Raw genomic sequence first — 57671 nt, 5'->3', positions numbered from 1 at the left:
GCGGCTCGCCTTCCGTGGGGCGCATGGCCTCACGAATACGATGCGACATGAACCATGCGGTCTTTTGCGTCACGCCGAGCATACGGGCCAACTGGTGGCCCGAAATGCCGCGCTTGGACGAGCAAAGCAGGAAGGTTGCCAGCACCCATTTGTGGAGGCCGATCTTGCTGCTCTCAAAGACCGTGCCGACAGTCACCGAGTATTGCTCGCGGCAATCGTTGCACTGGATCACGCCAGAGCGGATCGCGCCTTCAGGGTGCGCCTTGGTAGGACGGCCACGCTGCGCAGGAAGCCGCGTTGCATTGAACGAGCCGCAATGGGGGCAGAATGGACCTTCCGGCCAACGCAGAGCCTCAAGATGCTCGCGGGCTTTGTCGGGATCGTTGAAGCGGGGCGCGGTGATATCCATGCACCCTGACTATGGCATCAGGCCTGCTTTGTCAAGTATATCATTCCCGACTTGATCCGGGGTCTCGCTGCTCTTGTTGGACCTATCAAAGCTTGAGTGCAGTGTGACGGCGAAAAGGAAGATAGCTGGACCCCGGATCAAGTCCGGGGTGACAGCGGTGTCTCAGCGTATAAAGGCTTTTGTCTTTAATCCCGCCCCGGCTTGCGCGACCCTGCGCCGCCGGTAGGCCGCTTGGCACCCGGGCGCGCGGCCGGCCCCGCCGGCTTGCCGCCCTTGCCGCGCGGCTTGGGCGGGCCCTTGAAGCGCTCGGGCTTGTCCGGTGCGCTGCGGGAGCGGCGTTCCCCACGGCGGGCCTTGCGCATGTCCTTGGCGTGGGCGGTCGACGCACGCTTGTCGGCGGCCTTGCGGTCGGAGGCGGTCGGCTGGATGTCGATCTCGAGCGAGAGATCGCCCTCGTTCACGTCGAAGCCCAGGCTCGCCAGCGTCTCGGCGAAATGGAAGGGCGGCTCGGCCTTCACATCGAGCGGGGAGCCATCGGGATGGTCGATGCGGATGCGCCGGGCGTGCAGGTGCATCTTGCGGCTGATCGATCCGCTAAGGAATGCCTCCTTGCCGCCATATTTGCCGTCGCCCACGATGGGGTGGCCGATCTCGGCCATATGGACACGCAGCTGATGGGTGCGGCCGGTGTGCGGCTGCAACTCCACCCAGGCGGCGCGGTTGCCGGCGCGCTCGATCACCCGGTAGCGCGTGCGGGCGGGCAGGCCGTCCTTCTCATCGAAATGCATCTTCTCCCCGCCGGTGCCCGGCTGCTTGGCGAGCGGCAGGTCGATGAAGCCGTCCGAGACGGAGGGCACGCCCATCACGATGGCCCAATAGACCTTGCGCGCTGTGCGGGACGAGAAGCTCTTGGCGAAATGTGCGGCGCTGCGCGAGGTGCGGGCGAGCAGCAGCGCACCGCTGGTGTCCTTGTCCAGCCGGTGGACGAGGCGCGGCCGATCGTCCCGCTCGAACATCAAAGCATCGAGCAGTCCATCGACATGCTCGTGCGTCTTGGTGCCGCCCTGCGTGGCAAGGCCCGGCGGCTTGTTGATGACGATGGCCTGCGCGTCGCGATGAATGACCAGACCCTCGGCAAAGTTGATCTGATCCTCGGTCAGGATGGGGCGCGGGCGTGGTGCCTTGCCCGCTTCCTTGGCCGCAGCGACATCGAGCGGGGGCACGCGCAAGGTCTGCCCCTCGGCAATGCGGTCGCCCGGCGTCGCGCGGGCCCCGTCGACGCGCAATTGCCCGGTCCGCGCCCAACGCGAAACGATGGCGAAGCTGGCTTCCGGCATGTGGCGCTTGAACCAGCGGTCGAGGCGGATGCCATCGTCCTCGGCGCGCACGGTGAACTGGCGTACGCCAGCAAGATCGGTCTTGCTCATGCCGTGGCACTCCGCATGAGGGTAAGGCCAAGCGCCAGCGCGCCGATGGAGGCTGCAACGGAGAGCAGCACATAGCCGAGCGCGTTCAGCGCTTCGCCGCGCTCGATCATCAGCATCGTCTCCAGGCTGAAGGCGGAAAAGGTGGTGAAGCCGCCGAGTACGCCCACGGCGACCAGGAGCCGGATCTGCTCGCCCTGCTGGCCCTGATAGCGCGCGGCCAGCCAGCCCGCGACAAGGCCCATGGCCAGCCCGCCCAGCACATTGGCGGCGAGCGTGCCCCATGGGTAGCCCGGCCCCATGATGCGCAGGCTCGCGCGTCCCAACTGGTAGCGCAGGGCCGCACCGATGGCGCCGCCGATCATCACGAGAACTGTATTGAGCATGGTCCACGCCCTAGCCGCTTTTGCGCAACAGGCAAATGGGCGTTCGCTGCGAGGCTGCGCCGGGGGCTTGCTCAGTCAGGTTGTGCCAGCAATCCATCCCGCGCCAGTGTCCGGTCGATCTCGGCAACGAGCCTTTTGTAGCGCGGGTCTTGGACGCTGCCGTAGCGCGCGGCGAAGGCGGCATCGCTCAGCCCCTCGTCGTTCTGAAGCAGGGCAGGCGGCAGCAGTCGTTCCTGCGTCGCGGTCGCCAGGCGTTGCGCCACGTCCTGCGCCCGGCGCGGATCGCCAGCGGCCCGCGCGATCTGGAAGCCAGAGCGATCCGCCGCCAGATCGACGAAGGAGAAGCCCGAGGCGGTGCCGGTCTGGAACGCCGACGCGGCAGAGAGGCTGTCCGCCAGTTCCTTCCATTCGCCCATCGCCGATGAAAACTGCACACCGGCCTGCGCAGCCAGCGCAGCGGACAGCGCCCAATGCTTGGGGAGGTCGTCCCGGACATGGAGCGTGATTGCCGTCGCGGGCGACGGACAGCGGCGCGTGGCGCTCGGCTCCAGCCCGGCTAGTTGCCCGGCGCGCGGATCGACCACCAGCATCGCCAGCGCCACAAAGCCCGCGCGATTCGTTTCCGCCGTCGCGGCTTGGCCCGGGGGGAAAGCGCGGCGGACCTGTATGGCGAAGTCGCTCTGCGGATCGCGCGCTTGCAGCGCCACCAACGCGCAATAGCGATCCAGCACCTGCGCGCCGTCGATCGCGTCACCGCCGGTAAACTGATCGAGCAGGCCGGTCTTGGGCGGCAGCTGCACCGCCGCCATCACCGCGCCATTGCGAATGGAAAAGCGCTGGACGACCGTGTCGAGCGGCGGAATCACGGCGCCGCGCAGGCGCAGCAGCTGACGCAACCCCTCCAGCAGCAGCCGAGTCGGATATGCCGGCAACGAGACCGCGCCGATGCGCGCCTCTACTTCGGGAAATCCGTTACTCGGGGCGCTTACGACCAGACCGACATTCAGCCAGCGCCCGAGCGGAAGGGCATGGCTCGCAGCCACATGGAGCCGTTCCTCGTGGAGATAGAGGTTGAGCCGGTCAGGGCGGAAACCATGAGTTGCGAGGGCGCTCAAGCCATCGAGATGAGTGGGCGTGAGCGTAAGCAGGCTGACACCGCCGGGCCGCTGCCTGCTGGCCTGCAACTGCTCGATTGCGGCCCGACCGGCACCGACCTGCAGAGGCGTTGGCGTTGGGCGGGCGTCGGCAAGGGGCGCGCTGCTGGTAAACAGCACCGCGCCGATGAGCACCGGGAGGACGAACAGGACAAAGAGGATCGCCAGAACACGCCAGACCTGCTCCCGCGGGCTACGGCCTGCCAATCCCATCCACGAGCCAGAGGCACGCTTGCGCTGCATCGCGTCCCCTATTCGTTACGACTGCCCCTTCGCCTAGGCGACGAGCGCAATCCGCAGACTCGTCAGCCGGCTACCGTCATCAAGCGCTTTTCGCCGGCGATCCGCAACATGGCGCGCTGCAGTTTCTCGAACGCCCGAACCTCGATCTGGCGCACGCGCTCGCGGCTGACGCCATAGACCTGGCTCAGCTCCTCGAGCGTCTTGGGCTCCTCCGCGAGGCGCCGCTCCTGCAGGATATGCCGTTCGCGGTCATTGAGGTCGTCCATCGCATCGAGCAGCATGTCGTGCCGCACGTCGCTTTCCTGCGCGTCGGCAATCCGCTCATCCTGCAAAGGCCCTTCATCCGCCAGCCAGTCCTGCCACTGCCCTTCGCCGTCATCGTTCATCGAGACGTTAAGGGAGGTGTCGCCGCCCATGGCCATGCGGCGGTTCATCGAGATGACATCATCTTCCGAGACGCCGAGATCGGTCGCGATCTTCGTCACATCCTCGGGGCGCAGATCGCCATCCTCGAAGGCTTCGATCTGGTTCTTCATGCGGCGGAGGTTGAAGAACAGCTTCTTCTGCGCCGCCGTGGTGCCGATCTTCACAAGGCTCCACGAGCGCAGGATGAATTCCTGGATCGACGCGCGAATCCACCACATCGCATAGGTCGCGAGGCGGAAGCCCCGGTCCGGTTCGAATTTCTTCACGCCCTGCATCAGGCCGATATTGCCCTCGGAGATCAGCTCGGAGACGGGCAGACCATAGCCGCGATAGCCCATGGCGATCTTCGCCACGAGTCGCAGATGGCTCGTCACCAGCCGCGCCGCAGCCTCCGGATCGCCATGCTCCTGATAGCGCTTGGCGAGCATATACTCCTCCTCGGGCTTGAGGAGCGGGAACTTGCGAATCTCCGACAGATAGCGGTTCAGGCTTGCATCGCCGCCAAGCGCAGGGATCGTTGCAGGGAGATTACTGCCGTTACTCACGAAACTTCATCCTTCTGGAGCGCGCAAACAAGAAGGGGCATCGCGCTCATCCTTATACGCAAAGATGGCTGAACAGTTGCTGCATGTCATCCGTAATCGGGCTTTCAAAGCTGAGAGGCTGGCTTGTGACCGGGTGGATGAAGCCGAGCCGGGCCGCATGAAGCGCCTGACGATGGAAGCCAAGTTCGGCGAGCAGCGCCTTGTGGATGCCGCCGCGGGCATAGACAGGATCGCCCAGCAGCGGGTGACCGAGATGGGCCATGTGCACGCGCACCTGATGGGTCCGCCCCGTCTCCAGCCGGCATTCGATCAGCGCCGCCCGATCCAGTCGCTCGAGCGTGCGATAATGGGTGATGGCGTGCTTGCCGCGCCCCTCGCGCTGCACCGCCATCTTCTTGCGATCCGCATCCGAACGGCCGATCCACTGATCGACTTTGCCGGAAGGCGGCGTAGGCCGCCCCTGCACGATGGCGAGATAGCGCCGGTCGATACTGTGATCCTTGAACTGGCGGGCCAATCCCTCATGTGCCTGATCGGTCTTGGCGACGACGAGCAGACCGGAGGTATCCTTGTCGATGCGGTGGACGATGCCGGGCCGCGCGACCCCGCCAATGCCGGAAAGCTGCCCGGCGCAATGGTGGAGCAAGGCATTGACCAGCGTGCCATCCGGATTGCCGGCAGCGGGATGCACGACCATGCCCGCCGGCTTGTCCACCACGATCAGATGCGCATCCTCATGGGCGATCACCAGATCGATCGCCTGCGGCTGCGCCTCGGCGGGCGTCGCCTCCGGGATCTCTACGGCAAAGGCCATGTCGGCCTTCACCTTATAGGCTGGATCAGCCGCCGGGCGGCCGTCCGGCCCGGTCACCTGACCTGCCAGGATCAACGCCTTCACGCGCTCGCGCGACAGGTCTGGCAGCACGCTCGCAAGCGCGCGATCCAGTCTCATGCCGTGCTCGGCCTGCGTGATCAGCGCCGTAATGCTGGTAACCCCCGTTTCCACGGCCTAATATCTGGGGATGGCCGTGCACATATCAAGACCGCTGCGCGATGCGATCCGCGCGCAGGCGAAGGCTGCCGCCCCGCTAGAATGCTGCGGCCTCCTCCTGGGCCAGCGCCTGGCTGGCGCGGACGGCGGGACGACCGACATCGCCATCACCGAACTTCGCGCTGCCGCCAATGTCGCAAACCAGCCCGAGCACCGCTTCGAAGTCGATCCGGCCGTGCTCATCGCCGCGCATCGCGAGGCGCGCCAGGGCGGACCGGCCATTGTCGGCCATTATCATTCGCATCCCCATGGCGAGGCCGTCCCCTCGGCGGTCGATGCGGCCATGGCGGGGGCAGCGGGCGAGATCTGGCTGCTCCTCGACGCGCGCGGCGACCTTCTGGCCTGGCAGGTTGTCGCGTCAGGCCGCATCCATGGCGTTTTCGATCCCGTCGAACTGGTCGGTTCGCCGCATGGGCGGCTTGCACCCGCGCGCCCGCAGCGCCATGAGGGCACGGCCATCGCCTGAAGAGAGGATATCCCCGTCTTGGTCAAATCCACCGCGTCCGACTCCATCGATTTCGCCAGCCTGCTCTGCTCTCGCCTGTGCCATGATCTGCTCAGCCCCGTCGGCGCGCTCAACAACGGCATCGAGCTGCTTGCCGATGAGACCGACCCGCGGATGCGCGAGCAATGCCTCACGCTGCTGGCGGACAGCGCCCGGACGACGGCGGGCAAGCTCAAATTCTTCCGCTTGGCCTTCGGAGCCGGGGGCGGATATGGCGAGGCCATTCCCGTGCATGAGATCCGTTCTGCCGTGGAAGGCATGTTTCCGCCCGGCGGCAAGATCTCGCTCGACTGGATGATCGCCGGGGACAGCCTCTCCAAGCCGGCCGCCAAGCTGCTGCTCAATCTGGTGCTGTTGACCGGCGAAGCCCTGCCGCGCGGCGGCGTGATCGCCATCGGCGCGGAACAGCAGGGCGGATCGACCGAGATCGCGGTGCGCGGCGAAGGCACGCGCATCACCTTCGACCCCGCCATTCGCGCCGGGCTGGAAGGGCATGGCGATCTGACCACCCGCACGGCCGCAGCCGTGATGATCCGCACGGTGGCGACCGAAGCGGGCGGCGAGCTGATGATCTCGGGCGCTGATGAGCCCCACCTGCTGTTCGGCGCGCGCCTGCCGGCTTGATCCCGCCTGTGTGAGAGCCCGACCGGCAGGTCTTAACCGGGCTTTCACGACTTGGCCCCAAAGGTGTCGCCGCGTTAACCACAGGCGGCGGCATGGACGAGATCATCGGGGAGTTCATTGCGGAAACTCTTGAAACGCTGGAGGTCCTCTCCGGCGAAGTCGTCGCGTGGGAAGCGGACCCGACCGACAAGTCCCGCCTCGACGCGTTTTTCCGGTTTTTTCACACCGTCAAGGGAAGCTGCGGCTTCCTGAACCTCCCCCGTTTCGAGCGGCTGGCGCATGGCGCCGAGGACGTGCTGGCAGCCATCCGGCGCGGCGAACGGCTGGCCGATCCCGCCACCGTCACGGCCGTGCTGGCGGTTATGGACCGAATCGGCGCGCTGGCGCGGGGCTTGGGCGGCGAGCCCGTCCCGGATGAAGCCGATGATGACGGGCTGCTGGATGCCCTGTCACTCCGATCCGGCGGCTTTGAGCTCTTTCACCCCATCGCGCCTGCCCCAACGATGCCGGCCCCACCCCGCGAACCGCCCGCGCCGCGCGCGGACTCGCTAGAGGCACCCGCTCCCCCGACGCCCAGTCAGCAGCAACCGACCGCCCCACCGCGCGACAAAGCGCCGCGCACGATTCGACTGCCGCTGGCGCTCATCGATCAGCTGATGAACGGCATCTCCGATATGGTGCTCGCCCGCAACGATCTGGCGCGCCGGATGCGTGACCATGGTGTCGCGCCGGATGTGGAGAGCAGCTTCGAGCGGATGTCGACCAATGTCGCGGACCTGCGCGACATGATCAGCAAGACGCGGATGCAGCGGGTCGACCGCCTGTATGCGGCCATCCCGCGCATGGTGCGGGACCTCAGCCGCGAACTGGGCAAGAAGGTGATCGTGACTCTCGACGGCGGCGATGTCGAGATGGACCGCGAAATGATCGAGATGGTCGCCGATCCGCTCACCCACATCGTCCGCAACGCGCTCGATCACGGCCTTGAGCCACCGGCGGACCGCATCGCGGCCGACAAGCCCGAGGTCGGCCGGCTGAACATCGTCGCCCGGCAGTCGGGCAACCAGATCGTCATCGAGGTGGCCGACGACGGGCGCGGCATGGACCGGGCCGCCCTGGTCGATCGAGCAGTCGCGGCCGGGCTTGTCACCGCTGCCGAGGCAGCCGGGATGAGCGACGCCGAGAAGCTGAACCTGATCTTCCTGCCCGGCCTCAGCACGGCGCGGGAGGTCACTTCCATCTCCGGGCGTGGCGTCGGCATGGATGTCGTGCGGGCCAATATCGAGCAGATCGGCGGCGTGATCGACATCACCACGACGCCTGGCGACGGCACGGTGATCACCATGCGCGTGCCACTGACGCTGACCATCATTCCCGGCCTGATCGTGCGGTGCGGCGGACAGACCTTCGCCATGCCGCGTGGCAATGTCGTCGAGCTGATCCACGAAAACAGCGCCATGGTCTCGATCGAGGAGGTCGCCGGCGGACGCATCGCGACCATTCGCGGCGAGCGTCATCCGGTTGTAGCGCTTGAGGACGTGCTGGGCCTTGCCCGTCAGGCCGAAGCGAACGGGCCGCGGACCTTGATGGTCATTCGCTCCTCGGCCGGCCAAAATTATGTGCTGGGTGTCGAAACCGTCGACAGCAATGAGGAACTGGTCATTCGCCCGGCCTCACCGGTGATCGCATCCGCCGGCGCTTTTGCGGGCATGACGCTCCCCGACAACGGCCAGCCAATGCTGCTGCTCGACGCCACCGGGCTCTTCCAGATCGCGCAATTGCCCGTGGTCGATGCCGACAAGGCGCGGCGGGATCATCACAGCCAGGAACCGACCGAGGCCATCGATACCTTGCAGGTGCTCTTCTATCGCGACCGGGATGGCGTGGAACGGCTGATGCCGCTGCCCATCGTCGAGCGCGTCGAGGAACTGGACTGTGCGCAGATCGGGCGCTCGGAGGGACGGGCATTCGCGCGGATCGAGGAGCGCCTGCTGCCGGCACTCAACGTCCGCCCGGATGAGACCGGTGTGCTCAAGGCCATGCGCCTGCATGACGGGCGCGATCTGCTCATCTTCCTCATCGAAGAGGTGCTGGACATTCTGGAAATCCCCGCCCGGCTGGACGTGCCGATCGGTCGGGGACGGATCGCCGGCCTTGTGCTGGTCGGCGAGCGACAACTGGAGCTGGTCGATCCGTTCACGCTGTTCGAGGAGGTCGCGGCCCGCCCGGCCTCTGGCGCCGCCGCGCAGGCCGTGCGCTGCATGATCGCCGATGTCGAAGACCCGTGGATGCGCAACATCCTGGCGCCGCTGCTCGTTCAGGCCGGCTATGACGTCGTTCTGGGCGCCACAGGCGACGCGCCGCCCGATGTCGTACTATGTGGCAGCGGCCACGCCCCAGCGCCCATGGGCGTTCCAGTGCTTGCCCTGCGGGAACAGCCGCAACTGCCCGCCGACCCCGACGCGCTGCCCTCCATCTACCGCTATGACCGCGCCGGGCTGATGGCGGCGATCTCCAGCTTCGCACGGAAGGCCGCATGACCGACTCGCTGTTCCTGTTCGCCTCCATCGCGGGCGCCCCGATTACCGTGCGGGCCTGTGCCATCGAAGCCGTGGTGCGGCTGGGGGATATCGTACCCGTGCCATTGGCGCCTATGCATGTGCGCGGGCTAGCGGCGCTGCGCAGCCGGGTGCTCACCGTGATCGATCTGCAATCGCGCATCTTTGGCACGGCGGCGGATGCACAGACCGCACCGCTGGCGATTGTCGCGGACATTGCCGGGCACAGCTATGGTTTCCTCATCGATGCCGTGACCGATATCTGCCAGGCGCAGGGCGGCGTGCAGCCGTTGCGCGGCCGCATCGATCCTGCCTGGCGGCCGTTCGTTTCCGGCCTCGTCGATTATGATGGCCGCAGCCATCTTCTGCTCACGCTCGCCGATTTCACCAACGCCCCGTCTGGCGCGCTGGCCGCCTGAGATATTTAACGAATTTACCAAAATGACACGCTCTGCCCGTAGGTTAGTAGGCAAGCAAGTATCAGGGGTCGCGACTCATGCCGAACTGCCTCATTGTCGATGACTCCAAGGTGATCCGAAAGGTGGCACGCCACATTCTGGAATCCCTCGATCTCGACGTCCACGAAGCGCAGGACGGACGTGAAGCGCTCGACATGTGCGAAGGGCAGGTGCCGGACGTGGTGCTGCTCGACTGGAACATGCCGGTGATGAGCGGCCTGGAATTCCTCAAGGAACTCTCCCGCCGCAATTTCGCCCATCCGCCCAAGGTGATCTTCTGCACCACCGAGAATGGCGTGGACCATATCCGCGCCGCCGTCGATGCCGGTGCCGACGAATATGTCATGAAGCCCTTCGATCGCGACACGCTGGAGAGCAAGCTCCAGATCGTCGGGGTTCTCTAGGGGCTCGGGAGCGCCGGGAATGGCGTGCGCTGCCCTCCTGTCCGATGCCAGCTCCGGAACCGATGGTTCGCCCATCGATGTGCTGATCGTCGATGATTCGCTGGTCGTCCGCCGCGTGCTGGGCCGGGTGCTCGGCGAAGATCCGCGCTTCCGCGTGGTCGGCACGGTCGCCAGCGGAAAGCAGGCTCTGGCTTTCGTGGCCAGAAAGTCGGTGGACTTGGTGCTTCTCGATATCGACATGCCCGAGCTCGACGGCTTGCAGGTGCTCCCCCACCTGCTTGGCCCCGATCAGCGCCGGCAGGTGGTGCTGCTCAGCGGTTCATGCAGCGAGGGCAGCGAGGTCGCCCTGCAGGCGCTCGCCTTGGGTGCCGGCGATGTCGTCGCCAAGCCCAGCGCCGGCCATTTCAGCCCGCAATTCGTCGAACATCTGCTCGATCGCCTGGCCCATCTGGCGCCAGCGGCTGAACGTAGCCGCACGCCGGAACGGTTCGATGAGGCGAGCGCACGCCTGCGGCCGCCCGGTACGCTCGTGCGCGCCGTGGCCATCGGCGGATCGACCGGCGGGATCAGCGCGATCCTCTCGGTCATCAAGGGCCTTGAGGACAATCCGGCCTTTCCCATCTTCATTACCCAGCATCTGCCTGCCAGCTTCCAGCCGCTGCTGGCAGAACAGCTCCGCCGCGCCACACATCTGCCCGTGGTTCTGGCGGAACAGGCCATGCCAGTGCAGCCGGGCACCATCCATCTGGCACCCGGCACTGCCCATCTTTCGCTCGGCAAAGGAGCGCGCGGGCAAATACTGGTGCGATTGAGCACCCAGCGCTGCCTGCATGAGAGCTTCCCGGCGGTCGACCCGATGTTCACCGCCCTGGCGCGCCATTATGGACGCGGCGCCTGCGGCGTCATCCTTTCCGGCATGGGGCGCGACGGACTGGCCGGCGCGCAAGCCATCGTCGGCGCGGACGGCTGGGTGATCGCGCAGGACCACCAGTCGAGCGCGGTATGGGGCATGCCCGGTTCGGTCGTGAAGGAAGGTCTCGCCAGTGCCATTCTGCCCCCCGCTCAGATCGCCGAGTTGATCCTGCAGCAATGGCATGCAGGTGCATGACCATGCAGCCAGTTTCCAACGCCGCCTGTCGCCTCGCCGAATTGCTCCACCGGGAGACCGGGCAGACGCTCTCGGAAGCAAGGCGATGGCGCATCGAAACGTCGCTGCGACCGCTGTTGCGCGCACACGGGCTGAGCACGCTGGAAGAGCTCGTGAACGCGATCGAGCGGGCGCCTCACGGCCTCCTGCAGGCCGAAGCGATCGACGCCCTTCTCAATCACGAAAGCTCGTTCTTCCGGGATGTCAGTGTCTTTCACGCAATCGAAAACAGCGTCCTGCCCGCACTCGCCCGGACGCGCACGGATCGGCGACTTCGCATCTGGTGCGGCGGGTGCTCAACCGGGCAGGAAGCCTATTCGCTGGCTATGATCGTCCACCGCTCGGCCGCGCTGGCCGATTGCACGGTCAGCATCCACGCCACGGACGTATCGGCCCTCGCGATCGCCAAGGCAAAGCGCGGTCGCTTTTCGCAGATGGACATGCAGCGCGGCCTGCCGATCAGCGAATTGCTGCGCTGGTTCCATCCTGTCGATAACGAATGGCAGATTGCCGGCGAGCTTCAGCAGATGATCGTTTTCCAGCAGGACAATCTGCTCGACCCCGCTCATGGCGCAGGCCCATTCGATCTCATTCTGTGCCGCAACGTGCTCTTCTACTTTTCCGAAGAGAGGCGCCGCCGGGCATGGAAAACGCTGTCGGGCCGGGTTCGGCCCGGCGGCTATCTCGCGCTCGGGGCGGGCGAAATGGCCTGTGCCGAGTCCGGCTTTTCGGCCTGCCGGGGCCTCAGCTGCCTGTATCAGGCCCGTGAAGCCCGGCCCGATCAACCGCGCATGATGCTGCCTGCAGGCGGCGCTTCCTCCGCATCCGCCATTGAGCTAGGACAGGGCTGACCGCACCGTCCGGCAACATGCCGGCATGCGCAAGGAAAGTGGCCCAGTTCTGCATGATCGAGACGCCGTCACCCAATTTTGACGACCGAACGCTCCCGGTTTCCATCCTCGTCCTGCACTATACGGGAATGCCGGATGCCCAGAGCGCGATCAACTGGATGGCCAATCCGGATAGCAAGGTTTCTGCCCATTATGTCGTCACAGAGGAGGGCAAGGTGGTCCGCATGGTCGACGAGACGAAGCGGGCCTGGCACGCCGGACGGGCGTGGTGGCGCGGCATCACCGACATCAATTCCGCGAGCATCGGCATCGAGATCGTCAATCCCGGCCATGAATGGGGCTATCGGCCCTTCCCGCAGGCGCAGATCGATGCGCTGATCCCGCTCGTCCACGACATCATGCAGCGCCACCGCATCACGCGCGGCAATGTAGTCGGCCACAGCGATGTGGCGCCCGTACGCAAGCAGGATCCCGGCGAGTTGTTCCCCTGGAGCAAGCTCGCCCGGCTGCGCCTCGCCCTGCCGCGCCCGACCCGCAATCTCATGGACCCACTCTGGAGCGACGGCGCCTTCATGCTCGCGCTCGAGCGATTCGGCTATGATATCGCCGAGCCGGAAGCCGCGGTGACGGCGTTCCAGCGCCGTTTCCGGCCGGAATTGATCGACGGCGTGATCGACGGGGAATGCCGCGCCATCCTGCTCGCGCTGCTGCTGCCAAGGCCCCGCGGCGACGACTGAGCGCGATCGGACAAGACGGACCGGATTATTTTTCAGCACCCGCACACTGAAATCCATTTTCGGGCGTTTGGCGGGGATGATGACAGCGAGGGTGGTCGCGCAGCGCCGCGACGGGCTTGGGGGGAGAACGCGATGACCGGGCCGCAATGGCTCTCTATCGCCACGCTTGCCGGCATGATGGTGCTCTTCCTCTGGGGGCGCTTCCGCTATGACGTCACGGCAGTCATCGTTCTGCTCTTCGCGGTTCTGATCGGCATTGTCGATCCGGCCGACGCCTTCTCCGGCTTCTCGGACGATATCGTCATCATCGTCGGCTCGGCGCTGGTGCTTTCGGCCGCCGTGCAGCGCTCCGGCGCGATCGAGGTGGGGTTGAAATTCGTCGCGGGTCGCGTGCGCCATGTCCGCTCGCAACTGCTGCTGCTTACCGCCACGGTCGGCACGGCCTCGGCGCTGGTCAAGAATGTCGGCGCGCTTGCCATGCTGATGCCCGCCGCCTTCCAGATGGCCAAGCGCAACAACGCCAGCCCCTCGGTCTTCCTCATGCCCATGGCCTTCGCCTCGCTGCTCGGCGGGCTGATGACGCTGGTCGGCACCTCGCCGAACATCATTGTCAGCCGCGTGCGCACGGAGATGACTGGCGAGCCCTTCGGCATGTTCGATTATTTCCCGACCGGCTTCGGCCTATTCATCGTCGGCCTGCTGTTTCTGCGCTTCGGCTACCGGCTGCTCCCGCGCGATCGGCGCGGCGCCGCGACCATGGGCGATGCCATGGACATCTCCGGCTATGTCACCGAAGCAACCGTGCGCGAGGACACGCCGCCCGACGGCGAGACGATCGCCGCCTTCCTCAAGCGCCACGATCATGAGGTGCAGATCACCAGCCGTCTGCGCGGCCGGCGTCCGCTCTCGACGCAGGGCAATGCGCGGTTGCAGGAAGGCGACGTGCTGATTCTCTACGGCGAGCCGGATGCGCTGGAGCGGGTCATCGCCCGCGACGCGCTGGAGCTGGACGGGGAGACGCGCGATTTGCCCGAGGGCAGCGAAGGGGACGAGATCGGCGTCACCGAGGCAGTCGTGACGGCCGAGTCCCCGCTGGTCGGGCAGAGCGCGGAGCGGCTGCTCCTCCAGCAGCGTTATGGCGTCAATCTCATCGCCGTCTCGCGCGCCGGGCAGATGCTTGGGCGCAAGCTGGGCGAGATCAATCTGCGCGCGGGCGATGTCATCGTGCTGCAGGGGCCGCTCGGCCTGCTGCCGGCGCGGCTGCGCGATCTGGGCGCGCTGCCGCTGGCGGAGCGGGGCGTCAAGCTGGGCAAGTCACATCGCGGCTGGCTGCCGCTGCTGATCCTCGCCGTCGCCATGACGGCCACGGCGACAGGCTATGTTCCCGTCGCCATCGCCTTCTTCGCTGCCGCCGCGCTCACCGTCATCAGCGGCGCGTTGCCGGTACGGGAAGCCTATGATGCGGTCGAGTGGCCCATCCTCGTCATGCTCGCCGCGCTCATCCCGGTCAGCGATAGCATCCGCAGCACCGGCGCGTCTGATGTCATCGCCACCAATCTCGCTCATGTCGCCGCTGCCCTGCCCCCCTGGGGCGCCGTCGCGCTCATTCTGGTCGCGGCCATGGCGGTGACGCCGTTCCTCAACAATGCCGCGACGGTGCTGGTGATGGCCCCCATCGCCGGCGTCTTCGCGCATGACCTCGGCTACCGGCCGGAAGCCTTCCTCATCGCCACCGCCGTGGGCGCGGGCTGCGATTTCCTCACGCCCATCGGCCATCAGTGCAACACGCTGGTCCTTGGCCCCGGCGGCTACCGCTTCAGCGACTACGCCCGCCTAGGCGCGCCCCTTTCGCTACTGGTGGTGCTCATCGGTACCCCGCTCATCATCTGGACCTGGCCACTGCAATAAGGTCAGTTGAGACGAGCGCTCGCCACCAGAGCCTCGAAATCCAGCGCGTTCCGGCTGAAATAGTTCAGCCGCGGAGCATCATAGGTCATCATGTACAGCTCACCGGCGATGATCGCCGCGCGCGCTTCCCCCTGTCGCGTCAGCCCGTCCTTGTCGGTGAACGCGTACCGGAAGCGTACACCCTCCGCTCCGACGAATGCCGAGGGCTCCGTTGAGATGAGTTCAAAGGCAGCGAGATCTTTCGCAGCCCGGTACGTCCTTTCCAGCAGCTCGGGAATCTCGATCAGCAGCGTTTCGCTGGTGAACTTGGGCAGAGGCTCCCGCTTCTTGCTGCGCTCCTTGATCAGGGGTTGGCCGGCGGGCACGGCGGCGTAGAAGGTGACGGCGTTCAGCTGGGCGCCGTCCACCGTCCAGCTTTCCGCAAACTGGCCCGGCCGCCGGCCGAGTTGATTCCAGTCGCGGGAGGGCGTCACCGTCAATGAGGAGGTGGCTACTTGCGCAGCGACCCCGCTGGGGCGCAGCTTGTGCCCCATAGCCGGCGTGGCTGTCATCAGCGCGAGCGCTGCGGCGCCAGCGAGCGGAAGCTTGAAAAGCGTGCGTTTCATTGGTCGGTCGTTTCTTTCGGAAGCATCATTTTAATCATGGTTGCGTCGGACGCATCAGGCTTCAACCGCAGGTAGCTGCGCAGCCCCTCCCACGCCTCGGCGCGCGCGCCTGTCTTCAGCTTGGACAAGCCCAGCCCTCGGTAGGCCTCGGCGAAATCCGGGTCGGCCTTGATGGCGTTTGCGTAAAAGTCGGCCGCCTGGATCAGATCGCGCGGGTGCCCGCGGCTGCGATACAGCTCCCCTCTGGAGAACCAGAGTTGCGCGGTCCAACCGTCCTGCGCCAGCGCCTGGATCAGGTAATCGCTGCCGCCGAAATCGTTCAGCTTGATCTGGTCCTCGAGAAACCGGGGCGTCCAGGTCGCCAGTGCGGCCCGATATCGCGCCACCCCATCGTCTCGCCCGGCGCCCTCTGGTGCTGCCAGCTCGGCCAGATAGGATGCGCGCTCTCCCTCCGGCGGGTGCGAGGCCGTGAAGGCGATTTTCTTGAAATTGGGCTTGCTGAGCCCCTTCGCGCTGGCGGAGGCGGTCATCTCGCCCATCAGGTTTTCCCACACCTGGGCTGCAGCCTGCGGGCGGTAGTCACTGCGGTTCAGATAGGCGAGTCCGAGCAGGTCTGCCTCCCGCTCCTGATCTCGTCCGAAGCGATATAACGTGCCGTAGACCTGCAACTGCATGTCGCGATAGGTCTGCATGCCGCCATATGCGGCAGTCATGCTCGCAAGCACCTCTACCCACGCCAAGAGGTCGCTTCCTGATCGCTTTGAGCGAAATTGCTGCAGCGAATGCCGGTTCTCGAAATGGCCGAACTCGTGGCCGAGTATCGCCGCCAGTTCCGCTTCGTTGCGCATCCGCAGCAGCAACCCGCTGTAGACGCGCATCGTGCCGTTGGGGGCCATGCTGGCGTTGAAGCTCGGCTCGCGGATCACATAAATCCGCGTGGCCTTGCACCGGTCTTCGCCAACCGTGCTGCACAAAACTCTGGTGATGTAGCCGGTCAGGGCCTCGTCGCGGATCACGAGCGGCGATGTCGCCAGCACGCGTTCCTCTTCGTCCATTTCCCGCCACATGCCGATTTCATCGACACCCTGCGGCTGGTAGGCACCCGCATAAGGCGGCGGAAGCGGCGGCACGGCGTGCGCGCCAGCTGCAAGCAGTCCCGCCAGCGTCGCCGCGACGGTGCAGGCGAGGCGCCGCATTACTTCGCAGCCTTGCCGATGCTGCTGCCCGGGAAATCCTCCAACAGCTGGGCGACGCGCTTTTCCGAGCCGTCCGGTTCGCGGACGTCACCGCCCATTTGCCCATCCGCATTCAGCCAGAGCAGATCGCCGGTCTTGAGATCGACAAGCCCAGCGAACCCCATATGCTCGCCGGATGTAACCGAGACGCCGCCCATCAGGGCCATGATCTGCAGCACCTTGCGCCCGGTCGAGCCGTAAGCATCGCGATTGTAAATGAAGAGACCGTAGTCGGCATCCTGCGCACCGGGCAGGCGCGCAACCCCGTCGCCAAGGGACCATTCGAAGACCTGCTCTTTATTGTCCCGCTTCTTGGTCGGCAGCCGGTTGCCGACGAAGAACTGATACTCGATCACCGCCTGCGAAACGGCCGAGAACAGGGACATATATTCCTGCAGATTCTGGTCCTGTTCGCCATAGGCTTCGGGCGCCACGACGACCTGATTGCCCAGCCTGCTCTGATACTGCGTCAGCGCCGCCTCGATATTTGCCTTGGCCTTCTCGGTCCATTCGGCATTGGGCTCGAACATCCCGCCAGTGGACTGCGCGCCCACGCGGACCGCCGGACGAAACAGCAGGATTTTCTTCTGACTGTTTGGCGGCAGCGAGAAGCCCTGCTTCACGGCCGAACGCTCCTGCGCAAAGCCCGCGCTACAAATGGATGCGGAAAGACCCGCCGCGAAGGCGAGCCACATAGTGAATAGTCTCAAGCAATCCCCCCATTCGCTTGGCAGCGACCTTGTGGAAGATAACAACGCGAAGTTGACTTTTGCAAGTCGTCTTTCGGGGGAGCTGGTTACTATCTTGCCCCATCTGCGTGACACCGCCCGTGACTCCCCTCCCCCGCGCCGCTATAGCCCCTCTCGCCAGGCGGTCGGGCGGCCGCGGCGGGCGCTTGCGTCCGGCGAGGAAAGTCCGGGCTCCACGAAACAACGGTGCCGGATAACGTCCGGCGGCTCTCCTCGCGGGAGTTAGGGACAGTGCAACAGAGAGCAGGTCACGTGCGCCTTCGGGCTTGGGCTTCGGCCGCGTGAACAGTGAAAGGGTGCGGTAAGAGCGCACCGCGTCCCCGGCAACGGCGGACGGCACGGTAAACCCCACCGGGAGCAAGACCGAATAGGGGCGGCGCGCAGGTCTTCGGGCCTGCTAGGCTTGTTTCGGCCGAGATCGCCCGGGTTGGTTGCTTGAGGCCCTGCGAGAGCATGGCCCTAGAGGAATGGTCGCCCATCCGAATGCGCGTCCCTTTACGGGATACGGCGGCGGTGGACAGAACCCGGCTTACAGACCGCCTGGCATTTTGCTGATCGCCTGCGGGGCAATGGCGCGACCGTCGCGATGCCCGCATTTTCACCGCGCTACGGTGGATTTCACCACGAACCCGCACTAAGTGAGATCGGATGGCCAGAAGCGGACGGAACAATGACTGGGGCTTTCCCCGCTGGCGCAGCTATGGCTCCGCGCGGGAAGCGCAGGCCGTCCGGCTGTGCGACCGGCATGGCTGCGACCAGCCCGGCAACTGCCCTGCGCCCAAATCCCCCAACAGCCCGGACCGCTGGTATTTCTGCCAGGCTCATGCCGCAGAGTATAACAAGGGCTGGGATTATTTCGCGGGTCTGGACGAGGAAGAGCGCAACGAGCGCATGCACAATGAGCAGCGTGACGCCTCCGGCTATCGGACCAGCGCCCATAATCAATGGGCCGGCCCCGGCGATGGCACCCGCTCGCGCGACGAGATGCGCGCGCTCGATGTGCTGGGGCTGGAGAGCGATGCCGATTTCGAGGCGGTGAAGCGGAGCTGGCGCGCACTTGCCAAGGAATGCCACCCGGATGTGCGCCCCGGCGATGCCGACGCCGCCACGCGCTTTCAGGCCATCCAGGCCGCCTATGACGTGCTGCGCGTGGCCGAGGAGCGCAAGAGCTGGAAGCCCGCGCCATGAGCGCCCGTCAGGTCCGCAGTCGCTGGTCCAACGCGGTGCTGGTCTGTCGCAAATGCGAAAAGAAGATCAAGGGCGGCGGCTTCGGGCCGGAGGGGAACAAGTCCCTCGGCAAGGCCCTGCGCAAGCACCTGCAGCTCGGCAAGGGTCGCAAGGCCGGTGCCGGCATTCTCGAGGTCGGCTGCCTCGACATCTGCCCCAAGCGCGCGGTGACCGTCGTCGACACCAGCAAGCCGGACCGATGGCTGATCATCCACCCCGGCGCCAATCTGGATGTTCTCGCGCACGATCTGGGGCTGCGCAACAAATCCTGAGATGATCGATGCTGACCGGTGCCGTCAGTCGATGGGCGGCACGGGCTGCGGCGGCGCGTCAGGATCGGCCTCAGGCACCTCGACGGTGCCGCGCCCGACATGGCTGCGCGAGCGGCTATAGGCGAAATAGACGACGAGACCGACTACAGCCCAGGCCACGAACATCAGCTTCGTCTCGATACCGAGTTTGAAGAAGAGGTAGATGCAGCCGAGGATCGCGACCGGCGCGGTGATGGCGATGGCCGGTGTACGGAACGGCCGCTTGCGCGTCGGGTCCGTCCGCCTCAGCACGAGCACGGCGATGGAGACGGCGGCAAAGGCAAACAGCGTGCCGGAATTGGAAATGTCGGCGAGAATGCCGACCGGGAAGAAGGCCGCGAACACGGCCACAAACACACCGGTGATGATCGTGATGACATGCGGCGTGTGGAACTTGGGGTGGACCTTGGAGAACACCGCCGGCAGCAGCCCGTCCCGGCTCATGACGAAGAAGATGCGCGTCTGGCCGAACATCATCATGAGGATGACCGACGGCAGGGCAAGACCAGCAGCCAAACCGATGAGGTTGCCGATCTGCGGCCAGCCGATCTCCCGCATCGTCCAGGCCAGCGCTTCTTTCGAGCAGACCACTGCCTGATCGCCGATGGCCGCGCACTGATCGGCCAGCGCCTTGCTGCCCGGCGCCAGCGCTTCCCCGGCCGGGCCCATCAATGGCTGCGAGCCCACCGTGCCGACAACCCCGGCAGCAACCAGCAGGTAGAAGATCGTGCAGATGGTGAGCGAGCCAATGAGGCCGATCGGCATGTTGCGCTGGGGATTCTTGGTTTCCTCCGCCGCCGTGGAGACGGCATCGAAGCCCACATAAGCAAAGAAGATCGACGCCGCCGCCGCGCCGATGCCGCCGAAGCCCAAAGGCGCGAAGGGCGAGAACTGCTCCATGTTCATCACCGGCAGCGCCAGCACGATGAACAGAGTGAGCGCCGCGACCTTGATCACCACGAGCACGGCATTGACCATCGCGCTCTCACGCGTGCCGATGACGAGCAGCCAAGTGACCAATAGGGCGATGCCCATGGCGGGCAGATTGACCAGACCGCCATCGAACGGCCCGCGCACCAGCATGTTGGGAATGTCAATGCCCAGCGCATGTTCCAGCAGGCCGACGACATAGCCCGACCAGCCGACCGAGACGGCGCCCGCCGCAACGGCATATTCGAGGATCAAGGCCCAGCCGACCATCCAGGCGATCAGTTCGCCCATCACGGCATAGCTGTAGGTGTAGGCCGACCCCGAAACCGGGACCATCGAGGCCATTTCCGAATAGCAGAGCGCTGCCACCGCGCAGACAAAACCGGCGATGGTGAAGGAGACCATCATGCCCGGCCCCGCCTTCTGCGCCGCTTCCGCCGTCAGCACGAAAATGCCGGTGCCGATCACGGCGCCCACACCCAGCATGGTCAGCTGGAAGGCCCCGAGCGATCGATGCAGGGATTTCTTTTCGGCAGTAGCGAGAATGGCGTCGAGTGGCTTGATGCGGCCAAAGATCATGCGCGTCTCTCTATACAGCGCGGCCGCAGCCGCTCCCCCTGAACTGACCGCCAAGCCTATAGGCTTATCGGCGACGCGCAAGGGGCTTGCGACAGGGGAAGGCGTCGCGGGCAGGCAAACCGCGCTCAGCGCGCCAGCATCGGCCCCAGCGCGCGTCCGCCGAACAGATGAACGTGCAGATGCGGCACTTCCTGCCCGCCATGCGCGCCGACATTGGCGAGCAGGCGATAGCCCGGCTCCACCAGCCCCGCCTCGCGGGCAATCGCGCCGACCGCGCGCACGAATGCCGCGATCTCGCCCTCGCTCGCACGGGCCGAGAAATCGTCCCAGCTCACATAGGCGCCCTTGGGAATCACGAGAATGTGCGTCGGCGCCTGCGGGGCGATGTCGTGAAAAGCGAGGACATGATCGTCCTCGAACACCTTGTTGCAGGGGATGTCTCCGCGCAGGATCTTCGCGAAGATATTGCTCTCGTCATAGGGAAGGGTCGGGTCGATCGCCATGGCTCACTCCGTAAAAGCGGTCACTTCGCGGACCGGCTTGCCTTCTCATCCAGCCCGGAAACACCTTCCCGCCGGTCCAGCTCTGCGCAGACGTCGGCAAGGGTAATGCCGCGATCGGCGAGCAGGACGAGCAGGTGGAACATGAGGTCGGCCGCTTCGCCGGTCAGGGCCCCCTTGTCCTCACTCAGCGCGGCGATCACCGTTTCTACCGCTTCCTCGCCGAATTTCTGCGTCATCTTGCCCAGCCCCTTGGCGCGCAGGCGGGCGACATAGGAACTGTCGGGATCGGCCTCGCGCCGGGCGAGGATGGTCTGTTCGAGGCGGAAGAGGCTGTCCATGGCGCTTGTCCTTGCCGCTGCGCCGCCGGGCGTCAATGGCTTTTCCGGCTGAGGCAGCACTCAGAGATGGCGAACGGGAATGCCCGCAGCGGCCAATGCCGCCCGCGCCTCACGCACGCTATGCTGGCCGAAATGGAAGATGGAGGCGGCCAGAACCGCGCTGGCATGGCCCTGCGTCACGCCCTCGACCAGATGATCGAGCGTGCCGACGCCACCGCTGGCAATGACCGGCACCGTGACGGCATCGGCAATGGCGCGGGTGAGCGCGAGATCATAGCCCTGCTTGGTACCATCGCCATCCATGGAGGTGACGAGCAATTCGCCCGCACCCAGCGCCGCCAGCCGCGCGGCATGAGCCAGCGCGTCGATGCCGGTGGCGCGACGGCCGCCATGGGTGAAGATTTCCCAGCGGCCCTCACCGACCCGCCGGGCATCGACGGAGGCCACGATGCACTGGCTGCCGAACCGATCTGCAATCTCGCTCACCACCTCGGGACGCGACACGGCGGCGCTGTTCACGGCGACCTTGTCCGCGCCGGCAAGCAGGAGCGCGCGTGCATCCTCCGCGCTGCGCACGCCACCGCCGACGGTGAGCGGCATGAAGCAGACTTCCGCCGTGCGCGCGACGATATCGAGCAGCGTGCCGCGATCCTCATGGCTGGCGGTGATGTCGAGGAAGCACAGTTCGTCCGCGCCCGCCGCATCATAGACCTTCGCCTGCTCGACCGGATCGCCGGCATCGCGCAGGTCGACGAAGTTCACGCCCTTGACCACGCGGCCATTGGCGACATCGAGACAGGGGATGATGCGGGTGCGGACGGTCACTGGACTAAATCCTCACATCCGTTCGTGGCGAGCGAAGTCGAGACACGGCCAGCACTGTCCTCGCGCGTCTCGACTTCGCTCGACACGAACGGGAGGTAGCTGCGTGACATTCACGCGGCATTCGCCACAGCAATCGCGGCCCGCAGGTCCAACCGACCATCGTAAAGCGCCCGCCCCGTCACCACGCCTTCGATGCCATCGCCGGCATGGAGGCTGAGCACGCGAATGTCCGAGATATCCGCCACACCGCCACTGGCGATCACGGGAATGTCCACGGCGCGCGCCAGTTCGACCGTCGCATCGATGTTTACGCCCTTGAGCAGGCCATCGCGGCCCACATCGGTGAACAGCAGCGAGGCGACGCCCGCGTCCTCGAACCGGCGGGCGAGATCGACCACCGGCATGTCAGACTTCTCGGCCCAGCCGTCGGTCGCGATCATGCCATCGCGCGCATCCACGGCGACGACGATGCCGCCGGGATAGTCTGCCGCCATATCCTTGACGAACTGCGGGTTCTTCAGCGCCGCCGTGCCGATGACGACGCGCGACACGCCGAGCGCGAACCAGCCCTGCACCGCCTGCGGATCGCGAATGCCGCCGCCAAGCTGGACATGGCCGGGGAAGGCCTGGACGATGGACGCAATCGCTGCGCCATTGACGGCATGGCCGGCAAAGCTGCCGTCCAGATCCACCACATGCAGGAAATCCGAGCCTTGCTCGGCCCAGATCAAGGCCTGCGCGGCGGGATCATCGCCATAGACGGTCGCCCGATCCATATCGCCCTCGGCCAAGCGGACGACCTGCCCGCCCTTGAGATCGATGGCGGGAAAAACGATGAACGGCGGAATTTCACTCATGGGGCCCACTCCAGAAAGCGGGCGAGGGTCGCAAGGCCATAAGCCTGGCTCTTTTCCGGATGGAACTGAACGCCCAAAATATTGTCCTTGCCGACCGCCGCCACTAGCGGTCCGCCATGGTCGGTGGTCGCGACGACATGCGCCGCCTTCGCCGCCTCGAAATGATAGCTGTGCAGAAAATAGGCCTCGCCCGGCTCCACCAGCGGATGGGCGCGCGCGCCGACGACATCGTTCCAGCCCATATGCGGGATCTTGATCGCCGGATCGTCACGCTCGATGCGTCGCACCGTGCCCGGAATCCAGCCCAGCCCCTCATGCCGCCCAAACTCCTCGCCGGCATCGGCCAGCAACTGCATGCCCACGCAAATGCCGAGGAACGGGCGCCCGACCTCGAACACCGCCTCGTGCATCGCCTCGATCATGCCCGGCAGCGCGCGCAACGGCTCGATGCAGGCGCGGAAAGCGCCCACACCCGGCAGCACGATTCGGTCGGCCCGGCGCACCACCTCGGCATCGGCGGTAATGACGACGCCATGCGCCCCGGCGGCCCGGAGCGCATTGTGCACGGAGTGAAGGTTCCCCGCGCCATAATCGATGAGCGCGATGGTCATGGACTGTCAGCCGCCCAGCGTGCCCTTGGTGGAGGGAATCGCATCGCTCTTGCGCGGATCGATCTCCACCGCCTGTCGCAGCGCGCGGGCCAGCGCCTTGAAGCAGCTCTCCACGATGTGGTGATTGTTGCTGCCATAAAGGTTCTCGACATGCAGGGTGATCCCCGCCGACTGCGCGAAGCTCTGGAACCAGTGCTCGATCAGCTCGGTGTCCCACTCACCCAGCCGATGCATGGGGATCTCCACCTTCCAGACCAGCCAGGGACGACCGGAAATGTCGAGCGCGACGCGGGTCAGCGTCTCGTCCATCGGCGCGTGCGCCTCGCCATAACGGGCGATCCCGCGCTTGTCGCCGAGCGCCTTGGCGATCGCCTCACCGACCGCGATGCCGGTATCCTCGGTGGTGTGGTGCTGGTCGATATGCAGATCGCCGACCGCCTTCACGCTCAGATCGATCAGCGAATGGCGCGAGAGCTGCTCCAGCATATGGTCGAGAAACCCGATGCCGGTCGAAATGGAATAAGTGCCGGACCCATCGAGATTGACGCTCACCTCGATATCGGTCTCGCCGGTTTTCCGCCTGATCTCCGCGCTACGCATGGCTGCGGCCTATAACGCGCGCGGCGGACCATGCAATGCGCTTCTCGACCGTTAACGGCTGTAACGCTCTGTGCTTGACCGGCGAGCCCCCCGCGCTAGGACTGTGGCCATGACGGAAGAGCCAGCAGACAGCCTGATTCCCTATGACGAAATCGTGCAGGAGGCGCTGCGTGCGATTCCCGGGCGCGTTTTGCAGGATATTGCGCTGACGGGCGTCCTGCCGGGCAATCATCATTTCTACATCACGTTCAAGACGCAGGCGCCGGGGGTGAGCATTCCCACCTGGCTGGCGGAGCGCTTCCCGGACGAGATGACCATCGTGCTGCAGCATAAATTCTGGGATCTCAAGGTTACCGATACCAGCTTCGAGGTCGGCCTCACCTTCAATCAGGTGCCCGCGCATCTGGTGATCCCGTTCGCGGCGCTGCGCTTCTTCGTGGACCCGGCCGTCAACTTCTCGCTGGAATTTCAGGTGATGGAGAGCGGCGAGGCCGTCGAAACCATGGAGATGGCGGAGAACGATACGCCGGTTGCACAGGCCGAAGACGGCTCCAACGTGGTGACGGTAGACTTCGGCAAGAAGAAGTAAGGGCCAAGCGCGACCCGAGCGCGCCCTGCTCCCGCTTACTCCGCCCGTTTTGCCTGAAAATTGAAGCTGATCGTTACGGCATCCGGAATCGTACTGGTGTCGGACCATTCTCCGGTTCCGACGCCGAAGGCCGTGCGGTCGATGCGCGTGTAGCCGCGGGCGCGCGCAACCATTCCGTCGATATCCAGCGTGAAATCGAGCGTCACTGGCTTTTGCTGCCCGTTGAGCGAGAGCGTGCCCGCCGCGCGGTAGCGATTGCCATCGCGATGCGTGATGCGCGATGCCCGGAACGTCGCGCGCGGATGCGCCCCGACGCCGAAGAACTCGTCGCCGCGCAGCATCTCGTCGCGCTGGCTGTCGGCACTGTCGACCGATGCCAGATCGACCGTCACGGCGATGCGCGAGCCGGGCAGATCGTCCGGGCTGAAGACTATGTCGGCATCCCAGCGCGAAAAGCCGCCTTCGATGTCGGAGCCGGAATAGGCCGTGCGGAAATTGAGCGTGCCGCCGCGCTGCACCGTCCAGGCGACGGCCTTCTGCGCCTCATCCTTGGCTGGCTGGTCTGCCGCTGCCTGATTGACCGCCACCGCGTCTTCGGCTGCATTGCTGGCGTTGACGGCAGGGTCACCCGCGTTATCCGCGACCGCCACGTTTGAGCCCGCAAGACCGGCATCCGCTTGCGCCGGGGCCTTGCCGCCGAACGGCAGCACCCAGGCCAGTGCTAAGGCCGTTAGCGCGCCCGCGATTGCGAGACCCGCCACCATATTGAGCGCGCCTCGTCTGCCCAAAGCGGCGGGCGCCATGCGCCCGAGAATGTCCTTGCGCAAAAAGTGGTGCCGCAGTGCTCCGGCCACATGCAGGATCACCAGCCCGGCCAGGAGCCAGCCGAGCAGGCTGTGCACGGCTTCTGCCGGGTCGTGCAGGGCAGCGCTCACAGGCAGATGCGGCCATGGAATGACGCCGAACAGCAGTGTCGGCACCTTGATCGCCGAGGTCGAGACGATGATCCAGCCCGTGAGCGGTCCGAGGATCATCACCACATAGAACAGGGCATGGACACCGCCGGCGAGGGCAGCAAGCAGCAGGCTCGTGTTGAGCGGGCGGGGCCGGGGCACCAGCAGCCGGATCACCAGGCGCGCCACGCTGAGCAGCAGGATGCTGATGCCGATGGTCTTGTGAAGCTGATAGGCCGCGAACTGCGGCAGGCCGGTCAGATCCTCCAGGCGCCATCCCAGCGACACCTGAAAGAGCAGCAAAGCGGCAAGCGACCAGTGCAGAATAATCGCGGCAAGCGAATAGCGCGCAGGCGATTGATGCAGGCTCATGTCCGTCGCGTTCCCCCAACACCCAGTCGAATAGAGTGGTGCCGAACCTGCCAGCCGAACCGGCGCTTAGCAAGCGGGTTGGGAGCGGCGTACCGCTTCGGGGAGGGCAAGCGCTCAAAAGGCAAGGAAGTCGAAGCAGCCGCCAGACCGGGACGACCGCACAAGACCCGCCGTTAGGGAAAAATGGTGCCACAGACGACAAAGATGGGCACTCAAATCACCGAGAAGTTTCTATTGATCGTGCGTCATAGGGCAGCTTGGAAAGGTCCGTGAGACAACCCACCCTAAAATCGGACGTTAATCCCTCGCGTCGCGGAGCGCTTCCAGTTCGGCCAGCCTCACTGGATCGCCGGCGGCAAGCGTTTCCTCAAGGTAGAAGCTATAGGGTATGTCGAGCACCAATTTGTGGGCCTCGCCGCTATATTCTGAGGCGATCACAGGAAATGCATCGACCAGCTCTCGAAGAAAAGCTTTGTCCAAATCTTGAAGCCTCGCTGCCATATCCTCCATCATGAGGACAGACACATCAAGATCTAGCAATTCCTCTTCAGTCATGTTCAAGAACAGAAAAAAATCTGCGACAATCCTGGCGATCTGTTCAACAATCATGGCTTGACCACCCTTACCTTGATGTTGGTTATCTTCATTTTTTTAAACAGCTTAAGCGCAGCAATACGCTGAGCTTCATTTGGAACCTCCCAAGTTCCGATGGAGCGATTATGCGCTAAAGCCTCTGATTGGCGCAATAGCTGAGCGCGGGCGTGCGGGGCATCTACGACCTTGAATTTCCTGTCGATCACATATTCCCCCTGCACGCCATCGAACTTGACCGGCCGTCTTGAGCCATCCGGCATCGTCCGCATCAACGTGGGCGCCTGACCGGGGCGAGCGCCCGTCGCGGCATCATTATAGCGCTTCGCCCGTGTTTCGGGACCGAGGTTTTCCTTAACCCAGCCGATCTGCGGCGGCTCATGAGGTGGGCGAGGTACGGTTCCGCGCAGACGGCGTAACGCCGCAACCTTGCCCACCACCGCGCTGGGCGCGACTGCCAATGCGGCATTGCCAACGGCCGATCCGGCTGCTCGGCCGATATCTCGCGCCGAAGCATTCGCGACGGCATCGGCGGCGCGCGATATTTGAGTATGAGCAGGCGTATCCTCCGCTGCTATCGCCGTATCGATCATGGCGGCGATCCCGCGACCGGCATTTCGAACCGTCGTAACCGGATTTGTCGTCAAGACCGAGCGCACCCCCACGACCGTCTCTTTCGCCACGCCGTAAAGACCTTCACCGACACCGCCGACAAACTCGGCGGCGGGATTTGGCTGCTCGCGCGGCGAACCAGCAGGCCTCGGCTGCGCCGCGCTTCCGGTGCCCCCGTTCGGCCTTTTGTCGAAACCCTGTGGTTGCTTGGCAGATGACGTCTCTGGTGTCGGTGTCCGCGCGATACGGAGATTGCCGCGACTTACGTTTCCTGGCGTACGAGACGCTGGCCCAGGCCGGCCTCTGCCATGATAATTTCCGGATCCGGCAAAAGTGAACCGGCCATCTTCCGGATCATGCCAAGGATTGAACTTGCACTCTATCGCATCGTTTTTTGGCACCGAAGCCACTTTGCCGGTGCGCAACCACGCCGAAAAGGCCCGACGCCATTCGTCCTCTGATAACTCGATCATTCGCCGCACCTCCATCATGAGGTGAGAACATTTCGGGAACATTTTCCAACAAGTCAAGCCGGAGCGGGTCGGTTTCCACCCCGGTCTTCGAGAACCACGCGACACCACGACGGCTCCCGGCGGTAAAGCCACAGAGAACTGTTCCTAGCTAATTATGTATGTGGCTTGTCTCAATCCGGCTTTCCTGCCGGTTCAAAAATGGTGCCGCTTAGGTGACTCGAACACCTGACCCTCGCATTACGAATGCGATGCTCTACCGGCTGAGCTAAAGCGGCTCCGGCTCGCCGGCAAACCGGCGATCATCGTGACTCGTGTCCAAATGCGGCGCACGATCATGCAGGCGGGCGCTTATCAGCGTGTGTCGGGCATGGCAAGCGCCGATCGCGTTTTCGCCTTTGGTATCGCGCGGGCCGGTGGGGATATTTGGTGCCTTTACCCGGCCTTTACCCTTCATGGCGCAGGGTTCGCCCTTGCACGCGACCACAGGCGAATCCTCGAATGGACGTACATCACAGCCAGGCCGACGCGGTCACCACGCTGGACGAAGCCATGGATGCCCCTCCGCTCGTCCGCTTCGACGAACGGCGCATGCACATCCGCGCCTATAATTACTGGTCTTCGCTGCTGCGCGATCGCTCGCTGCCGAGCATTGAGGATCTCAATCCCGAGGAACTTCAGGATTTCGGCTCGCACAGCGTGCTGCTGGACTTCACGGCGGGCGTCGAGGATCCGACCATTGCCTTCATCGGCCCCGCCCTGGCCGCGCAGTGTGATATCGACACCTCCGTGCGCCGGGCCAGCCAGGTGCCGGCGCGCACATTGCTCTCCCGCCTGACCGACCATTATCTGCAGATCGTGGCCAACGCCGCGCCGATCGGGTTCGAGGCGGAGTTCACCAACCAGCGTGGCGTCGAGGTCATGTATCGCGGCATCATGATGCCCTTCTCGACACGCGATGACGCGATCGACTTCGTCTATGGCGTGATCAACTGGAAGGAGGTCGCGACGGACGCGCTGACCGAAAGCATCATCGCGCAGGCCGAGGCCGCCGCGCCGGTGCGTGTGAGGACGACCGACGCCACCGCCATCTGGGCCGACGGCCCCTCCGCGCAGAGGATCGCAGCGGCGTCCGTGACCGATTTCGCCGAAGACGTGCCGACCGACGATGCGCTGGACCTGACCGGCGAGACGATCACGCTGCCGGACCAGGATACGGCGCTGGCCGACATGCTGGCCCTGGCCCGCGATGCCGCCATGGCCGCCCATGCCCAGGAGGGGCGGACACGCCACGCCCTCTACCGTGCGGTCGGGCTCGCTCATGCGCTGGCGCAGGTCGCCGCCGCCCGGCCGGAGGATTATGTCGCGCTACTCGCCGACTCCGGCATAGCCGTGCAGCCCCGCAGCCCGCTGACCGCGCTGGTGAAGCTGGTCTTCGGCACGCACTATGACAAGACGCGCCTGGCCGAGTTCGTCTGCGCCATCCAGTTCGCGCTCGACGCGCGGATGCAGCCTGGTGCCCTGATCGCGCATCTTCATGCCACGGTGGGCGGCCTCAAGGGCGTGGTGGCGCAGGTCCGCGCGGCGCGACGCAACGAAACTCCCCAAGAGCCGCACAAGGCCATCGTGCGCTCCCGCCGGGTGCTGAAGCAGGCCCCTGCCCTCCCCGCCGATCAACTGGCCGTGGACGCCGAAGGGCTGGCCGTGGTGATCATGCGGCGAGAGGCCGATGGCTCACTTGCCATGGTCGCAGCGCTCGACGGCGCCGACCAGCTGGCCGAACGGGTTCTGACGAAAGCAGCCAAGGCCCTTCCGGCATCCTGAGCCGGAGCGGAGCCTAAGCAGGCCGAGCAAGGGTCCGGTTGCGGACCCTGCCGGCGGGGTTTAACCACACAGGCCCGACACTGCTTCCACAGATGTGCGTTAGGCAGACAAGGGCCGGCACAAGTGGAAGAGGATGTCCATGACCATCAAGACCAATCGCGACGACGCGCTGACAGCAGCCATCGCGGAGGCACTGGCCAAGGGCGTGCTCGAAAGCGAGCAGCAATCGCCTCAGCCGGACCAATGGAGCGAGGCGGCGCGCTTCGTGCTGGAAGCTGCCGCAATACGCAAGGATGGCGAGAGCGCCATTCTCATCGACAGCCTGACCGATGAGCGCAGTGCCGGCGCCGCGAGCCGGCGGCAGCGCATCGCCATCATCAACGCCGACATGCCCTTTCTCGTCGACAGCATCGGCAATTGCCTGAGCCAGGCCGATCTGGTGATCCACGTGCTCGCCCACCCGATTCTCCCGGTGCGGCGTAATGAGGACGGCGGGTTGCTGGCCATCGGCGATGAGGACGGCGCCGTCCGCGAATCGCTGATTTATATCGAGACCGACCGCATAGACGCGCGCGGTCGGCGGGAGCTTTGTCGGGCGCTGGAGGAAACCCTGTGCCACGTCCGCGCGGCGGTAAGCGACTGGCGGGCGATGATCGATGCGCTCAATGCCGATGCCAATCGCCTGGGCGCCGGCGAAGGCGGCGACTTTCTGCGCTGGCTGCTCAAGGGCAATCTCACCCAATTGGGGCACGAGCTTTGGACGCCGAATGCCCAGCCAAGCCGGCGCAAGGGCATTTGCCGGGCTGCCGAAAGCCCCGTGCTTTCGGACCAGTCCGCCGCTGCCGCCCTGGCCTGGTTCGAATCTGGCCATGCCGGGCCGCTGATTCTCAAATCCAACATGATGGCCAAGGTCCATCGCCATGTGCTGATCGACCTGTTCCTCGTGCCGGTGCGGGAAGAGGGCAAGATCACCGCCATTTCCATCCATGCGGGCCTGTGGACGAGCGCAGCGCTCGCCACCGCGCCGGAGGATGTGCCCATCCTGCGCGACACGCTTTCGGGATTAATGGCACGGTTCGGCTACAATCCCTCCGGTCATGCCGGCAAATCGCTGGTGCACGCCCTCACCGCCCTGCCGCACGACCTGATGCTGGCGTTTAGCGCGCAGGACCGGGACCGCATCACGCTCACCGCCATGTCGCTGGCCGACCGGCCCCGCCCCAAGCTGGAGCTGGTGAGCGATGTGCTGGGCCGGCACCTCTTCGCCTTCGTCTGGATGATGCGCGACGACCTCTCGACCAGCCGTCGCGAAGGCATCTCCGCGCTGATCGCCTCGGCGGCGCACGCCAGCCTGCTCGGCTGGTCCATCGCGCTGGAAGAGAGCGGTCTGGCGCTGGTGCGCTTCACCTTCGACCTGCGTGATGAAGGACAGGTGCCCGATGCCGAGGCGCTGGACCTGCAGATCGCGCAGTTGCTGCGCGGCTGGACCCCGGCCGTGGAACAGGGCCTGATCGAGCTTGGCGAAAGCTCACGCGCCGCCGTGCTCGCCCAGCGTTATGCGCCCACCTTCCCGATGTCCTACCGGGAAAGCGCGGGGCCGGACGAAGCCGCCCGGGACGTGCTGGCGCTGCACCAACTCACCGGCCCCGATGATCGCAGCGTGCGCTTCTACCGCATCGCGCAGGATGGCGACCACCAGCTGCGCGTGAAGATCTATTCGCTTGAACCGCTTGTGTTGTCAGAAGCCGTGCCGGCGTTCGAGAATTTCGGCTTCCGGGTACTGGAGGAGCGCAGCACCAGCGCGGGCGCGGAGGGTGCGCTCGGCCATATCCAGCGCTTCACCCTCGAGCGGCAGGATGGCGGCCCCGCGGCCGAGGTGCTCGACCGCGCGGCAATTGTCAGCGAGGCGCTCGATGCCGTGCTGGAGGGCCGGGCGGAGAATGATCGCTTTGCCGAACTCATCGTCACGGCGCAGCTTGGCCCGCGCGACATCGTCTTCCTGCGCGCCATCTTTCGCTATCTGCGCCAGACCGGCCTTGCCTACGGCCTTTTGACCGTCGTGGAAACGCTGCGGCGCGAGGCGCATATCGCCCGCCAGATCGTGGACCTGTTCTTCGCGCTGCACGATCCTGCGCGCGGCAAGGATGCTGAAGACGCCGCGACGATCAACTCGGCCATTGATACCGCGCTCGAAGGCGTCAAAGGCCTTGATGAAGACCGCATCCTGCGGCTCTACCGTGCGGTGGTCAACGCCACGCTGCGGACCAATGCCTTCACCCCGGCCGCGCAGGAGGCGCTGGCTTTCAAGCTGGACAGCGCGCTGGTGCCCGGCCTACCCAAGCCGCTGCCCTGGCGCGAGATCTGGGTCTATTCGCCGCGCGTCGAAGGCATCCACCTGCGCACCGGGCGCATCGCCCGCGGCGGGCTGCGCTGGTCCGACCGGCGCGACGACTTCCGCACCGAAATCCTGGGGCTGATGAAAGCCCAGCGGGTCAAGAATGCGGTCATCGTGCCGACCGGCGCCAAAGGCGGCTTCTACCCCAAGATGCTGCCCAACCCGGCGAGCGACCGCGATGCGTGGCTGGCCGAAGGCACCGAGAGCTATCGCGTGTTCATCCGGGCCTTGCTCTCCGTCACTGATAATATCGTGAAGGGCAAGACCGTGCACCCAAAGGGCATGGTCATCCGCGACGGCGCCGACCCCTATTTCGTAGTCGCGGCCGACAAGGGCACGGCGAGTTTCTCGGACGTCGCCAATGCCATCGCCATCGATCATCATTTCTGGCTGGGCGATGCGTTCGCCAGCGGCGGCTCCAACGGCTATGATCACAAGGCGATGGGCATCACCGCGCGCGGGGCGTGGATCAGCGTGCAGCGCCATTTCGCGGAAATGGGCGTCGATGTGCAGAAGGACCCGGTGCGGGTGATCGGCGTGGGCGACATGTCCGGCGACGTGTTCGGCAACGGCATGCTGCTCAGCAAGAGCATCCGCCTGGTCGCGGCGTTCGATCATCGCCATATCTTCATCGATCCCGACCCCGATGCATCCGCCAGCTGGAAGGAGCGCCAGCGCCTGTTCAAGCTCCCCCGCTCAAGCTGGGCGGATTACAAGGAAAGCCTGATCAGCGAAGGCGGCGGCGTGTTCGCCCGCAGCGAAAAGAGCATCCCGCTCAGCCCGCAGATGCAGGCGCTGGTCGGCACCGACCAGACGGCCATGGAGCCGGCGGCGCTGATTTCGGCGCTGCTGCGCACGGAGACCGATCTGCTCTGGTTCGGCGGCATCGGCACCTACATCAAGGCCGCCAACCAGAACAACGCCGAGGTCGGCGACACCGCGAACGACCGTCTGCGCGTGGATGGCGAGGACGTGCGCGCGAAGGTGATCGGCGAAGGCGCCAATCTGGGCGTCACCCAGGCCGGGCGCATCGCCTATGCGCTCAAGGGCGGGCGGATCAACACAGACTTCATCGACAATAGCGCGGGCGTCGATTGCTCGGATAATGAGGTGAACATCAAGATCGCGCTCAACAAGGAGGTCGCCGAAGGGCGGCTTGCGCAGGAGGCGCGCAACGATCTGCTGCGGGCCATGACCGATGAGGTCGCCGCCATCGTTCTGGAAGACAATCGCCTGCAGGCGCTCGGCCTCTCCATCGCGGAGCAGGGCGGGAGCGCGGACCTCGCCTCCTATGTCCACCTGATCCACACGCTGGAGGATGGCGGGCATCTCGACCGCAAGGTGGAAGGTCTTGCCCCGGACGAGGAACTGATGCGCCGCGCCAGCGAAGGGTTGGGGCTGACAAGGCCGGAGCTGGCCGTGCTCTTCTCGACCGCGAAGCTGACGCTGCAGGACGCCATCGAGAAGAGCGACCTTGCCCGCGATCCCGCGCTGGAAAGCGACCTGATCGGTGCATTCCCGCCCCTGATGCAGCAGCGCGAGGGGGATGCGATTGCCGCTCACCAGCTGCGCGACGAGATCATCGCCACCAAGATCGCCAATCGCATCGTCAATCGCCTCGGCGTGATTCTGCCCTTTGCCCTCACCGAGGAAGCCAGTTGCTCGCTCGATGAAATCGCCCATGCCTTCGTGATCGCCGAGCGCCTATTCGACGTGCGGCAGCTCTGGGACGATATCGACAGCGCCGATCTCTCCGAGCAGGCGCGGCTCGCCCTCTACCGCAGCGTCGCCAATGCGATGGCAGGCCATATCGGCGATGCGCACCGCTCCTTGCCGACTGGCATCGCGCCGCACAAAGCCATGGCGATGCTCGATGGCGCCATCGACACGCTCAAGACCAAGGTGGACAGCCTGCTGCAGCCCGAGCCGCTCAAGGCGGCCGAAGCCATGAGAGCCATGCTCACCAGCCTTGGCGTGCCGGATGCGCTGGCCGAACGGACCGTGATGCTGGTGAAGATGGATGGCGCCATCGGCCTTGCCCTGCTCGCGCAGAAGGGGTCGCAGGACGCGCTGAGCGTTGCCGCCGCCTTCACGCGGCTGGGCAGCCTGCTCGGCATCGACTGGCTCCAGGCCCTTGCCGCCCAGATGACGCCGAGCGACCCGTGGGAACGCTTGCTGGTTGCCGGCAGCGCGCGGGAATTGCAGCAGATGCGGCTCGGCTTCCTGGCCCGCGCCGGCGCGAAGACGAGCGAGGAGCATCTCGATCGCTGGCTCGCGGAGAACAAGGTTGCGGTGGAGAAGTTCACGGACTTCATCGCCCGCGCCCGGCAGGCCGCCGCGCCTTCTGCCGCCATGGTCGCGGAATTGACCGGACAGGCCCGGACGCTGCTCAGCCGCTAGCGAACCGCGCCGCGTGGGCTCACCAGCCAGGGCTTCACGACGCCGCTTGGCTTGGCCGTGCCATCGAGCCGCACGGCGCGCTTGATCGTGACGCGGTCCTTGATCATCTGGCCGAACATCACGCCGCGCCCGCAGCAGGTGTCGCGCGCCATGATGCGCTTCACCACATCCATGCCCGCGACCACCTGACCGAAGGCGGCATAGCCCGCATAGCCCGGCCTTGCATCGAGCGTGGGATTGGCGCCGACCTGAATGGAGAAGTTGCCGGTGCCCGAATTCGGCTCCTTGTGGCGCGCCATGGAAATGGTGCCATCCAGATGTTTGAGGCCGGTCTGGTCGGTCGGCTCCAGCTCCACGGTGGGGAAGTAGACCCGCCGCGCCTCGGTATCGATGCCGCCCTGGACGAAGCCCGACTTGGGATCGTTCTTGCGGCGGAAGGCGCGGTAGAAGCTCGTCCCGTCCAGCCGGCCATCATCCACATAGATCATGAAATTGGCGACCGTCTTGGGCGCGCGCCGGGCGTTCAAAGCGAGCACGATGTTGCCCATGTCCGTCTCCAGACGCACACGCACGAAGCCCGGCGTCGGCTTGGTCGCGCTTTGCGCAAGCACCGGCCCGGGCAGCGCAACCAGCAGCAGGGAGAAGAGAGCGAGGAAGATGAGGTTCAGGCGCAGGACGGGGACAGGCTGAAGAAACAAGAGCATCGATCCGGGCAGTGGCAGGGCGGGCGAAGCCGCACCATGTCACATCGCGGCGCCCGGCATCAACCCGCCGGCGCGCAGAACCGGGCGGGCCGAGGCCCGCTCCGGCTGCATGCCTACTTCTGCCGGCACAGCTTAGTGGCGGAAGTGCCGCATCCCGGTGAAGACCATCGCCAGACCCGCCTCGTCCGCCGCCGCGATCACCGCGTCGTCGCCCAGCGACCCGCCCGGCTGGATCACCGCGCGTGCGCCAGCCTCCGCCGCTGCGAGCAGGCCATCGGGGAAGGGGAAGAAGGCATCGGACGCCACGGCGCTACCGACGGTGCGCGGCTCGCTCCAGCCCGCAGCCTCGGCCGCCTCGCGCGCGCGGATGGCCGCGATGCGGGAGGAATCGCGCCGGTTCATCTGCCCGGCACCGATGCCCGCCGTCACACCATCCTTGGCATAGACGATGGCATTGGAGCGGACATGCTTGGCGACGGTCCAGGCGAACAGGCAGTCGGTCAGTTCCTGATCGGTCGGCGCCCGCTTGGTCACCACCTTGAGGTCATCGCGGCTGATGCGGCCATTGTCGCGCGTCTGCACCAACATGCCGCCCGCAATGGACTTCATCGTCATGCCCGCGCGCGCCGGATCGGGCAGCGGGCCGGTGAGGATGAGCCGCAAATTCTTCTTCTTCGCGAACACGGCCCGCGCCGCATCATCGGCATCCGGCGCGCAGACGACTTCAGTGAAAATCTCGGTGATCGCTTCTGCCGTCGGCCCGTCGAGCGGCCGGTTGACTGCAATGATGCCGCCAAAGGCCGACACGGTGTCGCACTGGAATGCCGCGCGATAGGCGTCGATCAGCGTCTCGCCGGTGGCGACGCCGCAGGGATTAGCGTGCTTGATGATGACTACGGTCGGCGGCCCGTCGCGGAACTCGCTTACCAGCTCCATCGCCGCATCGGCATCGGCCAGATTATTGTAGCTCAGCTCCTTGCCCTGCACCTGCCGGTGATCGGCAAGGCCGCCCTGGGGCGAAAAGGCCGGGAGATACAGCGCGGCCTGCTGGTGCGGGTTTTCACCATAACGCAGCGACTGGCCGAGCCGCAGCGGCACTGCCATGCGCGGCGCGAATGGCTCGCCCTGATCCACCGTGGCGAACCAGCTTGCGATCATGGCGTCATATTCCGCCGTCGCGGCATAGGCCTTGGCCGCGCAGAGGCGCCGGAAATCATAGCTGGTCGCGCCGCCCTTCTCGTCCATCTCCTCGATCAGACGGGCATAATCGGCCGGATCGGTCAGAATGGTCACGCTGGCGTGGTTCTTGGCCGCAGAACGGATCATCGAGGGGCCACCGATATCGATATTCTCGATCACCTCCTCGCGGTCAGCGCCCTTGGCGACGGTGGCGGCGAAGGGATAGAGATTGACCACGACGAGATCGATCGCGCCGATCTCATGCGCCTCCATGGCCGCGACATGCTCGGCATTGTCGCGCACCGCGAGCAGGCCGCCATGCACCTTGGGATGCAGAGTCTTGACGCGCCCGTCCATCATCTCGGGAAAACCGGTGAGGTCCGAAATATCCTGCACCTCGAGCCCCGCCTCGCGCAGCGCCTTGGCCGTGCCGCCGGTGGAAACCAGCTCCACGCCATGGCGCGCCAAGGCGGCGCCCAGCTCGAATAGCCCGGTCTTGTCGGACACCGAAAGGAGTGCCCGCCGGATCGTCACATCCTGCATCTGTCTTGTCCTTATCCCGATTTCTTGAGCAGCCAGCCGATGCTTGTTCCGCCCGGCCCCGTGTTGGCGCTCACCACGAGTTGCTGCGTGGGGTGGGGCCTGCCTTCGCCGTCCACCCAGAGGCTTTCTTCCACCGCCAGTTCGCCCGCGCCGACGCGGAACTGCCACAAGGCTCCGCTGGGCAGACGCAGCAATGCGCCCTGCCGATCGGCGGTCAACGTCGGCTCGATATCCGGGCCGAGATGGAAGCGGATGGCGAGCGGGCAGCTGACCGGCTTGCGGCGGCGGCTGCCAGGCAGCAGCACGTCCTCGCCGCGCAGCTCCCGCCCTTCATGCGTGAGAACCAGCGTGCGCCGATGCAAATGGCCAAGGCGCCGCGCATAGCCATCATGCGCAATTTCGAGCCGGCTGCCCTGCTCATGCTCCTGCCGATCCAGCTCCACTTCGCTCACGCCCTTGCCGAGCGCGCCATCGGGGAGGATCGCGGTGGAATTGGTGTCGTCCAGCACCAGCGTCGAATGCGCCGCCGTTGTGCGCAAGCCCTGGGTCAGATCGGCCGGGAGAGAGGCACCGGCCAGTGCCGCGCCGCCGCAATTGACGATGAGCCGCACCGGCCCATCCGAGACTTCCAGCGCCGTTGTCGAAGCGCAGCCATTGGAGGCCAGCCGGGCCACCGGTGGCGGGGCCGCATCGACCTGAACGACGGTCGTGCCGCCGCTCAGCCGCTGATAGCCCCAGTCGCGTGCCTGCCGCAGCGGCCGGGCGCGAATGCCGGAGGCCGCGACGATAGCGGTAATCCGTGCGGGATCGAGCGGCGCCCCGCCCTGCCAGCTTCCGGGCGCGCCATCGCCATGCAATATGCCGAGCAGGGCCGAGACGATGCGCTCCATCGTTTCAGCCAGCCAGGCCGGCAGGTCGGCACGGCGGACGTCATAGACCGCGCGCAGCATCGCCAGCAGCGTGATCGCCTCGACCTGCTCCAGCGGCGAGCGGGAAATGATGCCGCCATCGCTCGAAAAGCCCGTCTCCAGCGCGCGCCGCAGCCCGGCCTCGCCAAATATCCGTCGCGGATCGCCACCGGGCAGCAACAGGCCGGCCGCGACGATGCCGGTCCACGCGATCACGCGCGGCAGGCCGAGCGGCGCCTTGTCCGCGCCCCGATCGAGATGACGCGCCATGCGCGCGATGCTGTTGAGCACCAGGCTGCGGTAGACGAGGTCGTTGCTCGAGAGGATCAGCGGCGAATAGGCCGTCCAGTACAGGATGCGCCAGCCGGCATTATCGGCGCGCCAGGCAGGGTCGGTCGGCTTTTCGGCATGGGCGGTCAGCCAGGCCCGCATCTGTGCCTCGGCGACGGGCACCGCATTGTCCCGCGTGGTGGCGGCCGCCAGATCGCGCATCCAGCGGAAGCTGTGGAGATAATCCACGAACTCGGCCGGCTGCTCGACGCGACGCCAGTCCAGCGTGGCCACGGGCTGCTTAAGGCCGCGAAACAGGAAATAGCCCGCCCGCAGCGCCTTGCCCGCCCGCGCGTCGCCCGGAATGCCGTCATCCGGCACGGCGAGCAGCTTGAGCGGATATTTGCCCTTGAGCCGCATATTGTGGAATGGCGTCGCCCAGCTCAGGCGGTAGAAATGATTGGCGAGCCGCTCGGTCAGGGACACGCCGCGATCGTCCGAGACGCGAATCAGCCGCTTGCCCCGCTCAATACCGTCTTCCACCGGCGGTTCCGGGGGCGGCGTAGGCGTGGGGAGCGGCCGGGCGCTCATCCGCCCCTCAGCATCCGGATGTTGTCGGCATAGGATGCCGGGCCACCCCGGAAGGTCGCGGTGCCCGCCACCAGCACATCGGCCCCCGCCGCAATGACGCGCGGGGCGGTGACGGCGTCCACGCCGCCATCCACTTCCAGAGCGATCTCCTTGCCGGTCTTGTCGATGGCCTTGCGCACAGCCTCGATCTTGCGAAGCTGGCTGTCGATGAAGCTCTGCCCGCCAAAGCCGGGGTTAACGCTCATGATCAGGACCAGATCGAGATCCTCGAGCAGATAGTCCAGCATCTTGGCCGGCGTGCCGGGATTGAGCGAAACGCCCGCCTTCTTGCCCAGCGCCTTGATGCGCTGCACAGTGCGGTGAATGTGCGGCCCGGCCTCGGGATGTACCGTCAGGATATCCGCGCCAGCCTCTGCAAACGCATCGAGAAAGCTGTCCACCGGCGAGATCATCAGATGCACGTCGAGCGGCTTTTGAGTGTGCGGCCGCAGCGCCTTCACGACCATGGGGCCGATGGTGATGTTGGGCACGAAATGTCCGTCCATCACGTCGACATGGATCCAGTCGGCACCCGCCTCGTCGACCGCGCGGACCTCCTCGCCCAGGCGCGCGAAGTCAGCAGAGAGGATCGACGGGGAAATACGCACGGATGGCATCATGAATTTCGCTTAACCCTGCGATTTGGACAGTGCAACTGCCACAGGCCGAAAGTTGTGGATGGATTGCGCCGCGCGTGCCCTAAACCGAGTCAGAGCGGGACAGGCTGGCGATGAAGAATCCATCGAGCCCGCCCGCCGGCATCAACGCACCGGGGAGAAGGCGCAGCACATGCCCGTCCGCCACGAGCCCCTCGGGCAGCAAGGCCGTGTCGATCGGCCGTGGCAGCATCTCGGGATGGTTCGCGCGCTGGGTGTCCATCTGCGCCTCGCCTTCCTCGGGCTCCAGCGAACAGGTGGCGTAGACCAGCACGCCACCGGGCTTCAGCCAGCCGCACACACGCGCAACAAGCGCCGCCTGGATTTCGGCCATCTCGGCAATCTGTCGCGGGCCAACGCGGTGCAGCACGTCCGGGTGGCGCCGGAAAATGCCGGTCGCGCTACAGGGCGCATCGAGCAGGATCGCGTCCACCCGCGCGTCCGGCGCCCAATTGGTGAGGTCGGCGCGCAGCACTTCTGCCTCGAGCCCGGTACGCGCGAGATTGGCCTGCATCCGCTCCAGCCGGCGCTGGGACTGGTCGACAGCGGTGACAGTCCAACCCGCAGCCGCAAGCTGCATAGTCTTGCCGCCCGGCGCCGCGCACAGATCGAGCACGGAACGACCTTCCCCCGCCCCGAGCAGCCGGGCCGGCAGCGAGGCGGCGAGATCCTGCACCCACCATTGCCCCTCAGCATAGCCGGGCAGGGCTGTTACCTCGCTATCCGCCGGCAAACGGACGTGACCGGGCATGAGCGATACGCCGCCAAGCCGCTTCGTCCATTCTTCCGTCGCCGCGGCATCGCGCAATGTGAGATCGAGCGGGGGGCGGTGCGCGATGAGCTGCCGCGCGGCGGCGACCACGCCTGCGCCCCACGCCGCGCTCCAGCGCGCCTCGACCTCATCCGGCAGGCGTGGCGCCTCGGGGAGGGCCAGCTGGCGCCGGAACAAGGTGCCCAGAACGCCATGAACGAGCTTGCGCGGCCCGCCATCGACCAGGGGCAGGGACGTCGCAATCACGGCATGAGGTGGTGTTTCGAGGATCAGCGCCTGCGCCAGCGCCAGCCGCAGCACCATGCGCGCCTTCGCGTCCACGGGCAGCGGACGGGCGGTTGCGCTGTCGATCAGCGCATCCAGTTCCGTCATGTAACGCAGCACCCCGGCCGCGATGCCATGCGCCAAGGCGCGGTCTGGCGGATGGCTGATGTTGCGGGCCGCAGCCCCCAGCGCCTGTTCGAGCGGCTGCCCCCGCCGGATCACGGCATCGAGCAGGCTAAGCGCCGCTCGCCGCGCAGGCAGACCGGCAGGTTGGGCATTTTGAGGGACGTGCTGCGATTTGGCGGTTGGGCGGGACATGGCTTGGCCCTATAACAGCTAAAGTCGATACGTGGCCGGGAAATGCCGCTTATGGCATCATCAGGTCACGAACCGCGTGCCATTGGCACGAAAACGGAGCACTAAAGCGTGGGAAAACGCCCCGATCATCTCAAGCCGCCGAGCTACCTTTCGAAAAGCCCGCCGGTGCCCCAGCCCGAGGAAGCCCCGGCGCAGCCGCGCCCTTCTGACGAGGAGCTGGACCCGACCCGCTTCGGCGACTGGGAGCGCAAGGGCATCGCCGTTGATTTTTGAGCGCCGCCCCCTGCACGCAATGTTGCATTTTTTTGGCGTTCGCCTTGGTACAACGCAATTTTCGGATGCACTATCGGCGGCTATCAGTCATATAGTACACTTAACACTCCACAAAGAGAGTGGGACGAAGAGTCGGTTCGCTGGTCTTGGGGCGAGATGCCATTGTGTCTGCTGTGATGATCCCACCATCATGCCGATGCGCGCTGTTGCCTGACGGATGAGCAACGTGTCCGATTCCCACCGAACTTCTGCTTCGCCCGGCAACAATGCCGGTGTCGAGCAAGGAACGCCGGTCGGTTCTCCCACGCCGACCGGCGAACCGCTTAATGAAGACCAGCCCGATCTTTTCCCCGGCGCACGACCTGCGACTGTGCCTGCCGATGGCGATGCCGCGCTGCTGCAGGCGGTCGGCCGCCTGATTCTCGCCTGGGGCCAGCTTGAGCGGACGACCGCCGACAAGGTTTTCACCATGCGCGAATCCTTCGGCGATGTCCGCTCCGTCGGCGGACGAACCCGCCCCACACTGCAAAAGCTGCTCGCCGAACTGCGCGCGCTGGTCGCCATGCGCGACCGCCACGATCAGGATGCGCTGGCGGTGATCGCCACCATCGATGGCAGCCTCCAGCGCACCGCCCAGTTCCGCCAGCTGATCATCGACGGCGCCCAGGGCGCATCCGGCAAAATCCTGAATTGCCGGGATATCAAGAACTGCCCGCTCGAAATCGGCCTGCGGGAAGTCGAGCGGGAAGCCGCCTCGCTCGACCGGATTTGTGCGCAGATCGCGGAAATCTAGGCGAGCGGGGGCGAGGCTGATCCTTAGCGCGCGCTGGCCAGCTCCAGCTCCCGCTCCACCTCCTGCCGGCCCTCGTCGATCTGGATGATGATCGCCCTGTAGCCCTGCCGCAGCAGCTCGCCCAGCCGCTGGACCGTGTTGACGACGATCGGAGGCCGCGCCGGACCAACCGCAGCGCTGGCGGGCGCGATTACGCCCAGCGTGAGATTGACGGGCAGGATGATCTCGCCCGTGCCGGTCACCTGACCGCCGACGGGCGTGATGAACGTGTCCGTGATGATCTGGTTCGGGTTGATCTTGCCGCCAGCCACCACAGGCTGATCGTTGACCACGAACGACCCGTCGCCATTGCTGCTGATCTCCTTGAACACACCCTCGATGGTGCCGCCGGGCGCATCGACGACGAGCGCGCCGCCGTTGACCTGCACGTTGAGCGGCGTGTTCGACTGCAGCGAGATCGTGCCGCCCGAGCTGATGGTGCTGGTCACCGCGCCCGGTGCCGCCACCGACACGGCGCCACCGGCGTTGATCGCGCTGGAAATGCTGCCCGTGCCCGAGGTGACCGAGGCGCTGCCCGCCGTGACGATCTGCGAGCTGATCGACCCGGCACTGGCCAGCACGGTGACCGGCCCGGTCGCCTTGATCGATCCGCTCACATTGCCGGACCCCGCCAAGACGCTCACGCCGCCGCCCGCATTGACCGTGCTCGATATGCCCGACTGCGAGGCGATGGACGCAGAGCCACCGGAGGTGACGGACGAGCTGACCGGCCCCGTCGCACTCAGCGCCACCGGCCCGGCCGCCTGGATGGACCCACCTACGCTGCCGCTCGAGGTGAGCGAGACGCTGCTTTGCGAACTGACGTCGCGCGAGACATTGCTGGTGTAGGCAAGCTGCACCGGGCCGCCCGCTATGATCGAGCCCGTGCCCGAACCGCCCGCGCTGACCGCCACGGAGCCACCCGCCACGATGGGGCCGCTCTCGCTGCCAGTCACCGAAGCGCTCACATTGCCGAGCGTATCCAGCGTGTTCGCGCTGAACAGCTGGTTGCCACTTAATTGCGAGGTGAAGTCGCCCGCCAGCTTGACGGTTGCGGCGGAGAAGTTCCCGCCCGTGACGGACAGGCTGCCCAGCCGCACGCTTTCGCTGCCCAGATTGCCGAGGCTGACGTTACCATCCCCTGTGGCACCCGCAAGACCGGTGCCGGTGAGGAACGCCACGCTTTGCGCCGCATTGGCGGTGCCGATCAGATTGGGGCTGATCGCGATCGACCCGCCGGGACGCGCATCGAACTGGGTAAGCGCCTGTGTCAGGCGCAGCGTTGATCCGTTCGCCGTTCCGCTGAACGCCAGCCCGCTCGCCGTGTAGCTGCTGCCGTTCAGCACGACCTGATTACCAGTCACGCGCGTTGCGCCAAGCCGGGTGATCTGGCCGATATTGCCCAGAGCGGCCGTGCTCGCATTGAGCGTGAACGTCTGGCCACCGCCTGCACTTCCGTTGATGCCGAGGAAACTGGCCACCGTCAGCGCATCGACCGTGGTGGCGCCGGCCAGCGTGGTGGCGCCGTTCACGGAGAAGCTGGTTGCGCTGTAGGTGCCGGCCAGCGTCGTCGCGCCGGTGTAGCTCTGCGCTCCCGTCGTGACAGCGCCCGAGGTCATGATCTGACCGCCGGTCGCCGTGATGCTGCTGACGTTCACCGACCCCAGCTCGATCGGGCCTTGCCCGGCGTCCACGGCCAGCGTCTGGGGTCCGCTGACGACACCCAGACGGACAGCCCCACCGTTCGTCACCAGCGTGGTTGCGCCACCAAGCGTGGTCGCGCCGTCCACGCGGAAGGCGCTGCCGCCTGTGCTGAACGTGCCGGAGAGGCTGGTCGCGCCGGTGTAGGTCTGGGTGGAGGTCGTCGCGATGTTGGAGGCCGAGAGCATCGTGCCCGTGGCGTCCAGACGACCGATTGCCGCGCTTCCGATGGCGACAGTGTTGCCGCTCAGGCTCAGCCCATGGTTTCCGTCGACCGAGGCAAGGCTGATCGTGCCCGCCGGCGCTCCAATCACCATATCCCCGGAGAGGGTGAGGAGACCGGCGGTGAAGCCGCCCTGCCCCACCGTCACCGAGCCCCTGATGCTGCTGCCGGCCGCGCCGCCGCCAAGTGTCATCCCGTCCAAAGTCGCGCCCTCGAAGATGAGCGCGCGCAAGCCGGACAGGCTGGCCGCTTCGCTATAGCGGCCGGCGCCGACGAAGATCGCGTCGCCCGTGCTGGAGCCGTCGAGCGCCGACTGGAGCGACAGCATCGCCGTCCCGCCGCCATCGAGCTGCCCCTCGCCGACATAATAGGTGCCGCTGCTCGCCGTGCCCGACCAGCCCTGAACTAGGCTCGCATTCGCCGCTGCAAGGTTGACGGCATAGTCGAAGGCGTCCTGCCGGCTTTTCTGGAAGAAGGTGAACTGCGCGCCGTCCTGCCGGTGCTCCGCATTCCGGACGATATAATCGTAGCCTAGGATGTTGATCGCACCGGGCGCCGTCATCGTGGAAGAATTCTGCAGGTAGAGGCCGTTCGATTCACTGAAGCTGTTGCTCGCCTCGATCGTGATATTGGTGAGTTGCTGGGTGCTGCCACCACCGTCGATGTTGTTGGCCTGATAGAGCGCCAGCCCACCCCAGGCATTGCCGGCCGTCTGGCTGTTGCGCACAACGACATTGGCGCTGTCGGTGATCGAAATGCCGTTGCCGGCCACGACGCCGCTGACCGAAACCCCATCGATGGTCGCGCCGACGACGGCGTTCAGATCGAGACCGGTTTTGTGCGATCCGCTGATCGCCACATCAGTAATAGCAAAGCCAGTGTTGCGAGAGTCGGCATCGCCGCGCTTTTCAACCTTGATGCCATAGGTAGAGCTGGTGTTCGCTTGCGAGCCGAGCAACGCAAAGCCGCTCAAGGCGACATCGTCGGCATTCACCCTTATGCCGTAATGGCCGTGCCCGCTGGCATCGATCACGGTCAGCCCGGAGCCTTGGCCAACCACGTCGATATCCTTTGTGATAAACAGCGTGTCGGTGAGACTATGGGTGCCCGCCGACAGGTTCAGCCTGTTGCCATCTTGGCCCAGCGTCAGGGCGCGCCGCACAGCATCCGGGCCGGATGCCGTGGTGACGAAGAGCTGGCCGGCCACCACATGGGCGAGACCCGCGCCGGCCACGTCGACGCCATGGGTAATCCGATCTTCGACAGCGAAGAGCTGGTCCAGCGTCAGTGCGCTCGCCAGCACCCCGTTGAAGCTGACTCCGGTCAGATCGAGATCATTGGCGCTGCGCCACACAATATGCTGCACGGTGGCGTCACCCGCGACGAAATTGTTGCCGCTGCCGAAGCTGAGTGTCCCCGCGCCGGCAACATTGGTCGGCAGGTAGAAATCATAGCGATTGTTGATGAAGCTGTTGCCGGTGATGGTCGTCGCCGTCGGCAAGCCAAAGCCGGGCTCGACAGCCAGAACCTGATTGTTGTTGGTGAAGATGTTGTCGGTAAGGTTCAGCGCCTCCACGCCGCGCATCATCAGCACGGCGCCGTAGGGGGCTTCGCCGCTGGGCGTCCAACTGCTCACCCCGACATCGCTGACGCTGTTACCGACGAAATCGACGGTTCCGGCGCGGAACGCCTTGAAGATCGCGCCGAACGAGAGGTCCGAATCGCCGCCATCGCGCACGATATTCTGAGCGATCGTCACATCCGGATAATCGAAGTCGCCGCTCTGCTGCCGGAAGGCGATGTGCCCTGCCGTGTGGTCGAGCAGATTGCCGCTGAACACGACACGACCAATCTGCGCGCCGTCATTGGCGCCACCCGCACCGCTGCGCGTATCGAACGCTGCCCAGCCACGGATATTGAGGAATTCCGAGCCGGTGATCGCGATATCGCCACCAATCTGCCCGCCGATGAAGCCGTGGCGGCCCGCGGCATTTTCGCCGTCGATCCGCACGCCGCTCAGGGTTAGCCCGGTGATCGTCCCGCTGTTGCTGATTACGGCGGAGCCGGCCGAGCCCCGCACCGCGAAGTTCCGCAGGGTCAGTCCGCTCGGGCTGCCGCTGATCGTCATGCCGCCGGTGATGATCGTCTCATCCATGCCTGCGCCGCTCAGGGTCAGCGCCTTGGTGATGGCTGCGGTCTCTTCATAGGTGCCGGCGGCGACATTCACCGTCGCACCGGACCGCGCGTCGCTGATCGCCGTGTTAATCGACAACCCTTGGGCCACCGTAAAGATATTGGTGAAAGCCCCGGCGTTGAAACCCTCGATCGAACTGGCCGCTGCGTTGCCCACGTCGCGGGCGAAGCTCAGCGCATCCGCCAGATCGGTGCGATAGAAGATGAACTGCCGGTCGAGATCATCGCTGCGATGATCGCTGTTGCGCACCACATAATCGAAGCCGGTGAGGTTGAGCTGGCCGAACTGCTGCGTGGTCGATTCAAGCTGGCTGAACAGACCCAGCTGTTCTTCGAAGCTGTTGAGAGCAGCATCGATGGTGATGTTCGTCGTCTGCCCATTATAGCCGCTGCTCTTGTTGCTCTGATACAGCGCAACGCCGCCCCAATCATTGCCGAGCGTATGCACGCCCTCCAGCACCACATTGGCACTATCGGTGATCTGCACACCGGCCCCTTCCGTGAGAATTGCGTCGTCGGCGACGCTGCGGCCATCGGCGGTGAAGTTGGTGATGCGGGCGCCGACCACGCCATTGAGGTCCAGTTCGGCTCGCCGCGAGCCGCGCACCGTCACATTGCTGATCGCAAAGTCATGGACCCGCTCGCTCGTTCCGCCCGGCGTGCTGACATGCCCTGCCGGATTGGGCTGGACCTTGATGCCGTAATTACCGCCGGCGAGCGTGCTGCCATATAGCGTGAAATTCGACAGAGACACATTATCGGCAAGGACCGAGATCGTCCCCAGCCCGTTGCCGCTGACCGCGCGCCCATCGAGGATCACGCCGCTTTCCGACTGGCCAGTCAGGGTCAGCGCCTTGCGGATGACGAGTTGCGAACTGCCAAGATCGTAGGTGCCGTCCCGCACCTCCACCATGCCGCCGGACACGACGGCGTTCACGCCAGCCTGTACCGACGACAGAGGCGTCGCCGCCGATCCCTGAGCGCCTCCCGAACCGTTTGTTGCGACCGTGACATGCGTTCGGTTCGAGGCGGTATAGGCCTGGTTGAACACGGACATACCGCCATTGGCGCCGCTCAGCGCCAGCAGTCGCGCCTGCTCCTCCAGAGAGATATTGGCGCCGAGCAGGCCGTTTCCGGACGTGGTCGTGGTGCCGTTCCACACCCCGTTCAGATGCAGGTTCATGCCCCACTCGTTGCCGAAAGCACCCGCGCTGTTGCCGCTGATCACGAACCCGGGGGCGGACCCATCGACATATTGGAGGGAAATGCCGCTCTTTGTATTGTCGATCAGATTGCCGGTGATCCTCAGATCGGCGACATTGCGTCCATCGACGAGAATGCCGTTGCGCACGCCGATGATGCTGTTGCCGGCGATCGTTGCGTTATCCGCGCCATTGAGCAGCGCAATGCCACGCGTAACTGCGTTCCCCCAATCAAAACCCGATGCGGTCGCGCCTTCGGGCAGCGTCCCGATGAACCGCATGCCGGTAATCGTCACGTCATCGGCATCGACGGTCAGGCCGTTGATCTGCCCGCCCGTCAGCGGAAGCCGGATGGTCGCGAGACCGCCACCATTGATGGTCACATTGTCGCGCGAAATGGTCGCGCCGGCGGCGTAGATGCCCTCACCCAGGTTCAGCAGCGTGCCATCGGCGACGGTGCCGATCACGCCGAGCGCATCCCCGATCACATCGCCATTGCCGCTCACATCGGCACCGCCGATGTTGAGGGACATTTCCAGCGCCCCGTTGCCTACATTGATCTGCCCGGCACCGCCGACGCGGGCGCCCTCCACGAGCAAATCGCCAGACACAGACAGGGCCGAGGTGACGTCGATCACACCGGCCGCTCTGGCGCCGACCAGACCGTCCGCACCGGCATCGATGGTTCCGCTCATCGCAAGATCGCCACTTTGGGCGAACAGCACGACCGTTCCGTCGGGTTCGGAGGTCATGCCGGACGCCGTGAGCGTGCCGCTATTGACCACCTGATCGATCAGGGCTCCGGCTGTCCGGGCGGTGAGCAGGATCTGGCCGCCCCGCGCGGCAATCGTGCCGCTGTTCTCGACCAGCGCATTGTCTGCGCCAACGCCGATCTCCAGAAAGCCCGTGCCGTCCAGATCCAGTGTGGCGCTGCTGCCCGAGGCGAGCACGACGCGGCCAAGCCGGGCCGAGATCACGCCCTGATTGCGCACGGTCGGCGCGAAGAACGCGGCAAGGCCCTGATCGGCAATGCTGATATTGGCGCCAGCGCTGACCACGATCTCGGCCGTCGATCCCTGCATACCGGTGAAGGCGAGCGGGCCGCCGTTCATGAAATCGGCATCCACCACATTGGCGCTGCTGGCGATCAGGCCGCCGACATTCACGTCGGCCGTGCCGGCAAACATCACGCCATTGCTGTTGATGACCGCCACGATGCCGTTGGCATTGAGAGACCCGGCGATCTGCGACGGCGCATCGCCTCCAACGACACGGTTGAGCGCGACGGCGCTGGCGCCCGGCTGCGAAAAGGTGACCTGCGCATTCGAGCCGATGTCGAAGCTGTTCCACTCGATCAGCGCGCGGTCGCTGGTCTGCGTGATGGCGAGGCTGGAGGAAACGGGCGCACCGATGGTGGCGCTGCCGCCGACCACCACGCCGCCGGTCGGCAGGGCATTGGCGTCCTGCGCGAGAGCGGGGCGTGCGCTGGCCAGCGCGAGAATGGCTGCCGAGAGCAGCAGCGCGGTCCGGCGGCCGCGAAGGGGTGAGAGGGCGGGCTGTGCTGCGAGAGTGGACGTGCTCATATCAGGTCTCCACGAAATCGGAACGATCGGCGCGACGAGGGTCGCGCCGGCTCAGTAAGCGGCGCTCAGGGACACGAAGATGCGGCCATCCCGGTTGCCCTCTGCGCTGACGGCGCGGCGGACGGGCTTGGCGTATTCCATCGAGAGGCTGAAACGGCCGGCGATGCCGGCCCGCAGGCCAGCGCCATAGGATCGCAATCCGGTGCGCGGGCGCTCGCCTGGCAGCAGATCGTTCTGCCAGACACGGCCGCCTTCATAATAGACATAGGGTTCGACCGTCCCCATGCCGCGCGCGGCGATGGTGTAGAAAAGCTCGACCTTGCCGGCGATGCCCTTGTCCCCGGTGATTTCGGAGGGATCATAGGCACGGCCATATTGGGCGCCGCCCAAACCGAACTCCTCGGAGGCCAGCAGGCTTTCGGCCGACCACTGACCTGTGGCGCCGAGCAGAAGATGCAGTCCGCCATAGAGAGGCTGCACCCGCGTCACTTCGCCATTGAGACGGGTGAACATCGCCGATGCGGTACCCCGTGATTTCGCGGGGTCCCCCAGCCTTGTCGCATCGAAAACGTCGAGCCCCTGCATCACCGACGCCCGCAGCGTCGTCTGGCCGCCCATCTGGTCGGCATGATTGGCCAGCAATTCGGCCGTGACGGTGCGAATGCGGTCATCGAAAACCGGATCGATCAGGCGATTGCGGGAACTGCTCTCCCGCGATTGCCAGGAGAGCCGCCCGAGAACGTTGGTCTGCCGGGTGCGCAACATGGGGTATTGAAGAGCAAGGCCCCAGCTGAAGCTTTTGCCCTTCACGGCCAGCACTCGCAGCTCGTCGCCCGGCTTGGTGCGCGCAAAGCTGGCAAAGCCGCTCATCCGCAGCCCGGAACCGCCGAGCGGCTGATCATAGGCGCCGGACACGAAGGCCAGTTCACCGCTTTCGTCGGGCGCGGCCACCGCGGTGAGGGCGAGGCGTCCGCCCAGCTGCGCGAGATCGTTGAAGACCAGCCCTCCGAAGAGTTGCACCGGCCCGAGCCAGCGCGATCCGCGATTATCCACCGCGACGAAGGCCTCAATCGGTTGGCGCGCGACGAGGAGAGAGAGGTCGGCGGCCCCTTCGTCGCTCGACGGGGTCAGCACGGCCCGCACGCTGGCGCCTTTGAGGTCGCGCGCGAGCAGCAGCGCACGTGCGAGATCATCGCCCGAGGTCGGCCGCTCGGCCCGCACCGGCGCGAAATAGCCTTCGAGGAGCGGGCGATAGCCGCCGGGATCGCCCTCGACGCGCACGTCACCGATGAAGCCCTCGACAATGTTGATCGTCGCAACGCCGTTTTCGATACGCTGCGGCGCGACCACCGCGCGGGACAGCACGAAACCCCGGCGCCGATATTCCGTCGTCACCGCTTCCGCGAGCCGGAAAAGGTCGGCCAAGGTGATGTCGCGGTTGAGATAGGGTTGGGCCAGAGCGTTCAGAACGTCGAGCGGCACCGCGGTCGCTCCCTCGAACCGGATGAGGGAGAGGCGGAGCGGCGCCGTGCTCTCCGGCGCAGCCTCCGATGTGGGCGCCTGCGGGAGTTCCACCGGCGAGACCGAGGGCATGGCCGGCTGCCCGCGCAGACGCTCGTCGACCCTTCCGGGATCGACAGTCTGCTGCGCATGCGCGGATGTGCCCGCCAGCGCGATGGCGGCCAGCAATAAGCTACGAGTCGTCATGGTCATTCCGATCCCCTTGTTCCCCATCGGAAAGTGATTGAGCGCCACGATGCAGCCCCCTGCATCGCGGTGTGCGAGCGCCGTCAGGCGGCTCTGAAATCTTTAACGAGAGCGGTTGTCGCGCGGCGGCCGGTAACCGTGACAGGCTGGCGGCCAAGTCCCGGCCCAGCTGAAGCCCGACAAGCCTTTTGCTCTTGCTGCAAAGCCCGTGATCGCAGGGCTCCGCAGGGCCACCTCACCGTGCCGGCCCGCTCATTCTGCGGTGGCAGCGATGTCAGCGGCTCAAGGCTACGCCATCGCGCGCCCCACATTTGGCGCGCGAAAACGCGCCTTTTTTCAAGATATTCGAAGGAAAACCCGCATATCTCCGCTACGGAGCATGGCGGCTTTCGAAGGCTCCTGGGGGAGCCCGGAAGATCACGCGGTGTCATGTTCGACCTTTCGGCAACCCCGCTATCCTGAAGGCTCAGGACCGGAGGCTTTGCGTCCCGCCGTTACCGACGGTTTGCCCTCTCGAGATCAAGGCGATCTCATCGGTCTGTTAATGGGCATAGTTAATCGATCCCGTCAAGGTTATTGAGAGCTGATTGCAAAGATGAAGGATTAATAGAAATTTCACACTGACCCACGTTCGTGTGAAAATTTCGTGGATTCCGGAATAATCCGGGCAGTCGCCAAGATAAGGAGCGGGATTTGTCTTCTGGCATCGCGGCTTCGCTACTCGCGCATCGCAATTGCTCTGCGAGATTGCGCTGAAGACTATAGTTAAACTCTATTTAACTGACGCAGCCCCTGGGATTTGGACATGCTCACTATAATTGGCGGCGGCGCGGCCGCCCCTTCGGCGGCCAACTGCTTACGCCGCAGGCGCGGACAGACCCACGCACAGAAGCGCTCCGCGCGTCCATTTAGACTGCCGGCGCTAGCTTTATCGCTGGAAGGAACCCGCGCGCCTTGTGCGCCGGGCGACCGTCAGAACGGAATTTCGTCGTCGTCCAGCCCGTCGTCGAACGCGCTGCTGCTCGAGCGCGCGCCGCTGCCGCCAGACGAGGAGCGACCACCGCTGAAGTCGTCGTTGCCGCCGCCCCAGCTATCGTTGCGGCTGCCGCCACCACCGCCCTGACCGCCGCCACCGCCGCCGCCTTGGCCGCCGTCGAGCATCGTCATCACAGCGCCGGGGCCGGAGAGCACGATCTCGGTGGAATAGCGGTCCTGCCCGTTCTGGTCCTGCCATTTGCGGGTCTGCAGCGAGCCTTCGAGATAGACCTTCTTGCCCTTGCGCAGATATTTTTCGGCAATGCCGATCAGGCCATCCGAGCGGATCACGACGCTGTGCCATTCGGTCCGCTCACGGCGCTCGCCGGAGGCGCGATCGGTCCAGTTTTCCGACGTGGCGATGCGCAGATTGCAGATGCGTCCGCCATTGCTGAAGCTCTTCACTTCAGGATCGGCACCGAGATTGCCGACCAGAATGACCTTGTTGACGCTGCCTGCCATGGAGCTCTCCGAAAAACGCGACGAGGATAGGAAATCGAACGGCTGCTTATAAAGCTGAACGGCGTCTCGTCCAGATCGCAATACCGCTCAGCATCCGCCTTGCGTCGATTAAAGGCCGAAGGCGACCGCCGTCCAATAGGTCGCGCCCGCGGCCAGCCAGGCCAGCCCGAACAGATAGGCCGTCATGAAAAGCGGCCAGCGCCAGCCATTGGTCTCCCGCCGGGCAACCGCGATGGTCGACAGGCATTGCGGGGCGAACACGAACCAGGCGAGAAAGGCCAGCGCCGTCGGCAGCGACCAGCGTCCCTGCAGGCGTTCACCGAGCGTGCGGGCGGTCTCGTCCTCATCCTCGCTCGCTTCGATGGCGTTGGCCGTCGCGAGCGCCGACACGGCGACCTCACGCGCTGCCATGGCCGGGATCAGCGCCAGTGCGATTTCATGGTTGAACCCCACCGGCCGCAGCACCGGCTCGATCACGCTCGCGATGCGCCCCGCCGCGCTATACTCGACCAGGCTGGCCGAACTGCCCGCCGGCGGCTTGGGGAAGGAGAGCAGCAGCCACAGGACAATGGTGGTGCCGAAGATGATCGTGCCGGCGCGGCGCAGGAATATCCATGCGCGCTGCCACAGGCCGATGATGACGTCGCGCAGCATCGGCATCTGATATTTCGGCAACTCCATCAGGAAGCTGCCGCCGGGCCCCTTGATGACGCCCATGCGCAGCAGCATCGCGACGATGACCGCGCCGATGATGCCGGAGACATAAAGCGCAAACAGCACCAGACCCTGCAGACCGACCCCGCCCCAGACCGTGGTCGAGGGGATGAAGGCGGCGATGATCAGCGTATAGACCGGCAGGCGCGCCGAGCAGGTCATCAGCGGCGCAATGAGGATGGTGGTGAGGCGATCCTTGGGGTCCGAGATGGTCCGTGTCGCCATGATGCCGGGAATGGCGCAGGCAAAGCTGGAGAGCAGCGGAATGAACGCGCGACCGGACAGGCCGACCCGCGCCATCAGACCATCCATCAGGAAGGCGGCACGGGTCATGTAGCCCGTCGCCTCCAGCATCAGGATGAAGAAGAAGAGAATGAGGATCTGCGGCAGGAAGACCACCACTGACCCCACGCCGTTGATGACGCCCTGCACGATGAGATCGCGCACGAAACCTTCGGGCAGGATCGCTTCCATCGCTGCCTGTAGAGAGGCGAACGCGTCCTCGATCATCGCGATCGGCGCCTCGGACCAGGCAAACACGGCCTGGAAGATGACGAACAGCAGCGCCAGCAGGATGAGCGGACCCAGGAGCGGGTGGAGCACGATCCTGTCGATCTGCGCGGTGATCCGGCGGGTCGGCGTTTCGGCGACGATGGCGCGCTGGGCGATTCGGCGCGCTTCGCGACGCAGATCATCGGCGTCCCGCGCTGCGTGTGTTGCGAGGACAGCGGGCGCGGGGGCATGGTCCGGCACCGCCGCCACCATGGCTGCCTTCAGATCATCCAGCCCGCGGCGGCGTACGGCGACGGTCGGGATGACCGGCACGCCAAGGTCGGCGGCCAGTTGCGCGGCGTCCAGCTCCAGCCCGTCGCGGGTCGCCAGATCGACCATGTTCAGCGCCAGAACGCAGGGCGAGCCGAGCGCGATCAATTCCAGCGCAAAGCGCAGGTGATTGTCGAGATTGGCGGCATCGACGACGATGACGAGGAGGTCCGGCCGCCGTTCACCTTCCTGATGGCCGAACACGACATTGCGGGTCACCTGCTCGTCCGGGCTCTTTGCATCGAGACTGTAGGTGCCGGGAAGATCGACGAGATCGGCCGTCCGCCCATCCGGCAGCACCAGCCGGCCGAGCTTGCGCTCGACGGTAACCCCGGGATAATTGCCGACCTTCTGATGCGCGCCGGTCAGCGCATTGAAGAGCGCGCTCTTGCCGGCATTGGGATTGCCGACCAGCGCGATGGTGAAGCGATCATCCGTCACGCCGCTGCCTCACCCGCGTCAGCCGCAGTGCGGACATGGATGGCATCGGCATGCGCTGCCCGCATGGCGACGATCATGCGCCCGATGCGGCAGGCATGCGCGCCGCGACCGGTAAATCCGGCGCGATGGAGCAGTTCGACGCTGGCGCCCTCATGCAGGCCGAGTTCGCGCAGGCGGCGACCGTCCATCTCGGATATGGCGTTCCAGTCGACACTGTCGACATAGGCGGGGCGATTGGGTTCTAGGGAGGTCAGGCGCAACGCAATATCGATCTCTGGTGGTTTTGCGAACGACTATCAATATCGCCCGATAGAAGCAAGGCGATGCTGGCGCGGCCGTGGCTTATCGGCAGGACGCCAGACGGTTAGCGCCCCCGGTAGCGCAGCCGGCCCAGGAAACGCGCCATGCTGAAATGCTGGTCGGTCTGCCCAGTCAGCCGGCCCTTGGCCTTCTCGAACCGCATGATCCCTTCGATCCGCCGCGCCAGAAAGGCGCGGGTGTCAGCATAATCCGCGCGCTCGTCATTGACGAAGACGAGCAGGGTCGCGGCATAGACTCCCGCCAGGGTGGTACGCTTGGAATAATGATTATAATCCACCGCGCGGTCCCCAGCGGCGCGCCACATCGCATCGGCGGCGCGCCAGCCCAGCCGGGTCGCGCGCGGCAGGTTGAGCGGCATCGCCAGCACGGCCTGAGCGCGGCGCAGCGCCTCGCGATTGGGCGCCAGCACGGCAAGCCGGGCTTCGACCAGTGCCGTGATCCGCTCGCGAATTTTCATCGCAGCCAGACGCTCCGCCGGCAGGGCATCGAGCATGGCCTGATCGACGCTGGCGAACCACGCATCGATCATAGTCAGAGCGCCGCCCGAGAAAGCCAGTGCCGCCACGTCCCGATCCACACCAGCTGTGTCGGCTGCGACCGCGAGAGCCGCATCGGACCAGCCATCGAAGGCGGCATTGGCCGCGATCAACGGCGCGAGCCGCAGTCGCAGGTCGTCCAGGGTCTCATCAGCCAGCAGACCGGCAGTCTGCGGCGCGGCGGTGGAGGGCGCGAGGGTCATGGCCCCTGCTCTACGGCATTTTCACGCGTGAGGAAATCGCTGCCGCCATCGCCATGGCCGCCTCAGCGATACTCTTCGGCGATCTCCAGCATGCGCATCGCAGCAACGGCGGCCTCGCCACCCTTGTTCTTGCGGGCCGGATCGGCACGTTCGAGCGCCTGCGCCTCGTTTTCCACGGTCAGAATGCCATTGCCGATCGGGATGCCATCCATGGTGAGCGCCATCAGTCCACGCGCGCTTTCGTTGGAAACGATCTCGAAATGATAGGTTTCGCCACGGATCACGACGCCGATGGCGACGAAGCCTTCATAGCGCCCGCTCTCCGCGGCCAGCGACACAGCGGCGGAAATCTCCAGCGCGCCGGGCACGGTGAGCACGTCGACCAGATGACCCGCCGCCTCCAGCGCCGCCCGCGCGCCGGCGATCAGCATATCATTGAGGTGGTCATAGAAGCGCGCTTCGACGATCAGAAACTTGGCCATGTCGATTCCTTTCAAGACATATGTTCGTGAGCTTATCTGAACGCCGTGCCGGCAATCACCGCGAGCGTGCCCGCCATCACCAGCAGACCGCCCGTCAGGCGGCGCCAGCCGAGCTTCTCCTTGAGCATCCACGCGCCAAGCACAAGCCCGAAGACGATGCTCGATTCGCGCACCGCCGCCACCGCGCCGACCGGCGCCAGACCAAGCGCGAACAGCGCCGGGGCAAACGCAACCACGGCCATCACCCCCGCCCGAAGCCCGGCGACCCGGTCGCGGATCATGAGGGACAAGGCGTTGCGACCGTGGCGCACTGCCAGAGCCGCCGGCATGGGGAATGAGCCGAGCAGGAAGAACCAGGCGATGAAGGTCAGCGAATCCGGCGCGGCGCGCACGCCCTTGGCATCGACCAGCGTGTAACAGGTGGTGAGCAGCCCGGCGATGGCGGCGGCGGCAAAGCCGGCTGGCGAAATGGAGCGGCCGCTCGCCAGCACCAATATGCCGGCGCTCACGACCGCGATCCCAGTCAGGACAAAACCGTCCAGCCGGTCCCCCAGCAGTGCCATGCCGAGCAAGGCGGTGAACACCGGCACGAAGCCGCGAGCGATAGGATAGGCCGCATTGAAATCGCTGACCGAATAGGACCAGGAAAGGACGAGCTGGTAGATGGCATGAACCACGACGGCAGCAAGCAGCCAGGGCCAGAGCACCGCCGGTGGCAGGCCGATCCACAGCACGAATGGCAGGGCGAGCACGAATTCGACGCAGCGAATCCAGGCCAGCACCGCCAGCTTGTTCTCGCCCGATTTGAGCAGCGCATGCGCTGCCGCCGAGGCGAGCGCCGAAAACAATGCGAGCAGGAGGCCGGTTAGGACCGCCGCAGCGCTCCGTTCGATCATGGTCAGACGCCCGTGATCGCCCGCTCCTCGACAACCGCCAGATCATAGCCATCCAGAGCGATCAGATTGTGGTGGCTGTTGGTGAGCAGGATCATGTCATGCACGCCGAGATCGGCCAGGATCTGCGCGCCGACGCCATAATCGCGCAGCTCGTCCATGCCGGCAGGGCTCGCCTCACCGGTACGGATCTTCATCTGCCGGCTGAACCGGTCTTCGCTCGGGCGATTGATGACGACGATGACGCCGGCCCCTGCCTCGGCGATCATTTCCATCGCGCGGGAGAGCAGGCTGGCGCGCGGCCCTTCTTCCCCGAAAATATCGGTGAAGACGGACACCTGATGCATGCGCACGAGCGTCGGCTGCTCGGGCGTGACATGCCCCTTGATGAGCGCGACCTGTTCGGACTCGGTCGCGCGATTGAAGAAGGTCACCGCGCGCCACTCGCCGCCCCAGCGGCTGGTGAACGTGGCTTCTGCGCGCCGCTCCAGCATATGATCGTTGCGGCGGCGATAGGCGATGAGATCGCGAATGGTGCCGATCTTGAGGCGATGCTTCTGCGCGAAGGGAATGAGATCATCGAGGCGGGCCATGGTCCCGTCGTCCTTCATAATCTCGCAGATCACGCCGGAGGGATTGAGACCCGCCAGCCGCGCGACGTCCACCGCCGCCTCAGTATGGCCGGTGCGCACGAGCACCCCGCCATCGCGTGCGATCAGCGGGAAGACATGGCCCGGGGTCACGATGGCCTCGCGCCCCTTGGAGGCATCGATAGCCACGGCGACGGTCCGTGCGCGGTCGGCCGCGGAGATTCCGGTGGTCACGCCTTCGCGGGCCTCGATCGATACCGTGAAAGCGGTCTCGTGCCGGGTGCCGTTGCTGGCGCTCATCAGGTTGAGGCCCAGCGTCTCGACGCGCTGACGGGTCAGCGCCAGACAGATGAGGCCGCGGCCGTGCGTGGCCATGAAGTTGATTGCATCCGGGGTGGCCATCTGCGCGGGGATGACCAAATCGCCCTCATTCTCGCGATCCTCGTCATCGACCAGAATGAACATCCGGCCATTGCGCGCCTCGTTGATGATCTCCTCGGCGCTGGCCAAAGCCGTGCCATGGGCGCGGGCAAGCAGATAGCTTTCCAGCTTGCCCAGCGTATCGGCCGTCGGATTCCAGTCGGCTTCATCCAGCCGGCGCAGGCTGTTGGCGTGGAGCCCGGCGGCACGGGCGAGACCGGAGCGGGACAGAATGCCATCGCGCACCAGCTTACGGACGTTTTCGATCAATTCGCTGCTCATGACGGGCAGATATCACATTGTAATGTGATTGCCAACGTTTCCCGGCAGCTGCGCCTTAGTTGCGGGCCTGATGATCCTTCATGCGCGCCAGATATCGGGCCAGCAC

The 57671-nt window shown here is 65.6% G+C and carries 50 protein-coding genes, 1 tRNA gene, 1 other RNA gene and 1 riboswitch (2 of these 53 cut by a window edge); of the genes, 17 read left to right on the top strand and 35 right to left on the bottom strand.

What is annotated here, in order from left to right; translation table 11 throughout:
• The 6 genes from M2333_RS14530 to M2333_RS14505 form a co-directional block, all read right to left on the bottom strand.
• A protein-coding gene (locus M2333_RS14530; protein ID WP_264612242.1) for an IS1595 family transposase crosses the window boundary here: on the bottom strand, nt 1–409 show its beginning. It extends 551 nt beyond the left edge of the window; the window shows 409 of its 960 coding nt (coding positions 1–409); the start codon lies at nt 407–409; its stop codon lies off the left edge, out of view.
• A gap of 185 nt (nt 410–594) precedes the next feature.
• Entirely contained in the window at nt 595–1836 is a 1242-nt protein-coding gene (locus M2333_RS14525) for an RluA family pseudouridine synthase (protein WP_264612241.1), read from the bottom strand.
• Nucleotides 1833–2219, bottom strand: coding sequence for a fluoride efflux transporter CrcB (gene crcB, locus M2333_RS14520; protein ID WP_264592543.1), 387 nt, complete (start codon nt 2217–2219; stop codon nt 1833–1835). Before crcB ends, M2333_RS14525 begins: the two co-directional genes overlap by 4 nt.
• 71 nt (nt 2220–2290) lie before the next feature.
• Nucleotides 2291–3616 carry a hypothetical protein gene (locus M2333_RS14515; protein ID WP_264612240.1) on the bottom strand — a complete coding sequence of 442 codons (1326 nt, stop codon included), beginning with the start codon at nt 3614–3616 and terminating at the stop codon, nt 2291–2293.
• 62 nt (nt 3617–3678) lie between these two features.
• Nucleotides 3679–4587: an RNA polymerase sigma factor RpoH gene (gene rpoH, locus M2333_RS14510; protein ID WP_181561196.1), complete on the bottom strand. Its 909-nt coding sequence runs from the start codon at nt 4585–4587 to the stop codon at nt 3679–3681.
• Between the two features lie 52 nt (nt 4588–4639).
• On the bottom strand, nt 4640–5539 hold the full coding sequence (locus M2333_RS14505; RefSeq protein ID WP_413716531.1) for an RluA family pseudouridine synthase: 900 nt from the start codon (nt 5537–5539) through the stop codon (nt 4640–4642).
• Between the two features lie 70 nt (nt 5540–5609).
• On the opposite strand from M2333_RS14505, the gene M2333_RS14500 reads away from it, so the two are divergent.
• The 9 genes from M2333_RS14500 (at nt 5610) to M2333_RS14460 (ending at nt 14830) form a co-directional block, all read left to right on the top strand.
• Nucleotides 5610–6104 (top strand): M67 family metallopeptidase, encoded by a 495-nt coding sequence (locus M2333_RS14500; RefSeq protein ID WP_264571738.1) that lies wholly within the window; start codon nt 5610–5612, stop codon nt 6102–6104.
• A 9-nt stretch (nt 6105–6113) separates the two neighbouring features.
• Entirely contained in the window at nt 6114–6767 is a 654-nt protein-coding gene (locus M2333_RS14495; RefSeq protein ID WP_181561590.1) for a histidine phosphotransferase family protein, read from the top strand.
• Nucleotides 6768–6859: 92 nt separating this feature from the next.
• Nucleotides 6860–9307, top strand: coding sequence for a chemotaxis protein CheA (locus M2333_RS14490; protein ID WP_264571737.1), 2448 nt, complete (start codon nt 6860–6862; stop codon nt 9305–9307).
• Nucleotides 9304–9744, top strand: a complete 441-nt coding sequence (locus M2333_RS14485) for a chemotaxis protein CheW (RefSeq protein ID WP_264571736.1) — start codon at nt 9304–9306, stop codon at nt 9742–9744. The genes M2333_RS14490 and M2333_RS14485 overlap by 4 nt, the downstream gene beginning before the upstream one ends.
• A 77-nt stretch (nt 9745–9821) precedes the next feature.
• Nucleotides 9822–10187 carry a response regulator gene (locus M2333_RS14480; RefSeq protein WP_181561191.1) on the top strand — a complete coding sequence of 122 codons (366 nt, stop codon included), beginning with the start codon at nt 9822–9824 and terminating at the stop codon, nt 10185–10187.
• Between the two features lie 19 nt (nt 10188–10206).
• On the top strand, nt 10207–11295 hold the full coding sequence (locus M2333_RS14475) for a chemotaxis protein CheB (RefSeq protein ID WP_264612238.1): 1089 nt from the start codon (nt 10207–10209) through the stop codon (nt 11293–11295).
• A complete protein-coding gene (locus M2333_RS14470; RefSeq protein WP_264612237.1) occupies nt 11292–12185 on the top strand; it encodes a CheR family methyltransferase in 894 nt (297 codons plus the stop codon). Before M2333_RS14475 ends, M2333_RS14470 begins: the two co-directional genes overlap by 4 nt.
• A gap of 53 nt (nt 12186–12238) precedes the next feature.
• Nucleotides 12239–12922, top strand: a complete 684-nt coding sequence (locus M2333_RS14465; RefSeq protein ID WP_264612236.1) for an N-acetylmuramoyl-L-alanine amidase — start codon at nt 12239–12241, stop codon at nt 12920–12922.
• A gap of 132 nt (nt 12923–13054) precedes the next feature.
• Nucleotides 13055–14830, top strand: coding sequence for an SLC13 family permease (locus tag M2333_RS14460; RefSeq protein WP_264612235.1), 1776 nt, complete (start codon nt 13055–13057; stop codon nt 14828–14830).
• A gap of 2 nt (nt 14831–14832) precedes the next feature.
• On the opposite strand, the gene M2333_RS14455 is transcribed toward M2333_RS14460, so the two are convergent.
• Genes M2333_RS14455 through M2333_RS14445 form a run of 3 tightly spaced genes read right to left on the bottom strand, consistent with a single transcriptional unit; the run spans nt 14833 to nt 17365 of the window.
• Entirely contained in the window at nt 14833–15435 is a 603-nt protein-coding gene (locus M2333_RS14455; RefSeq protein ID WP_264612234.1) for a hypothetical protein, read from the bottom strand.
• On the bottom strand, nt 15432–16631 hold the full coding sequence (locus M2333_RS14450; RefSeq protein ID WP_264612233.1) for a M48 family metallopeptidase: 1200 nt from the start codon (nt 16629–16631) through the stop codon (nt 15432–15434). The genes M2333_RS14455 and M2333_RS14450 overlap by 4 nt, the downstream gene beginning before the upstream one ends.
• Nucleotides 16631–17365 carry a hypothetical protein gene (locus tag M2333_RS14445; protein ID WP_264579945.1) on the bottom strand — a complete coding sequence of 245 codons (735 nt, stop codon included), beginning with the start codon at nt 17363–17365 and terminating at the stop codon, nt 16631–16633. The genes M2333_RS14450 and M2333_RS14445 overlap by 1 nt, the downstream gene beginning before the upstream one ends.
• 171 nt (nt 17366–17536) lie before the next feature.
• Between M2333_RS14445 and rnpB the strand changes: the two genes are divergently transcribed.
• The 3 genes from rnpB to M2333_RS14430 all read left to right on the top strand — a co-directional run bounded on the left by rnpB (nt 17537) and on the right by M2333_RS14430 (nt 18918).
• Nucleotides 17537–17967: RNase P RNA component class A (gene rnpB, locus M2333_RS14440), an RNA gene on the top strand.
• 100 nt (nt 17968–18067) lie between these two features.
• Nucleotides 18068–18607 carry a J domain-containing protein gene (locus M2333_RS14435; protein ID WP_181561186.1) on the top strand — a complete coding sequence of 180 codons (540 nt, stop codon included), beginning with the start codon at nt 18068–18070 and terminating at the stop codon, nt 18605–18607.
• Nucleotides 18604–18918: a (2Fe-2S) ferredoxin domain-containing protein gene (locus M2333_RS14430; protein WP_264612232.1), complete on the top strand. Its 315-nt coding sequence runs from the start codon at nt 18604–18606 to the stop codon at nt 18916–18918. The genes M2333_RS14435 and M2333_RS14430 overlap by 4 nt, the downstream gene beginning before the upstream one ends.
• Before the next feature lie 24 nt (nt 18919–18942).
• On the opposite strand, the gene M2333_RS14425 is transcribed toward M2333_RS14430, so the two are convergent.
• The 7 genes from M2333_RS14425 to hisB all read right to left on the bottom strand — a co-directional run bounded on the left by M2333_RS14425 (nt 18943) and on the right by hisB (nt 24200).
• Nucleotides 18943–20466, bottom strand: coding sequence for an amino acid permease (locus M2333_RS14425; protein ID WP_264612231.1), 1524 nt, complete (start codon nt 20464–20466; stop codon nt 18943–18945).
• A 125-nt stretch (nt 20467–20591) separates the two neighbouring features.
• Entirely contained in the window at nt 20592–20969 is a 378-nt protein-coding gene (locus M2333_RS14420; protein WP_264604605.1) for a histidine triad nucleotide-binding protein, read from the bottom strand.
• Between the two features lie 20 nt (nt 20970–20989).
• Complete coding sequence (locus M2333_RS14415; protein WP_264612230.1) at nt 20990–21307, bottom strand: phosphoribosyl-ATP diphosphatase; 318 nt, start codon at nt 21305–21307, stop codon at nt 20990–20992.
• 60 nt (nt 21308–21367) lie between these two features.
• Nucleotides 21368–22132, bottom strand: coding sequence for an imidazole glycerol phosphate synthase subunit HisF (gene hisF / locus M2333_RS14410; protein ID WP_264571729.1), 765 nt, complete (start codon nt 22130–22132; stop codon nt 21368–21370).
• 110 nt (nt 22133–22242) lie between these two features.
• A complete protein-coding gene (hisA, locus tag M2333_RS14405; protein WP_264577114.1) occupies nt 22243–22989 on the bottom strand; it encodes a 1-(5-phosphoribosyl)-5-[(5-phosphoribosylamino)methylideneamino]imidazole-4-carboxamide isomerase in 747 nt (248 codons plus the stop codon).
• A complete protein-coding gene (gene hisH / locus M2333_RS14400; RefSeq protein ID WP_264571727.1) occupies nt 22986–23600 on the bottom strand; it encodes an imidazole glycerol phosphate synthase subunit HisH in 615 nt (204 codons plus the stop codon). The genes hisA and hisH overlap by 4 nt, the downstream gene beginning before the upstream one ends.
• Before the next feature lie 6 nt (nt 23601–23606).
• Nucleotides 23607–24200, bottom strand: a complete 594-nt coding sequence (hisB, locus tag M2333_RS14395; RefSeq protein WP_264577112.1) for an imidazoleglycerol-phosphate dehydratase HisB — start codon at nt 24198–24200, stop codon at nt 23607–23609.
• 109 nt (nt 24201–24309) lie between these two features.
• Between hisB and M2333_RS14390 the strand changes: the two genes are divergently transcribed.
• Entirely contained in the window at nt 24310–24789 is a 480-nt protein-coding gene (locus tag M2333_RS14390) for an SspB family protein (RefSeq protein ID WP_181561177.1), read from the top strand.
• Between the two features lie 35 nt (nt 24790–24824).
• Here the strand turns inward: M2333_RS14390 and M2333_RS14385 are convergent, their stop codons facing one another.
• The 4 genes from M2333_RS14385 to M2333_RS14370 form a co-directional block, all read right to left on the bottom strand.
• The gene (locus M2333_RS14385) at nt 24825–26114 is read right to left on the bottom strand and encodes a YceI family protein (RefSeq protein WP_264612229.1); all 1290 of its coding nucleotides are present in this window, start codon (nt 26112–26114) and stop codon (nt 24825–24827) included.
• A 297-nt stretch (nt 26115–26411) separates the two neighbouring features.
• Nucleotides 26412–26723, bottom strand: a complete 312-nt coding sequence (locus tag M2333_RS14380; RefSeq protein ID WP_264612228.1) for a hypothetical protein — start codon at nt 26721–26723, stop codon at nt 26412–26414.
• The gene (locus M2333_RS14375) at nt 26720–27790 is read right to left on the bottom strand and encodes a hypothetical protein (protein WP_264612227.1); all 1071 of its coding nucleotides are present in this window, start codon (nt 27788–27790) and stop codon (nt 26720–26722) included. The genes M2333_RS14380 and M2333_RS14375 overlap by 4 nt, the downstream gene beginning before the upstream one ends.
• 199 nt (nt 27791–27989) lie before the next feature.
• Nucleotides 27990–28065 (bottom strand) — tRNA-Thr (locus M2333_RS14370).
• 223 nt (nt 28066–28288) lie between these two features.
• On the opposite strand from M2333_RS14370, the gene M2333_RS14365 reads away from it, so the two are divergent.
• Both M2333_RS14365 and M2333_RS14360 read left to right on the top strand, forming a co-directional pair.
• Nucleotides 28289–29611: a hypothetical protein gene (locus tag M2333_RS14365; RefSeq protein WP_264612226.1), complete on the top strand. Its 1323-nt coding sequence runs from the start codon at nt 28289–28291 to the stop codon at nt 29609–29611.
• A 139-nt stretch (nt 29612–29750) separates the two neighbouring features.
• Complete coding sequence (locus tag M2333_RS14360) at nt 29751–34406, top strand: NAD-glutamate dehydrogenase (RefSeq protein ID WP_413716503.1); 4656 nt, start codon at nt 29751–29753, stop codon at nt 34404–34406.
• Here M2333_RS14360 and M2333_RS14355 read toward each other — a convergent pair.
• From M2333_RS14355 to M2333_RS14335, 5 genes are all read right to left on the bottom strand, one after another.
• Nucleotides 34403–35110, bottom strand: a complete 708-nt coding sequence (locus M2333_RS14355) for a peptidylprolyl isomerase (protein ID WP_264612224.1) — start codon at nt 35108–35110, stop codon at nt 34403–34405. The genes M2333_RS14360 and M2333_RS14355 overlap by 4 nt on opposite strands.
• A 132-nt stretch (nt 35111–35242) precedes the next feature.
• Nucleotides 35243–36832, bottom strand: coding sequence for a bifunctional phosphoribosylaminoimidazolecarboxamide formyltransferase/IMP cyclohydrolase (purH, locus tag M2333_RS14350; protein ID WP_264612223.1), 1590 nt, complete (start codon nt 36830–36832; stop codon nt 35243–35245).
• Nucleotides 36833–36843: 11 nt separating this feature from the next.
• Nucleotides 36844–38601 carry a heparinase II/III family protein gene (locus M2333_RS14345; protein ID WP_264612222.1) on the bottom strand — a complete coding sequence of 586 codons (1758 nt, stop codon included), beginning with the start codon at nt 38599–38601 and terminating at the stop codon, nt 36844–36846.
• Nucleotides 38598–39260, bottom strand: a complete 663-nt coding sequence (gene rpe / locus M2333_RS14340) for a ribulose-phosphate 3-epimerase (protein WP_264583806.1) — start codon at nt 39258–39260, stop codon at nt 38598–38600. Before rpe ends, M2333_RS14345 begins: the two co-directional genes overlap by 4 nt.
• 79 nt (nt 39261–39339) lie before the next feature.
• A complete protein-coding gene (locus M2333_RS14335; protein ID WP_264612221.1) occupies nt 39340–40650 on the bottom strand; it encodes an RsmB/NOP family class I SAM-dependent RNA methyltransferase in 1311 nt (436 codons plus the stop codon).
• A 108-nt stretch (nt 40651–40758) separates the two neighbouring features.
• On the opposite strand from M2333_RS14335, the gene M2333_RS14330 reads away from it, so the two are divergent.
• Together M2333_RS14330 and M2333_RS14325 are read left to right on the top strand one after the other, a co-directional pair.
• Nucleotides 40759–40923, top strand: coding sequence for a DUF1674 domain-containing protein (locus tag M2333_RS14330; RefSeq protein ID WP_264573935.1), 165 nt, complete (start codon nt 40759–40761; stop codon nt 40921–40923).
• Nucleotides 40924–41140: 217 nt separating this feature from the next.
• Nucleotides 41141–41716 carry a hypothetical protein gene (locus M2333_RS14325; protein WP_264612220.1) on the top strand — a complete coding sequence of 192 codons (576 nt, stop codon included), beginning with the start codon at nt 41141–41143 and terminating at the stop codon, nt 41714–41716.
• A gap of 23 nt (nt 41717–41739) precedes the next feature.
• On the opposite strand, the gene M2333_RS14320 is transcribed toward M2333_RS14325, so the two are convergent.
• The 10 genes from M2333_RS14320 to M2333_RS14275 form a co-directional block, all read right to left on the bottom strand.
• Nucleotides 41740–48657 carry a beta strand repeat-containing protein gene (locus M2333_RS14320; RefSeq protein ID WP_264612219.1) on the bottom strand — a complete coding sequence of 2306 codons (6918 nt, stop codon included), beginning with the start codon at nt 48655–48657 and terminating at the stop codon, nt 41740–41742.
• Nucleotides 48658–48708: 51 nt separating this feature from the next.
• Nucleotides 48709–50370, bottom strand: a complete 1662-nt coding sequence (locus M2333_RS14315) for a ShlB/FhaC/HecB family hemolysin secretion/activation protein (protein WP_264612218.1) — start codon at nt 50368–50370, stop codon at nt 48709–48711.
• Between the two features lie 434 nt (nt 50371–50804).
• Nucleotides 50805–50884, bottom strand: a riboswitch (cyclic di-GMP riboswitch).
• 452 nt (nt 50885–51336) lie between these two features.
• On the bottom strand, nt 51337–51861 hold the full coding sequence (ssb, locus tag M2333_RS14310) for a single-stranded DNA-binding protein (RefSeq protein ID WP_264577668.1): 525 nt from the start codon (nt 51859–51861) through the stop codon (nt 51337–51339).
• A gap of 108 nt (nt 51862–51969) precedes the next feature.
• Nucleotides 51970–53838: a ferrous iron transporter B gene (feoB, locus tag M2333_RS14305; RefSeq protein ID WP_264612217.1), complete on the bottom strand. Its 1869-nt coding sequence runs from the start codon at nt 53836–53838 to the stop codon at nt 51970–51972.
• Nucleotides 53835–54098, bottom strand: coding sequence for a FeoA family protein (locus M2333_RS14300; protein ID WP_181561160.1), 264 nt, complete (start codon nt 54096–54098; stop codon nt 53835–53837). Before M2333_RS14300 ends, feoB begins: the two co-directional genes overlap by 4 nt.
• Before the next feature lie 104 nt (nt 54099–54202).
• On the bottom strand, nt 54203–54898 hold the full coding sequence (locus M2333_RS14295) for a COQ9 family protein (protein WP_264612216.1): 696 nt from the start codon (nt 54896–54898) through the stop codon (nt 54203–54205).
• Between the two features lie 62 nt (nt 54899–54960).
• Entirely contained in the window at nt 54961–55380 is a 420-nt protein-coding gene (gene ribH, locus M2333_RS14290) for a 6,7-dimethyl-8-ribityllumazine synthase (protein WP_264612215.1), read from the bottom strand.
• A 32-nt stretch (nt 55381–55412) separates the two neighbouring features.
• Nucleotides 55413–56276: a DMT family transporter gene (locus M2333_RS14285; protein ID WP_264612214.1), complete on the bottom strand. Its 864-nt coding sequence runs from the start codon at nt 56274–56276 to the stop codon at nt 55413–55415.
• Nucleotides 56277–56278: 2 nt separating this feature from the next.
• The gene (gene ribB, locus M2333_RS14280) at nt 56279–57565 is read right to left on the bottom strand and encodes a 3,4-dihydroxy-2-butanone-4-phosphate synthase (RefSeq protein WP_264571710.1); all 1287 of its coding nucleotides are present in this window, start codon (nt 57563–57565) and stop codon (nt 56279–56281) included.
• A 55-nt stretch (nt 57566–57620) separates the two neighbouring features.
• Nucleotides 57621–57671, bottom strand: partial view of a riboflavin synthase gene (locus M2333_RS14275; RefSeq protein WP_264612213.1) — the 3' end only. 558 nt of this gene lie beyond the right edge of the window; the window shows 51 of its 609 coding nt (coding positions 559–609); its start codon lies beyond the right edge, outside the window — the gene reads right to left on this strand; the stop codon is at nt 57621–57623.

The organism is Sphingobium sp. B11D3B, from assembly GCF_025961735.1.
In the GTDB taxonomy this organism is placed as follows: domain Bacteria; phylum Pseudomonadota; class Alphaproteobacteria; order Sphingomonadales; family Sphingomonadaceae; genus Sphingobium.
Note: the sequence above shows the minus strand (reverse complement) of the source record. Positions and strands in the feature narration are given on the sequence as shown.

Coding starts and splice junctions, on each gene's coding strand:
- M2333_RS14445 (WP_264579945.1), bottom strand. CDS start 17,365: ATGTGGCTCGCCTTCGCGGCGGGTCTTTCCGCATCCATTTGTAGCGCG.
- M2333_RS14435 (WP_181561186.1), top strand. CDS start 18,068: ATGGCCAGAAGCGGACGGAACAATGACTGGGGCTTTCCCCGCTGGCGC.
- M2333_RS14525 (WP_264612241.1), bottom strand. CDS start 1,836: ATGAGCAAGACCGATCTTGCTGGCGTACGCCAGTTCACCGTGCGCGCC.
- M2333_RS14360 (WP_413716503.1), top strand. CDS start 29,751: ATGACCATCAAGACCAATCGCGACGACGCGCTGACAGCAGCCATCGCG.
- M2333_RS14385 (WP_264612229.1), bottom strand. CDS start 26,114: ATGAGCCTGCATCAATCGCCTGCGCGCTATTCGCTTGCCGCGATTATT.
- M2333_RS14450 (WP_264612233.1), bottom strand. CDS start 16,631: ATGCGGCGCCTCGCCTGCACCGTCGCGGCGACGCTGGCGGGACTGCTT.
- crcB (WP_264592543.1), bottom strand. CDS start 2,219: ATGCTCAATACAGTTCTCGTGATGATCGGCGGCGCCATCGGTGCGGCC.
- M2333_RS14295 (WP_264612216.1), bottom strand. CDS start 54,898: ATGACCCTCGCGCCCTCCACCGCCGCGCCGCAGACTGCCGGTCTGCTG.
- M2333_RS14315 (WP_264612218.1), bottom strand. CDS start 50,370: ATGACCATGACGACTCGTAGCTTATTGCTGGCCGCCATCGCGCTGGCG.
- M2333_RS14420 (WP_264604605.1), bottom strand. CDS start 20,969: ATGGCGATCGACCCGACCCTTCCCTATGACGAGAGCAATATCTTCGCG.
- hisA (WP_264577114.1), bottom strand. CDS start 22,989: ATGAGTGAAATTCCGCCGTTCATCGTTTTTCCCGCCATCGATCTCAAG.
- M2333_RS14415 (WP_264612230.1), bottom strand. CDS start 21,307: ATGGACAGCCTCTTCCGCCTCGAACAGACCATCCTCGCCCGGCGCGAG.
- M2333_RS14325 (WP_264612220.1), top strand. CDS start 41,141: ATGAGCAACGTGTCCGATTCCCACCGAACTTCTGCTTCGCCCGGCAAC.
- ssb (WP_264577668.1), bottom strand. CDS start 51,861: ATGGCAGGCAGCGTCAACAAGGTCATTCTGGTCGGCAATCTCGGTGCC.
- M2333_RS14475 (WP_264612238.1), top strand. CDS start 10,207: ATGGCGTGCGCTGCCCTCCTGTCCGATGCCAGCTCCGGAACCGATGGT.
- M2333_RS14335 (WP_264612221.1), bottom strand. CDS start 40,650: ATGTCCCGCCCAACCGCCAAATCGCAGCACGTCCCTCAAAATGCCCAA.
- M2333_RS14485 (WP_264571736.1), top strand. CDS start 9,304: ATGACCGACTCGCTGTTCCTGTTCGCCTCCATCGCGGGCGCCCCGATT.
- ribH (WP_264612215.1), bottom strand. CDS start 55,380: ATGGCCAAGTTTCTGATCGTCGAAGCGCGCTTCTATGACCACCTCAAT.
- M2333_RS14355 (WP_264612224.1), bottom strand. CDS start 35,110: ATGCTCTTGTTTCTTCAGCCTGTCCCCGTCCTGCGCCTGAACCTCATC.
- M2333_RS14345 (WP_264612222.1), bottom strand. CDS start 38,601: ATGAGCGCCCGGCCGCTCCCCACGCCTACGCCGCCCCCGGAACCGCCG.
- ribB (WP_264571710.1), bottom strand. CDS start 57,565: ATGAGCAGCGAATTGATCGAAAACGTCCGTAAGCTGGTGCGCGATGGC.
- M2333_RS14470 (WP_264612237.1), top strand. CDS start 11,292: ATGACCATGCAGCCAGTTTCCAACGCCGCCTGTCGCCTCGCCGAATTG.
- M2333_RS14375 (WP_264612227.1), bottom strand. CDS start 27,790: ATGATCGAGTTATCAGAGGACGAATGGCGTCGGGCCTTTTCGGCGTGG.
- M2333_RS14365 (WP_264612226.1), top strand. CDS start 28,289: ATGGACGTACATCACAGCCAGGCCGACGCGGTCACCACGCTGGACGAA.
- M2333_RS14380 (WP_264612228.1), bottom strand. CDS start 26,723: ATGATTGTTGAACAGATCGCCAGGATTGTCGCAGATTTTTTTCTGTTC.
- hisH (WP_264571727.1), bottom strand. CDS start 23,600: ATGACCATCGCGCTCATCGATTATGGCGCGGGGAACCTTCACTCCGTG.
- hisB (WP_264577112.1), bottom strand. CDS start 24,200: ATGCGTAGCGCGGAGATCAGGCGGAAAACCGGCGAGACCGATATCGAG.
- M2333_RS14505 (WP_413716531.1), bottom strand. CDS start 5,539: ATGAGACTGGATCGCGCGCTTGCGAGCGTGCTGCCAGACCTGTCGCGC.
- M2333_RS14500 (WP_264571738.1), top strand. CDS start 5,610: ATGGCCGTGCACATATCAAGACCGCTGCGCGATGCGATCCGCGCGCAG.
- M2333_RS14460 (WP_264612235.1), top strand. CDS start 13,055: ATGACCGGGCCGCAATGGCTCTCTATCGCCACGCTTGCCGGCATGATG.
- purH (WP_264612223.1), bottom strand. CDS start 36,832: ATGCAGGATGTGACGATCCGGCGGGCACTCCTTTCGGTGTCCGACAAG.
- rpe (WP_264583806.1), bottom strand. CDS start 39,260: ATGATGCCATCCGTGCGTATTTCCCCGTCGATCCTCTCTGCTGACTTC.
- M2333_RS14465 (WP_264612236.1), top strand. CDS start 12,239: ATGATCGAGACGCCGTCACCCAATTTTGACGACCGAACGCTCCCGGTT.
- M2333_RS14285 (WP_264612214.1), bottom strand. CDS start 56,276: ATGATCGAACGGAGCGCTGCGGCGGTCCTAACCGGCCTCCTGCTCGCA.
- M2333_RS14455 (WP_264612234.1), bottom strand. CDS start 15,435: ATGAAACGCACGCTTTTCAAGCTTCCGCTCGCTGGCGCCGCAGCGCTC.
- M2333_RS14430 (WP_264612232.1), top strand. CDS start 18,604: ATGAGCGCCCGTCAGGTCCGCAGTCGCTGGTCCAACGCGGTGCTGGTC.
- M2333_RS14320 (WP_264612219.1), bottom strand. CDS start 48,657: ATGAGCACGTCCACTCTCGCAGCACAGCCCGCCCTCTCACCCCTTCGC.
- M2333_RS14490 (WP_264571737.1), top strand. CDS start 6,860: ATGGACGAGATCATCGGGGAGTTCATTGCGGAAACTCTTGAAACGCTG.
- M2333_RS14425 (WP_264612231.1), bottom strand. CDS start 20,466: ATGATCTTTGGCCGCATCAAGCCACTCGACGCCATTCTCGCTACTGCC.
- M2333_RS14390 (WP_181561177.1), top strand. CDS start 24,310: ATGACGGAAGAGCCAGCAGACAGCCTGATTCCCTATGACGAAATCGTG.
- M2333_RS14480 (WP_181561191.1), top strand. CDS start 9,822: ATGCCGAACTGCCTCATTGTCGATGACTCCAAGGTGATCCGAAAGGTG.
- M2333_RS14515 (WP_264612240.1), bottom strand. CDS start 3,616: ATGCAGCGCAAGCGTGCCTCTGGCTCGTGGATGGGATTGGCAGGCCGT.